Annotated in this window: 53 protein-coding genes and 1 pseudogene (2 of these 54 cut by a window edge); 21 read left to right on the top strand and 33 right to left on the bottom strand. The window is 72.1% G+C overall.

The window, feature by feature from the left end:
• A protein-coding gene (gene glmS, locus ACH54P_RS40180) for a glutamine--fructose-6-phosphate transaminase (isomerizing) (protein ID WP_489908511.1) crosses the window boundary here: on the top strand, positions 1-151 show its 3' portion. 1,673 nt of this gene lie to the left of the window's left edge; 151 of the gene's 1,824 nt are visible here — the last part of the coding sequence; its start codon lies beyond the left edge, outside the window; its stop codon occupies positions 149-151.
• 3 nt (positions 152-154) lie between these two features.
• Here glmS and ACH54P_RS40175 read toward each other — a convergent pair whose 3' ends face one another.
• From ACH54P_RS40175 to ACH54P_RS40145, 7 genes and pseudogenes are all read right to left on the bottom strand, one after another.
• Positions 155-1,570, bottom strand: coding sequence for a BNR repeat-containing protein (locus ACH54P_RS40175; protein WP_489908510.1), 1,416 nt, complete (start codon positions 1,568-1,570; stop codon positions 155-157).
• A 56-nt stretch (positions 1,571-1,626) separates the two neighbouring features.
• Positions 1,627-2,829, bottom strand: coding sequence for an NAD(P)/FAD-dependent oxidoreductase (locus tag ACH54P_RS40170; protein WP_489908509.1), 1,203 nt, complete (start codon positions 2,827-2,829; stop codon positions 1,627-1,629).
• On the bottom strand, positions 2,826-3,026 hold the full coding sequence (locus ACH54P_RS40165; protein ID WP_489908508.1) for a ferredoxin: 201 nt from the start codon (positions 3,024-3,026) through the stop codon (positions 2,826-2,828). Before ACH54P_RS40165 ends, ACH54P_RS40170 begins: the two co-directional genes overlap by 4 nt.
• Positions 3,027-3,045: 19 nt before the next feature.
• Positions 3,046-3,568: pseudogene (locus tag ACH54P_RS40160) on the bottom strand (TetR family transcriptional regulator).
• Positions 3,562-4,770, bottom strand: coding sequence for a cytochrome P450 (locus ACH54P_RS40155; RefSeq protein WP_489908507.1), 1,209 nt, complete (start codon positions 4,768-4,770; stop codon positions 3,562-3,564). Before ACH54P_RS40155 ends, ACH54P_RS40160 begins: the two are co-directional and overlap by 7 nt.
• A gap of 117 nt (positions 4,771-4,887) precedes the next feature.
• A complete protein-coding gene (locus tag ACH54P_RS40150) occupies positions 4,888-5,322 on the bottom strand; it encodes a pyridoxamine 5'-phosphate oxidase family protein (protein ID WP_489908506.1) in 435 nt (144 codons plus the stop codon).
• On the bottom strand, positions 5,319-5,894 hold the full coding sequence (locus tag ACH54P_RS40145; RefSeq protein WP_489908505.1) for a TetR/AcrR family transcriptional regulator: 576 nt from the start codon (positions 5,892-5,894) through the stop codon (positions 5,319-5,321). The genes ACH54P_RS40150 and ACH54P_RS40145 overlap by 4 nt, the downstream gene beginning before the upstream one ends.
• Before the next feature lie 92 nt (positions 5,895-5,986).
• Here ACH54P_RS40145 and ACH54P_RS40140 point away from each other — a divergent pair, with 92 nt between their 5' ends.
• Both ACH54P_RS40140 and ACH54P_RS40135 read left to right on the top strand, forming a co-directional pair.
• Positions 5,987-7,006: an aldo/keto reductase gene (locus ACH54P_RS40140; protein ID WP_489908504.1), complete on the top strand. Its 1,020-nt coding sequence runs from the start codon at positions 5,987-5,989 to the stop codon at positions 7,004-7,006.
• Positions 7,006-7,863, top strand: coding sequence for an LLM class flavin-dependent oxidoreductase (locus ACH54P_RS40135; RefSeq protein ID WP_489908503.1), 858 nt, complete (start codon positions 7,006-7,008; stop codon positions 7,861-7,863). The genes ACH54P_RS40140 and ACH54P_RS40135 overlap by 1 nt, the downstream gene beginning before the upstream one ends.
• Positions 7,864-7,929: 66 nt before the next feature.
• Here ACH54P_RS40135 and ACH54P_RS40130 read toward each other — a convergent pair whose 3' ends face one another.
• Together ACH54P_RS40130 and ACH54P_RS40125 are read right to left on the bottom strand one after the other, a co-directional pair.
• Complete coding sequence (locus tag ACH54P_RS40130) at positions 7,930-8,115, bottom strand: hypothetical protein (protein WP_489908502.1); 186 nt, start codon at positions 8,113-8,115, stop codon at positions 7,930-7,932.
• On the bottom strand, positions 8,102-8,506 hold the full coding sequence (locus ACH54P_RS40125) for an SRPBCC family protein (RefSeq protein ID WP_489908501.1): 405 nt from the start codon (positions 8,504-8,506) through the stop codon (positions 8,102-8,104). Before ACH54P_RS40125 ends, ACH54P_RS40130 begins: the two co-directional genes overlap by 14 nt.
• 53 nt (positions 8,507-8,559) lie before the next feature.
• Here ACH54P_RS40125 and ACH54P_RS40120 point away from each other — a divergent pair, with 53 nt between their 5' ends.
• Positions 8,560-8,976: a MarR family winged helix-turn-helix transcriptional regulator gene (locus ACH54P_RS40120; RefSeq protein WP_489908500.1), complete on the top strand. Its 417-nt coding sequence runs from the start codon at positions 8,560-8,562 to the stop codon at positions 8,974-8,976.
• Between the two features lie 49 nt (positions 8,977-9,025).
• On the opposite strand, the gene ACH54P_RS40115 is transcribed toward ACH54P_RS40120, so the two are convergent.
• The 4 genes from ACH54P_RS40115 to ACH54P_RS40100 all read right to left on the bottom strand — a co-directional run bounded on the left by ACH54P_RS40115 (position 9,026) and on the right by ACH54P_RS40100 (position 16,748).
• The gene (locus ACH54P_RS40115) at positions 9,026-11,068 is read right to left on the bottom strand and encodes a cellulose binding domain-containing protein (RefSeq protein WP_489908499.1); all 2,043 of its coding nucleotides are present in this window, start codon (positions 11,066-11,068) and stop codon (positions 9,026-9,028) included.
• A 292-nt stretch (positions 11,069-11,360) separates the two neighbouring features.
• Positions 11,361-13,964, bottom strand: coding sequence for a hypothetical protein (locus tag ACH54P_RS40110; RefSeq protein WP_489908498.1), 2,604 nt, complete (start codon positions 13,962-13,964; stop codon positions 11,361-11,363).
• A 176-nt stretch (positions 13,965-14,140) separates the two neighbouring features.
• Positions 14,141-15,583 carry a HEAT repeat domain-containing protein gene (locus ACH54P_RS40105; RefSeq protein ID WP_489908497.1) on the bottom strand — a complete coding sequence of 481 codons (1,443 nt, stop codon included), beginning with the start codon at positions 15,581-15,583 and terminating at the stop codon, positions 14,141-14,143.
• Between the two features lie 190 nt (positions 15,584-15,773).
• Positions 15,774-16,748, bottom strand: coding sequence for a helix-turn-helix transcriptional regulator (locus ACH54P_RS40100; RefSeq protein ID WP_489908496.1), 975 nt, complete (start codon positions 16,746-16,748; stop codon positions 15,774-15,776).
• A 5-nt stretch (positions 16,749-16,753) separates the two neighbouring features.
• On the opposite strand from ACH54P_RS40100, the gene ACH54P_RS40095 reads away from it, so the two are divergent.
• The gene (locus ACH54P_RS40095) at positions 16,754-17,983 is read left to right on the top strand and encodes an MFS transporter (RefSeq protein ID WP_489908495.1); all 1,230 of its coding nucleotides are present in this window, start codon (positions 16,754-16,756) and stop codon (positions 17,981-17,983) included.
• A gap of 45 nt (positions 17,984-18,028) precedes the next feature.
• Here ACH54P_RS40095 and ACH54P_RS40090 read toward each other — a convergent pair whose 3' ends face one another.
• On the bottom strand, positions 18,029-21,346 hold the full coding sequence (locus ACH54P_RS40090) for an error-prone DNA polymerase (RefSeq protein ID WP_489916918.1): 3,318 nt from the start codon (positions 21,344-21,346) through the stop codon (positions 18,029-18,031).
• Positions 21,347-21,600: 254 nt separating this feature from the next.
• Here ACH54P_RS40090 and ACH54P_RS40085 point away from each other — a divergent pair, with 254 nt between their 5' ends.
• Positions 21,601-22,014: a hypothetical protein gene (locus ACH54P_RS40085; protein ID WP_489908494.1), complete on the top strand. Its 414-nt coding sequence runs from the start codon at positions 21,601-21,603 to the stop codon at positions 22,012-22,014.
• A 57-nt stretch (positions 22,015-22,071) separates the two neighbouring features.
• Here ACH54P_RS40085 and ACH54P_RS40080 read toward each other — a convergent pair whose 3' ends face one another.
• A complete protein-coding gene (locus tag ACH54P_RS40080) occupies positions 22,072-23,658 on the bottom strand; it encodes a DNA polymerase Y family protein (protein ID WP_489908493.1) in 1,587 nt (528 codons plus the stop codon).
• A gap of 28 nt (positions 23,659-23,686) precedes the next feature.
• Positions 23,687-24,388, bottom strand: coding sequence for a hypothetical protein (locus ACH54P_RS40075; protein WP_489908492.1), 702 nt, complete (start codon positions 24,386-24,388; stop codon positions 23,687-23,689).
• Between the two features lie 227 nt (positions 24,389-24,615).
• Between ACH54P_RS40075 and ACH54P_RS40070 the strand changes: the two genes are divergently transcribed.
• Positions 24,616-26,010 carry an NAD(P)/FAD-dependent oxidoreductase gene (locus ACH54P_RS40070; protein WP_489908491.1) on the top strand — a complete coding sequence of 465 codons (1,395 nt, stop codon included), beginning with the start codon at positions 24,616-24,618 and terminating at the stop codon, positions 26,008-26,010.
• Here ACH54P_RS40070 and ACH54P_RS40065 read toward each other — a convergent pair.
• Positions 25,938-27,458 carry an alpha/beta hydrolase gene (locus ACH54P_RS40065; RefSeq protein ID WP_489908490.1) on the bottom strand — a complete coding sequence of 507 codons (1,521 nt, stop codon included), beginning with the start codon at positions 27,456-27,458 and terminating at the stop codon, positions 25,938-25,940. The genes ACH54P_RS40070 and ACH54P_RS40065 overlap by 73 nt on opposite strands.
• A 178-nt stretch (positions 27,459-27,636) precedes the next feature.
• Here ACH54P_RS40065 and ACH54P_RS40060 point away from each other — a divergent pair, with 178 nt between their 5' ends.
• From ACH54P_RS40060 to ACH54P_RS40040, 5 genes are read left to right on the top strand one after another with little or no spacing between them, the layout of a single operon-like run.
• A complete protein-coding gene (locus ACH54P_RS40060; RefSeq protein WP_489908489.1) occupies positions 27,637-28,032 on the top strand; it encodes a GntR family transcriptional regulator in 396 nt (131 codons plus the stop codon).
• Complete coding sequence (locus ACH54P_RS40055; RefSeq protein WP_489908488.1) at positions 28,029-28,910, top strand: ABC transporter ATP-binding protein; 882 nt, start codon at positions 28,029-28,031, stop codon at positions 28,908-28,910. The genes ACH54P_RS40060 and ACH54P_RS40055 overlap by 4 nt, the downstream gene beginning before the upstream one ends.
• The gene (locus ACH54P_RS40050; protein WP_489908487.1) at positions 28,907-29,896 is read left to right on the top strand and encodes an ABC-2 membrane transporter-related protein; all 990 of its coding nucleotides are present in this window, start codon (positions 28,907-28,909) and stop codon (positions 29,894-29,896) included. Before ACH54P_RS40055 ends, ACH54P_RS40050 begins: the two co-directional genes overlap by 4 nt.
• 19 nt (positions 29,897-29,915) lie before the next feature.
• On the top strand, positions 29,916-31,019 hold the full coding sequence (locus ACH54P_RS40045) for an alpha/beta hydrolase family protein (RefSeq protein ID WP_489908486.1): 1,104 nt from the start codon (positions 29,916-29,918) through the stop codon (positions 31,017-31,019).
• Complete coding sequence (locus tag ACH54P_RS40040) at positions 31,016-33,139, top strand: alpha/beta hydrolase family protein (protein WP_489908485.1); 2,124 nt, start codon at positions 31,016-31,018, stop codon at positions 33,137-33,139. The genes ACH54P_RS40045 and ACH54P_RS40040 overlap by 4 nt, the downstream gene beginning before the upstream one ends.
• Before the next feature lie 46 nt (positions 33,140-33,185).
• On the opposite strand, the gene ACH54P_RS40035 is transcribed toward ACH54P_RS40040, so the two are convergent.
• The 3 genes from ACH54P_RS40035 to ACH54P_RS40025 are packed head-to-tail and all read right to left on the bottom strand — an operon-like array spanning position 33,186 to position 36,810.
• Positions 33,186-34,097 (bottom strand): extracellular catalytic domain type 1 short-chain-length polyhydroxyalkanoate depolymerase, encoded by a 912-nt coding sequence (locus ACH54P_RS40035; RefSeq protein WP_489908484.1) that lies wholly within the window; start codon positions 34,095-34,097, stop codon positions 33,186-33,188.
• A 12-nt stretch (positions 34,098-34,109) separates the two neighbouring features.
• Positions 34,110-35,750, bottom strand: coding sequence for an endo-1,4-beta-xylanase (locus ACH54P_RS40030; protein ID WP_489908483.1), 1,641 nt, complete (start codon positions 35,748-35,750; stop codon positions 34,110-34,112).
• Positions 35,751-35,763: 13 nt separating this feature from the next.
• Positions 35,764-36,810, bottom strand: coding sequence for a glycoside hydrolase family 62 protein (locus ACH54P_RS40025; protein ID WP_489908482.1), 1,047 nt, complete (start codon positions 36,808-36,810; stop codon positions 35,764-35,766).
• Positions 36,811-37,160: 350 nt separating this feature from the next.
• Here ACH54P_RS40025 and ACH54P_RS40020 point away from each other — a divergent pair, with 350 nt between their 5' ends.
• The 6 genes from ACH54P_RS40020 to ACH54P_RS39995 are packed head-to-tail and all read left to right on the top strand — an operon-like array spanning position 37,161 to position 42,515.
• A complete protein-coding gene (locus ACH54P_RS40020; protein WP_489908481.1) occupies positions 37,161-38,066 on the top strand; it encodes an ABC transporter ATP-binding protein in 906 nt (301 codons plus the stop codon).
• Positions 38,063-38,830 carry an ABC transporter permease gene (locus ACH54P_RS40015; RefSeq protein ID WP_489908480.1) on the top strand — a complete coding sequence of 256 codons (768 nt, stop codon included), beginning with the start codon at positions 38,063-38,065 and terminating at the stop codon, positions 38,828-38,830. The genes ACH54P_RS40020 and ACH54P_RS40015 overlap by 4 nt, the downstream gene beginning before the upstream one ends.
• Entirely contained in the window at positions 38,830-39,978 is a 1,149-nt protein-coding gene (locus tag ACH54P_RS40010) for a streptophobe family protein (RefSeq protein ID WP_489908479.1), read from the top strand. Before ACH54P_RS40015 ends, ACH54P_RS40010 begins: the two co-directional genes overlap by 1 nt.
• Positions 39,975-40,655 carry a response regulator transcription factor gene (locus ACH54P_RS40005; RefSeq protein WP_489916917.1) on the top strand — a complete coding sequence of 227 codons (681 nt, stop codon included), beginning with the start codon at positions 39,975-39,977 and terminating at the stop codon, positions 40,653-40,655. The genes ACH54P_RS40010 and ACH54P_RS40005 overlap by 4 nt, the downstream gene beginning before the upstream one ends.
• Entirely contained in the window at positions 40,652-42,100 is a 1,449-nt protein-coding gene (locus tag ACH54P_RS40000) for a sensor histidine kinase (protein WP_489908478.1), read from the top strand. Before ACH54P_RS40005 ends, ACH54P_RS40000 begins: the two co-directional genes overlap by 4 nt.
• 46 nt (positions 42,101-42,146) lie before the next feature.
• Positions 42,147-42,515: a DUF5313 family protein gene (locus ACH54P_RS39995; protein WP_489908477.1), complete on the top strand. Its 369-nt coding sequence runs from the start codon at positions 42,147-42,149 to the stop codon at positions 42,513-42,515.
• A 7-nt stretch (positions 42,516-42,522) separates the two neighbouring features.
• Here the strand turns inward: ACH54P_RS39995 and ACH54P_RS39990 are convergent, their stop codons facing one another.
• The 3 genes from ACH54P_RS39990 to ACH54P_RS39980 are packed head-to-tail and all read right to left on the bottom strand — an operon-like array spanning position 42,523 to position 44,449.
• Positions 42,523-42,984, bottom strand: coding sequence for a nitroreductase family deazaflavin-dependent oxidoreductase (locus ACH54P_RS39990; protein WP_489908476.1), 462 nt, complete (start codon positions 42,982-42,984; stop codon positions 42,523-42,525).
• Entirely contained in the window at positions 42,981-43,544 is a 564-nt protein-coding gene (locus ACH54P_RS39985) for a TetR/AcrR family transcriptional regulator (protein WP_489908475.1), read from the bottom strand. Before ACH54P_RS39985 ends, ACH54P_RS39990 begins: the two co-directional genes overlap by 4 nt.
• Positions 43,545-43,597: 53 nt before the next feature.
• Positions 43,598-44,449 carry a formate/nitrite transporter family protein gene (locus ACH54P_RS39980; protein ID WP_489908474.1) on the bottom strand — a complete coding sequence of 284 codons (852 nt, stop codon included), beginning with the start codon at positions 44,447-44,449 and terminating at the stop codon, positions 43,598-43,600.
• Between the two features lie 378 nt (positions 44,450-44,827).
• On the opposite strand from ACH54P_RS39980, the gene ACH54P_RS39975 reads away from it, so the two are divergent.
• Entirely contained in the window at positions 44,828-44,992 is a 165-nt protein-coding gene (locus tag ACH54P_RS39975; RefSeq protein ID WP_489908473.1) for a hypothetical protein, read from the top strand.
• Here the strand turns inward: ACH54P_RS39975 and ACH54P_RS39970 are convergent.
• Positions 44,989-45,525 (bottom strand): ferritin, encoded by a 537-nt coding sequence (locus tag ACH54P_RS39970; RefSeq protein WP_489908472.1) that lies wholly within the window; start codon positions 45,523-45,525, stop codon positions 44,989-44,991. The genes ACH54P_RS39975 and ACH54P_RS39970 overlap by 4 nt on opposite strands.
• Before the next feature lie 68 nt (positions 45,526-45,593).
• Here ACH54P_RS39970 and ACH54P_RS39965 point away from each other — a divergent pair, with 68 nt between their 5' ends.
• Both ACH54P_RS39965 and ACH54P_RS39960 read left to right on the top strand, forming a co-directional pair.
• The gene (locus ACH54P_RS39965; RefSeq protein ID WP_489908471.1) at positions 45,594-46,361 is read left to right on the top strand and encodes an SDR family NAD(P)-dependent oxidoreductase; all 768 of its coding nucleotides are present in this window, start codon (positions 45,594-45,596) and stop codon (positions 46,359-46,361) included.
• Positions 46,362-46,409: 48 nt separating this feature from the next.
• Entirely contained in the window at positions 46,410-47,039 is a 630-nt protein-coding gene (locus ACH54P_RS39960; protein ID WP_489908470.1) for a PaaI family thioesterase, read from the top strand.
• Positions 47,040-47,295: 256 nt separating this feature from the next.
• Here the strand turns inward: ACH54P_RS39960 and ACH54P_RS39955 are convergent, their stop codons facing one another.
• From ACH54P_RS39955 to ACH54P_RS39915, 9 genes are all read right to left on the bottom strand, one after another.
• Positions 47,296-48,054: an MHYT domain-containing protein gene (locus tag ACH54P_RS39955; RefSeq protein ID WP_489916915.1), complete on the bottom strand. Its 759-nt coding sequence runs from the start codon at positions 48,052-48,054 to the stop codon at positions 47,296-47,298.
• 19 nt (positions 48,055-48,073) lie between these two features.
• Positions 48,074-48,661 carry a GTP-binding protein gene (locus ACH54P_RS39950; RefSeq protein ID WP_489908469.1) on the bottom strand — a complete coding sequence of 196 codons (588 nt, stop codon included), beginning with the start codon at positions 48,659-48,661 and terminating at the stop codon, positions 48,074-48,076.
• Positions 48,642-49,019, bottom strand: coding sequence for a DUF742 domain-containing protein (locus ACH54P_RS39945; RefSeq protein WP_489908468.1), 378 nt, complete (start codon positions 49,017-49,019; stop codon positions 48,642-48,644). The genes ACH54P_RS39950 and ACH54P_RS39945 overlap by 20 nt, the downstream gene beginning before the upstream one ends.
• Complete coding sequence (locus ACH54P_RS39940) at positions 49,016-49,450, bottom strand: roadblock/LC7 domain-containing protein (protein WP_489908467.1); 435 nt, start codon at positions 49,448-49,450, stop codon at positions 49,016-49,018. Before ACH54P_RS39940 ends, ACH54P_RS39945 begins: the two co-directional genes overlap by 4 nt.
• The gene (locus tag ACH54P_RS39935) at positions 49,450-51,621 is read right to left on the bottom strand and encodes a sensor histidine kinase (RefSeq protein ID WP_489908466.1); all 2,172 of its coding nucleotides are present in this window, start codon (positions 51,619-51,621) and stop codon (positions 49,450-49,452) included. The genes ACH54P_RS39940 and ACH54P_RS39935 overlap by 1 nt, the downstream gene beginning before the upstream one ends.
• 342 nt (positions 51,622-51,963) lie before the next feature.
• Entirely contained in the window at positions 51,964-52,716 is a 753-nt protein-coding gene (locus ACH54P_RS39930) for a thioesterase II family protein (RefSeq protein ID WP_489908465.1), read from the bottom strand.
• Complete coding sequence (locus tag ACH54P_RS39925; protein WP_489908464.1) at positions 52,710-53,939, bottom strand: cytochrome P450; 1,230 nt, start codon at positions 53,937-53,939, stop codon at positions 52,710-52,712. The genes ACH54P_RS39930 and ACH54P_RS39925 overlap by 7 nt, the downstream gene beginning before the upstream one ends.
• Positions 53,936-55,162 (bottom strand): cytochrome P450, encoded by a 1,227-nt coding sequence (locus ACH54P_RS39920; RefSeq protein WP_489908463.1) that lies wholly within the window; start codon positions 55,160-55,162, stop codon positions 53,936-53,938. The genes ACH54P_RS39925 and ACH54P_RS39920 overlap by 4 nt, the downstream gene beginning before the upstream one ends.
• Positions 55,159-55,459: the 3' end of a cytochrome P450 gene (locus ACH54P_RS39915; protein ID WP_489908462.1), read on the bottom strand. It continues 920 nt past the right edge of the window; 301 of the gene's 1,221 nt are visible here — the last part of the coding sequence; its start codon lies beyond the right edge, outside the window — the gene reads right to left on this strand; the stop codon is at positions 55,159-55,161. Before ACH54P_RS39915 ends, ACH54P_RS39920 begins: the two co-directional genes overlap by 4 nt.

Here is a 55,459-nt window from a genome sequence, read left to right as displayed (position 1 = left end):
CCCGCGGATCGTGGTGCCCAAGACCGAGCCGGAGCTCGACCCGATCCTGCTGACGATCCCGTTGCAGCTGCTCGCCTACCACGCCGCGCTCACCCTGGGCTACGACATCGACAAGCCGCGCAACCTGGCCAAGTCGGTCACGGTCGAGTGAGGCTCAGCCGAGCCGGAAGTCCGCCACCCGGATCGGCGACGGCGTCGTCCCAGTCGAAACCTGCTGGTACAGCACGGAGATGACGCCGGTGGCGGCCAGGCGCGAGTCGTCGACGTCCACCTCGCCGAACGCGTGGAGGTCCGGGCTGTGCACCGTCTTCCAGTCGGTCCAGCCGCTCGCCCTGGTCGCCGCGACGATCCGGCCGTACGGCATCACGAGGTAGGCGTTGTCGCTCCGGTCGAACACCAGCTTCGAGCGCTGGGTCGACTCCGGCGCCACCGGCACTTCGCGCTTGGTCCAGCTGCCGTCGGCGGCCCGGCTGAGGAAGAACGTCCGGCCGTACTGCTTGCGCTGCGCCGAGTAGTTCGTGACGCACTGGGTGAAGCGGCCGGGTACGTAGCTGATCACGACGTGGGGATTGCCCGCGGAGTCGACGGCCTGGCTCTCCTGGTTCATCAGGCCGTGGTCGACCCCGAGCGGGTCGACGACCGTGCCCGGCGACCCGACCGCCACCGGCGTGCCCCCGGTGGTCGCGACGACCGTGCCCGCGTTGTTCCGCCAGGTGCGGCCGCGGTTGTCGCTGTAGACGTACCCGGTGTCGTGGTTGGCGAGGCCCCCGGCGTTGCACAGCACGCCGGTGTTGCCTTCGCGCCAGGTGAACGCGGCGTGCAGCCGCCCGCCGGGACCGTAGGTGATGCCGTGCAGGTACATGTTGCGGGTGGTGCTGGTGACGCCGTTGCCGGAGACCCACGAGCCGGTCGCCGACGTCCACTTCCCGAGCTTGCGCCAGCTGCCCGCGCTGTACTCGGCGAGCTCGTTCACGCCGTTGCCGGACGTCCCGGTCCGGTAGCTCAGCTGCAGCCGCCGCTCCGGCGTGACCACGAACTGCGGGTAGGTGATCGCCCCGAGGTCGACGCCGTTCAGCGTGCGCTGCACGGGACCGAACGCCGAGGCCGTCCAGGCGTGCGAAGCGGGTGCGGACAGCAGGTCCGCGACCGACTCGACGTAGTAGACCTGGTTGCCGTGGGTGTCCATGGCGACGTGGAGCCGGCCGTCCTCCGGGGAGACGCCCATCGAGATGACGTTGTGCGAGTCGTCGACGGTGAGCTTGTGGGGCAGCACGACGGTCTGCCACGCCCCGGCTTCGGGGCGCCGGGCGACGACCGCGCTGCGGTCGGCGGTGTACCAGGCCGCGTACTGGTAACCGGCGTAGCCGAAGATGCCGCTCTGCTGGAAGGAGTCGTTGTTGACCAGGCCGTCGTAGGAGACGAAGTACAGGGCTGCCGGATCGAGCTGGGTGTCCCCGATCTTGGTCACGGCCACGGCCGCCTCCGCCTCCGCCGGTGGCGCCGGTGCCAGTGACACCGCCGCGATGGTCAGCATGCCGAGAATCCGGGAAAGCGCTCTCTTCGCGGCCATGACTCACCCTTCCCGCGCTGTTAACGTGAACAGGTTCGCCCTCACCCGGCTCGCCGTCAACCGACGAACGGGGGTTTCACGAGTCGGACCTTCCCGGCGAGAACCGCTCCGGCGATCTCCTGACGGCGCTGCCGAGCCTGCTTCGGCATGTTCCAGCCGAGCACCCCGACGACGTCTCCACCACGCCGGTACCGCGCGACGAACCGGCCCTCGCGGACGTCACCCTCCACAATGGACACGTCCGCGTCCGCGGACAGCGTCCCGTGCACGTGGACCCGGGCGTCGAACTGGTTGGTCCAGAAGTACGGCACCGGCGTGTACGGCCGGTCCTCGCCGAGGATGTTCCCGGCGACCACGGCCGCCTGCTCGGTGGCGTTGGTCCGGTTCTCCAGCCGCAGCAGCGCGTCGAAGCCCTCGTGGTGCCAGCGGGCGACGTCGCCCGCCGCGTAGATGCCGTCCGCCGCCCGGCAGCGGGAGTCGCAGACGATGCCGTTGTCGCACAACACCCCGCTGCCCGCCAGCCACTCCGTCGCCGGTGCCGCGCCGAACGCCACCACGACGACGTCGGCGGGCAGCACCTCACCGGTCCCCGTGCGGACACCGGTGACTCGTCCGTCCTCCGAGGACAGTCCGGTGACGGCGCTGCCGAGCCGCAGCTCGACGCCGCGGGTGGTGTGGAGCTCGGCGAGCAGGCCCGCGACGAGGGGGCCGAACTGGTACGCCAGCGGCGCGGGCTGCGGGCCGGCCAGGGTGACCGGGACACCCAGCCCGCACACGGTCGCGGCGATCTCCGCGCCGAGCACGCCGTCGCCGACGACCACCACGCGCTTGCCCGGCGCCAGGTCCGCGCGCAGGGCCAGCGCGTCGTCGAGGGTGCGCAGCACGTGGACGCCGGCCAGGCCGTCCTGCCCCGGCAGCGTGCGCGGCCGCAGCCCGGTGGCGAGCACCACCGCGTCCGCCGGCAACGTCCGCCCGCTCGCCGTGTGCACGGTCCGCGCGCGGGCGTCCAGCCGCGTCGCCGGTTCGCCGAGCACGAACTCGGTGTCCAATGCGGACAGTGCCTCCGACGTGCGCAACCGGGTCTGTTCGGGGGTCCAGGTCCCGCCGAGGACCTGCTTCGACAGCGGCGGCCGGTCGTAGGGCAGGTGCGCCTCGGCGCCCAGCACGGTCACGCGGCCCGCGTACCCCTTGCGGCGCAGCGCCTCCACGGTCGCGAGCCCGGCGGCCGAGGCCCCGACGACCAGGACGTGATCGGTCACGCGTCCTCGCTGACCGAGATCGCGACGCCCGGGCACACGCTGGCCGCCTCGCGGACGGTCGCGTGGAGCTCGGCGCCCGGCGTCTCGTCGAGCAGGACCACGATGCCGTCGTCGTCGCGCTGGTCGAACACGTCCGGCGCGAGCATGACGCAGGTACCGGCGCCGCAGCACTTCTCTTCGTCCACGGTGACCCTCATGGCTGTTCCTCTCGTTCGGTTACTTCGTGACGGGCGCGAGCCACAGCCCGACCAGTGCGTCGGTCAGGCCGGTGGCGGCCTCGCGCCAGGTGGCCCGCGGGGTGGGCGCGCCCTCGGCGAGGGCGCGTTCCCGTTCGGCCATCGTGTGGGTCAGCAGCTGCCGCGTGATGACGTCGCGTTCGGCGCGGACTTCGGCGGGCAGCCCGGTCAGGCACCGGTAGAGCCCCTCCACTGTCCGCGCCGGCGACGGCGACGGCGACGGCGACGGCGACGGCGACGGCGACGACAGCGTCTCCGCGGCGATGACCGCCCGCAGCGACGGCTCGGTCATCACCTGGGCGGTGAACCGGGCGAACCAGCTCGGCCCGGGTGCCGAAGTGGTAGCCGACGGCGGCGTTGTTGCCCTGTCCGGCGGCCTCGCCGAGCTGCCGGTTCGACACGGCGAGCACGCCGTGCTCGGCGTAGAGCCGTTCCGCGGCCGTCAAGATCAGCTCCCGCGTCGCGTGCGCCCGGCCCGCCGCCCCGTGGGTCGTCGTCACCAGCGGACGGGCAGTTCCCGCAGCCCGCCGACGGCGAGGCCCTCGACCCGGCGCAGCTCGTCCGCCGGGACGGCGAGCTCCAGCGTCGGCAGCTCCCGCAGCAGCACTTCCAGGACGACCTGCAGCTCGGTGCGGGCCAGCGGCTGGCCGAGGCACGCGTGCGCGCCGGCGCCGAAGGCCAGGTGCGGGTTCGGGCTGCGGGTCAGGTCCATCTCGGCCGCCCGCTCGAAGGCGCGCTCGTCGCGGTTGGCCGCGGCCATGCTGCACATCGCGGTCGTCCCGCCGGGCAGCACGGTGCCGCCGACCTCGAAGTCCGCACCGAGGTAGCGCAGCATGCCCAGGCCGGCGTTGGCGTCCAGCCGCAGCGACTCCTCGACCGCCGTGCGCACCAGCGCCGGGTCGGCCAGCAGCTGCTCCCACCGGCCGCGGTCCGCGAGCAGCATCGCCACCATCTTGGCGATCATGTTCGCGGTGGTCTCGTGCCCGGCGATGAGCAGGCCGATGCCGGTGGCGACCAGCATGGCGTCGGACCAGTCCTCGCCCTCGGCGATCAGCGCGCTGAGGAGGTCCTCGCCGGGTTCGGCCCGCTTGGTGGCGATGTGCCCGCCCATGTACCGGCCGAACTCCGCCTGCGCGGCGTCGAACTCGGCCTGGGTGTGGCGGGTCATGCTGAGCATGACGTCGGACCAGTGCGCGAACCGGTCGCGGTCGGCGTCCGGCACGCCGAGCATGTCGCAGATCACCCAGACCGGCAGCGGGAAGGCGAGGCCGGCCTTGAGGTCGCCGGGCGCGCCCTTCGCGACCATCTCGCCGATGAGCTGCCCGGCCATCGCCCCCATGCCGGGCCGCAGCGCGTTCATCCGCTTGGCGGTGAACCACTTGCCGATCATGCGGCGCCACTTCAGGTGGGCCTCGCCGTGCTGCGGGAGCACGGTCGCCATCTCGCTGTTGAACACCCCGCCCGACTCGGTGTCCGCGACCCGCGCGGCGTTGTCCGCCGGGGTCGGCCGGGTGAACCGCGGGTCGGACAGGACGTTCTTGACGTCGGCGTAGCGGGTGATCAGCGCCGCCTCATCCCCGCTGGCCAGTGCGACCCGCGCGACCGGGCACTTCTCCCGGAACTCGGCCCACTCCGCCGGCGGCTCCAGCGCGGTCTGGGCGTGGAACGGGAAGCGCGGCAGCGGGTCGGTGTGGCTTGGCGTCATCACGGGCTCCTCGTTGGTGAATGTCCCCTGTCCCGAGCATGGCGACGACCCACGCTTAAGTCAAGCAGTTGATTTAATTCCTGGTGATGACCGACCAGGAGGCCGCCGTTCCCGGACTTATTCGCGTTCGACCTTGCGCAGGCCGCCTTCGGGCGTCCACCACTCGACGACCAGCAGCGTCGCCGCATCGTTGAGGTGGGTGTGCACGACCTCGGCGACGTCGGCCTCGAACCGCTCACCGTCTTCGGTGCGCACCCGCCCGGAGATCTTCGCCTCCCCGGGCCACTGCGCCTCCGCGCCGTCCACCGGGTCGACCGTCGCGCTGTGCAGCGCGAACCGCGGATCCCGCCGCAGGTCCGCGCCCTTGCGCGCGTCCGGCATCGAGCCGAAGACCAGTTCGCCGTCCTCGAAGGCCGTCTCGATCCCCGAGATCCTCGGCGATCCGTCCGCCCGCAGGGTCGCGATCGTCTTGTGCTTGTGCGCGTCGAACAGGGCCCGCACCCGCCGTGCGAACTCCGGCTCCGCCGCTTCGAACTCCCGCCACGCCGTCATGCACCCATGGTCTCGCACCGCAGCCCCGCGACGAGGATCTTCACCATCCGGCGCGCGTCGTACCGGGAATCGGTGTCCGCGCCGACGCAGAGGTTGCCGACGCCCCGCATGAGCTCCAGCGGCCGCACCTCGGCCCGGACCTCGCCGGCCGCGACCGACGCGTCGAGCAGCTCGGCGCACACCGGCGCCAGGCGCTCGAGGAAGTAGGCGTGCAGCGCCTCGAAGCCGGCGTTGTCGGACTGGAGCGCCCCGGCGAGCCCGTGCTTGGTCACCAGGAAGTCCACGAACAGGTCGACCCACTGTTCGAGCGCCGCGTACGGCGATTCGTTCGACGCCAGCAGGACCGGACCGGCCTCCGCGCACGCGTCCACCTGGTGCCGGAAGACGGCGATGATCAGGTCGGCCCGGGTCGGGAAGTGGCGGTAGATGGTGCCCATCCCGACGCCGGCCTTCGCCGCGATGTCGCGCACCGGGGCGTCCACCCCGGACGCGACGAAGACCGCGGCCGCCGCGTCGAGCAACGCCTTCTCGTTGCGCCGGGCATCGGCGCGCTTGGGCCTGCTTCCGCTCACCACTCCTCCACGGGGTTGCTAACCGGAACAATGCTCCGTATCGTTAGTGGAGCAATGTTCCGCTTGCTCATGATGCCACGGAGGCACCACCCATGCAGTACCGCACCTTGGGCCGCACCGGCGTCCAGGTCAGCACCCTCGCGCTCGGCGCGATGAACTTCGGCGCGATCGGGCGCACGACGCAGGACGAGGCCACCGCCATCGTCGACGCCGCGCTCGAAGGCGGGGTCAACGTCATCGACACGGCCGACATGTACGGCCAGGGCGAGTCGGAGGTGATGGTCGGCAAGGCGATCGCCGGCCGCCGCGACGACATCGTGCTGGCCACGAAGGCGTACATGCCCATGGGCGAGGAGCGCAACCACCAGGGCAGCTCGCGCCGCTGGCTGGTCACAGCGCTCGACGACAGCCTGCGCCGGCTCGGCGTCGACCACGTCGACCTCTACCAGGTCCACCGGTGGGACCCCCGCACCAGCGACGAGGAAACGCTTTCCGCCCTGACCGACCTGCGCCGCGCGGGCAAGATCCGCTACTTCGGCTCCTCGACGTTCCCCGCGTACCGCATCGTCCAGGCGCAGTGGGCCGCCCGCGAGCACCACCTGGGGCGGTACGTCACCGAGCAGCCCAGCTACTCGATCCTGCAGCGCGGCATCGAAACCCACGTCCTGCCGGTGGCGGAGGAGTACGGGCTCGGCGTGCTGGCGTGGAGCCCGCTGGCGTCGGGCTGGCTGTCGGGCGCGGTCCGCGCGGGACAGGAGATCACCACCAACCGCGCGACGGCCCTGCCGCAGCGGTTCGACCTCGACGTCCCGGCCAACCGCGCCCGGCTCGAGGCCGTCGAGCGGCTGGCCAAGATCGCCGACGGGGCCGGCCTGACGCTGATCCAGCTGGCGCTCGGCTTCGTGACCGCGCACCCGGCCGTCACCAGCGCGCTCATCGGGCCCCGGACGCTGGAGCACCTGCACTCCCAGCTCGCGGCGGCCGACACGGTGCTGCCCGCCGACGTGCTCGACGAGATCGACGCCGTCGTCGCGCCCGGGACCGACCTGGCCCCGGACGAGAAGTTCGACACCCCGCCCGCCCTGCTCGACCCGTCCCTCCGGAGGCGTTGATGACTCCCCGTTTCGGCATCCTGACCGCGCCCATGAACGTCGGCTACGACGAAGTCCTGCGTGTCTGGCAGGAGGCCGACACCGTTCCCGAGATCGAGCACGCCTGGCTGTTCGACCACCTCATGCCGATCGGCGGCGATCCGGACGGCCCGATCTTCGAAGGCTGGACGCTGCTCTCGGCGCTGGCCGCGCAGACCGAGCGGATGCGCGTCGGCCTGCTCGTCACCAGCAACCGCTTCCGGCCGCCCGCGGTGCTGGCGAAGATCGCGACGACCGTCGACATCGTCTCCGGCGGTCGGCTCGACTTCGGCATCGGCGCCGGTTCCCGGCCGAGCCACCCCCTGGCCCGGCGGGAGTACGACGGCCACGGCCTGCCGTACCACGACCAGGCCGACGCGGTCGCGGCGCTCGGCGAGGCCTGCACGGTGATCCGTCGCTTGTGGACGTCCGACGAACCGTTCGACTTCGACGGCGAGCACGTGCGGCTCAAGGGCGCCTTCGGCAACCCCAAGCCGGTGCAGCGCCCCCACCCGCCGATCATGATCGGCGGCCGCGCGAGCGCCACCCTGCGCGTGGTCGCCGAGCACGCCGACCTCTGGAACATCCCCGGCGGCGGCGACATCGACAACCTCGCCGGGCGCAGCAGGCTGCTCGACCGCTACTGCGAGGAAATCGGCCGCGACCCGGCGGAGATCACCCGCTCGATCTTCCTGCCGGTGGACTACGACAAACCGGCGGCCACCAAGGAAAAGATCGCCGAGGCGGCCGCCGCGGGCTTCGGCCACATCGTGCTCGGCCTGGCGAACCCGTACCCCGACGGCGTCGCCCAGTGGGTCGCGGACGAGCTCATCCGCTGACCGTCCCGCGGCCGGTTCCGGCAAAGCAGGCCAGACCGAAGTGGCCGCCGTCGGCGAGGTGGCGGTCTAGCTAGCCCGCCTCGGCGAGCCGGCGCCGCCGCGAAGGGGGCCGTCGCGGTGCCAGGCGTCGAGGTTCTCGTCGGGCTCGGTGACGAAGAACGGGACCGGGCGGTCGCGATCCTCGTAGAACCGGTCCCACGCCGGGCCGTCTTCGAAGAGGGCGTCCAGCGGGCGCGGTTCACCGCTCGACACGCTCGCGCACGGCCCGCAGCTCCTCGTCGACAACCGCCATCTGCGCCTCGACCGCGGACGGTTCGGTGTCCGTCGGGAAGGAGAGGCTGAAGATCAGCTCGGCGCCGGTCAGGTTCGGCACCACCCGGGTGAAGAGGCCGAGGTTCGGGGCGTCCGCGCTGACGACGTCGACGACGCCGTGCGTTCCGGAGACCCGCACGGCGACCCGCTGCGACCCGGCGCCGGTGTCGACGCGCCAGATGTCGTCGTGGTCGTGGGCGACCGCGGTGGCGAACCCCGGCGCCCATTCGGGCAGGTGACGGGCGTCGGAAAGGTATGCGAAGACGCGCTCGGGCGGTGCGGCGACGGAGATCGAGCGTGTCTCGGCACGCCCCGGTTCGAATGATGTCATGTCCGGAACGATACGCAGCTGCTTATCATTTGTCCACGCGTAAGATTTCGCCGGTGAACGAGGACGACGATCTCGGGGCCCTCTGTGCCGGGGCGGGCCGCAGCCTGGCCGAGGCCGAGCGGCCCGTGCTCGAGGAGCACGGGCTCTCGATGTGGCAGTACGTCGTGCTGTCGGCGCTGGCCCACGGGGCGGCGCCCAGCCAGCTCGTGCTGGCGCAGCAGATCCACTACGACAAGACCCGCCTGATCGCCCTGCTCGACGGCCTCGACGCGGCGGGCCTGGTCAGCCGTGAGCCCGACCCGGGTGACCGCCGAGCCCGTGTCGTGCGGCTGACGCCGGAGGGGATCCGGCGCCACGCGGCGGTCCAGGCCGCGATCCGGGTGGTGGAGGAACGCAAGCTGGCGGGCCTGCCCCCGGAAGCACGGCGCCTGCTGCGGTCGGCCCTGGCCCACCTGGCGAACGCGGACTGACGTGGATGGCTCGGCACGAGCCATCCACGTCAGGCGAACCCGGCGCCGGTCAGCCCGCCGCGCAGAGCTTCCCGTTGAGGCTGAACGCCGTCGGCAGGATGTTCGGCCCGCCGTAGTCGGCGACGAACCCGACGTCCGTGCCCGGGGCCAGTGACGCCGACGACGTCACCTTCACCTCGGTCCCCGTCTGGGTCCACGTCCCGTTCCAGCCGCTGGTGATCCGCTGCCGCGCGGTCGGCCACGTGAACGTCAGCGTCCAGTCCCCCACCGCGGCCGCGTCGGTGACGTGGATGCCGCCGACGAAGCCGCTCGCCCAGTCGGTCACGTCGGTCATCCGGACCGTGCAGCTGCTCTCCGCCGGCGCGCCCGTGGTGAGCGTCAACGGCGGCGACGCCGGCGACACGTTCCCGGCGGTGTCCCTGGCCACCACGTTGACCGTGTAGCGGCTGCCCGGGACGAGGTTCCCGACGCTGAGCGAAGTTCCGGTCGTCTCGCCCCACTGCTCACTGACCAGCCCGGCCTGCCGGTACACCTCGTACTTCGCGATCGGGTGGCCGCCGGGCGCGGCCGCGGGCCAGCTGAGCGCCGCGGTCCGGTCGGTCGCCGTGCCCGTCGGCTGCCCGGGCGCGCCGGGGCCGCCCGCCGCGGCCGCCGCGGGGTGCAGGACCAGCGTCGTCAGCGAATACGGCGGCAGGGTCCGGCTGGTCGCCGTCCCCGAGGCGGTGCTCGCGATCGACGTCGCGCCGTTCGTGAACGTCGACACCTGCGGCGCGGACGCCGCCGGCGTGTAGCCCGCGTAGTCGAGGGTCACCTCGCGAGCCTGCGCGGGATCCTTGTTGACCAGCAGCACGGCGAGATCGCCGTTCGGCCGCCGGGCGGCGTGCGCGCCGATGAGCGGGTCGTCCGCGCCGGCGCCGACGAACCGGTCGCCGGGCCGGGCGAAGGTGCTCAGCATCTTCAGGCCGTAGTAGGGCGCGAACGGCGTGTTGAGCGGGGGTTCGCAAGCCCCGTCCGCGAGACAGGTCGCGCTGGAGAGCAGGCCGAAGTCGCCGTAGTCGGGGTATCCGGCCACAGTGGACACCGCGGTCGCGCCGTTGTGCGTGTTCCACCAGTCGACGGTGAAGACGCCGTTCTCCAGCAGGGAGCTGTAGGCGTCGGCCGCGAACAGCGCGCCGGGCTGGGTGTTCATGCCGACCGGGGTGTTCATCTCCGTCATCGCGATGCCGATCCGGCCGGCGCCGGGTCCCGCGTACCGCGTGATCTGCTCGCGGGCGAGGTAGATCATGTCGGTCACCTGCTCGGTCCGGGAAAGCGCTTCCGCGGCGGTCGAACCACTGGGGTACCAGTGCAGGATCGCGAAGTCGATGTGCGGCCCGGCGATCGACAGCACGGTCTGGTTCCAGGTCGCGGTGTCGCCGGTGCCGACGATGCCGTCCGGCCAGTTCGCCGGGGTCGTGAGCACCGCGCCGATCTTGACCGACGGGTCGACGGCCTTCATCGCGTCGGCGTAGGCGACGACACCGGCGGCGTAGGCGGCCGGGCTCTTGTCCTCGTGGTTGTCGGCCTCCCAGTTGGCGCCGTAGTGGCCGTTGCCGTAGAGCTCGTTGCCGATCTCCCAGTACCGGACGCCGTAGCCCTTGGTGACGTTGGCGTACCGCACCCAGTCCGCCGCTTCCTGCGGCGTCCCGGTGCCGTAGTTGGCGATGACGACCGGCTGCGCCCCGGCCCGCCGGACGCCGCCCATGAAGGTGTCGAAATCGGTGCCGGGCGCCACGTAGCCGCCGGGCGCGGTGTTGTCCTTCCAGTGGTAGATGTCGCCGTAGGAGCCGCCCGGGTACCGCATCGTGCGAACCCCGGCCCCGCCGAGCAGATCGGCCACGGCGTCGGTGCCCAGCTGGCTGTCCCACACGGCGTGGTTGACGCCGATCCCGGCGTCCGGCACGGTCGCCAGCCCCGCTCGGGCGTTGACGGTGACGGTCGCCGCGGGAGCCGCCGCCGCGGTCTCGGCCGCGGCGGCACCGGCCGCCGGCACGGCCGCGGCGAGCACGGCGATCACCGGCCACGCTGCCCAGCGCAGACGTCGAACTGTCATGAAGGTCCATCCTCACTCGTCCGGTACGAACAGGTGCAGGCTGGCTGAGAGCGCTCTCAGAGAGAGAACCACCGGGCGGACCGGAAGTCAACGAAAGCCCCCGGACGGCCCGGCTGTCCCGTGCCCGGCCAGCAGCGGGTCAGCCCGCGACGCACGGGAGCGAGGCGACAGGCGGCGCCGCTGCCGCTGCTGAGCAGGCGGCGCCGCTGCCGCTGCTGAGCAGGCGGCGCCGCTGCCGCTGCTGAGCAGGCGGCCCCGCTCCCTGGCGGGAGCGGGGCCGCCGGTCACGCGGTTAGTTGACGTACACCGAATAGCCGATGCCACCCGACCTGGTGCCGTCGGCCGTGTTGCCCCGCACGATGACCGAGTAGATGCCTCGGTCCGGTGGGGTCCACGTCATCGTCCCCGCACCCGAACCGTCCGCCGGCACGGTCAACTCCTCCGTCACGGCACCCCGGTCGTTCCGGACGGAGTAGGTGTACGAGACGATGCCCGGCATACCCGGCGTGAAGGTGAACGTCCCCGGCACACCAGGACCGCCCGACCACTCGCCTTCCGGGTATTCCTTGGACGACACGGACGGCGCGCTCGAGATGCTGAAGTAGTACGCGTTCTCCTGCGAGGAGACCTTGTCGGCCGTCACCGTGCGCACCCGCAGGTTGGGGGAGGCCCAGCCTTCCGGTGGCAGCGGGGGCGTCCACGCCAGCACGGCACGCCCGTTCTGAGCGGCCACCTGCTGGAACGGACCCCAGTCGAACGAGTACTCGAACGCCACCGCGCCCGGCTGGCGGGCGTCCAACGTGAAGGTGCCGGGGAACGCCCGCCCGTTCGCCTGGAACTCCTTCGAGGTCACGGTCGGATCGTTCGTCACCATCCACGTGATGTTGTCCGTTGCCGACCACACGCCCGCCGTGTTCTTCGCGCGTACCAGCATCTCGTAGTCGCCGATCCTCGGCGGGGTGTAGCCCACCGTCGCGGTGTTCCCGCTGACCGGCACGGTCCACCTGGTCGCCGGGTCCGCCGTCAGCCAGTACTCGAACTCCACGGCGTTCGGCATCGGGGTGGTGAACGTGAACGTGGCGGCTCTGCCCTCCGTCCCGATGTCGCCCTCGTAGCCGATCTCCGGTCGCCAGGTGTTGAGCGACAACCGTTTCTCCGTCACCGGGGACAGCCCGCCGGACGCGTCGCGGGCCTGGACCCGCAGCAGGTTCTGATCGGCCGAGGTGAACTCGACCGGCAGCGTGGCGGTTCCGCCGGCGTTCGCCTTGACCGTCCACTTCGTGCTCTCGGCACTCGCGAACCAATAGTCGTACTCGACGACGCCCGGCATCCTCGGGGTTGCCGTGTACGTGGCCGAGGTGCCCAGGTCGACGTTCTCGGGCCCGCTCACCACCGGTGAGGCATCGACGAGGAATCGGTACTCCCGCTCCGGCGACTTCACGCCCGAGGTGTCGGTGCTGCGCACGAACAGCACGTGATCGCCACCGGTGGCCGGCGTGAGTGTCACCTCGGCGACGCCGTCCTGGCCGGCCGCGACCGTGGCGGACGCGCCGTCGTCCAGCCGGTAGTCGTACGCCACGACGTTCGGCATCCCTGGCGCGAACCGGAACACCCCCGGCACGCCGATGCCGCCGTCCGGGCCGCCCTGCGGCGGGTAGCGGTCGGACGTGACCGTCGGCCGCGTCTCCTTGACGATGAACGAGTAGTAGGTGCTGGGCGAGAGGTTGCCCGCCCGGTCCCACGCCCGCACGACCACCGACTGCCAGCCGTTGGCCGTCGGCGTGAAGCTGACGGTGGCCGTGCCGTCGGGGCCCGCGGCGATCTCACGCGTGTCCCCGCCGAAGTTGTAGTCGTACCGCGCGACGTCGGTGGAACCGTTGGGGGAAAAGGTGAACTGGCCCGCCACACCGACCCCGCCGCCCTCGGCGTTCGCCGGGTACGTCGCGGAGACGACGGCAGGCGCCTTCGGATCCGTGCGGTCGACGGTGAACCGGCACGGGCCCACCGTGGACGACTTCGCACCCCAGCTGTCCTGTGCGTACACCTCCCACGCGTAGGTGCCGTCGGCGAGGTCCGAGGTGTCCGGGTACGCCGCGGCGGGGTTGCCCGACCCGGCAGCCGTGTGCCGTTGCGCCGGGTCCGCCACCGGCCACCACGTGAACTGCCCGGACGTGAAGTCGCCGTTCGGGTCGGACACCCGTGCGCTCAGCTCCAGCCGGTGGCTCGCCAGCGCTCCGGTGCCGTCCTTGGCACAGGGTTCGTCGTTGGTGCGGAGGTCGGTCGGCGGCGCCGGCGGCGCGTTGTTGACCACCCGCAGCGTTGCCGGGGCCTCGATCAGCCGGTAGAACGCCGGGTCCGCCTCGTGGGCCTCGGCGACGCGGAAGCCCAGCGTGAGGTTGCGGACCTTGTGGTCGACCGCGTCCCGCACCGCAGTGGTGACGTCGAACGTGGCGTCGTTGTCGATGCAAGTGCCGTCGGCACCCCTGGACGCCACCCGGGTCCGCTCCGCCGGGCGGTTCTGCCAGGTCGTCTGCTTGGCGTAGGCGGAGGTCCGCCACACCTCGGTGGCGCGGCTGTCGCAGCCGACGTAGTGCGTCTCGCCGGCCGACAGCAGCACCGTCGTGAACGGCGTACCCCGCAACGAGCTCAGGTCGAAGTTCACGTACGAACGTTGGAGGTGCGGGGTGTTGTCCCAGGTGCCGATCGGCAAGTTGCCGGATGGCTTGAAGTAGGCGGTGGTCGGTGTCGCCGAGTCGACGTAACCCCAGGACGTCGCGGACAGCGTCACCTCGGAACGCTGTTGACCGGCGGTTTCCGCTGCCGCCGCGCCATCGGTGACGGTGAGCGCGACGGCGAGCGCTACGGCGAACAACGTCAGCGGTCTTCGTAAGGTCATGCTGGCCCTCCCTGGTTGCATGCATGCGCGACGTACACGCCTGAAGGGGAGGATTGGTTGCTCTGTGGTTCAGCCCATTCGCAAGGGCGAGGTCAGGCTGCTTGCCCGAGTCGGCCGAGTGCACCACGCTGATTCTGGCAAACCGGTGAGCTGAGCTCCTCGTCCGCAGAGGACAGTCAGCGGGCGGTCGCTCGCAGTGCCGCGGCGGCGGCGGACCGAACGGCCGGGTGCGGGTCGACCAGGGTGTCGGCGAGGAGGGAACGCAGGTCGTCAGGGGCGGTCCGGCCCAGAGCGGTCGCGGCGTTGGCTCGGACGCGTGGCCTGGGGTCGCGTAGGGCCTCGGTCAGCAGCGGGATCGTCCTGTCGTGGGTGATTCGCCCGAGTGCTGCGGCGGCGCGGGATCGGACCAACTCGTCCTCGTCCTTGAGCGCGTTGGTCAGCGTCCATATGTAGGCAGGGTCGGCTCGTTGGCCGATGACCCAGACGATGACGCGGCGGACGAGCGGGTCGGGATCGTGGCCGGGCAGGTAGTGCCGCGTGCCGATGCGGGCGAGGATTCGGCCGGCAAGCTTGCGGACACGCCGCTCGTCGGTGGTCAGCAGCACCTGCACCAAGGTGGGCGCGACCGAGTCGTCGGCCAGGCGAACCAGGCCGGTGAGGGCGGCGTGGACGTGCCAGCTGTCGCAGGCTGCGGCCAATCGGCCGAGAGCGCGGTGATCGCCGTGCTTGGCCAGCACACGGAAGGCCCGCGCACGGACGACGGGGTGGACGTCGTCGGCGGCCTTGAGGGCGGCGGGAGTCGCCAACGGCCCGCCGATCCGCGCCAGGGCCAGCAGGGCGCCCTCGCGAACGTAGGACGCACTGTGGTCGAGCAGCGGCACGATCGCCGGCGCGGCCTCCAGCGCTTCGAGCTTGCCCAGCGCTTCCATCACGGGCAGCGACTCGGGGCCGTCGGACTCGCGCAGGACATCGATGAGCGGGCCGGTCGCTTCGGCGACGCGCAGGTTGCCGAGCACTTCCGCGGCCGCGAAGCGGCCCGGGCGGCGGTGGCGGAGGTGCTCGATCAGCACAGGCGCGACCCGCGGGTCGCCGGCCCGGCTCAATGCGCGGGTGATGTCGTGTTCGGCGCCGTGCTGTGCCTGCCCCAGTGCGTTGGCCAGGACGTCCAGCCGTCTCGGGTCGCTGGTCTCGGCAATGCGCTGGGCGGCGTAGCGGCCGGTCCAGGCCCGATCGAGGTCCGTCTCGTTCAGCAGCGTGACCAGCAGGTCGAACACCGCCTCCGAGGACTGCGCGGTGAGGCCTTCCAGGGCGGCGTGCACGACGTTGGCGGCGGGGTCGGACAGGGCCTGCACGAGGATGGGCTGATGGGCGGGATCGTGGCCGGAGCCAAGAGCTTCGACCGCGATGGCGCGGATCAGGCTGTTCGGGTGGGCCGCCAGGGGGGTCAACCAGGCCGGCCCGGCCGGGTCGGACACAACCGCGTGCGCGTACTGGTAGAGCGCATTCTGCGCCTCGATGCGCGCCTCCGGCCATTCGTCCGGCTTGATCGGTTCGAGGGTGACCAGCCGGGCGACCAGCGCGTCCCCCATGGCGGTATCCGAATCCCGACGTTCGTGCATGACTTCGAGTATGCCCGGCCGCACCAACGAGATTCGCCCGCAGGATCGGCACGAGAGTGGCGCAGCAGCGGACCGGCCCGGTCCGGGCGGTAGACGGCGGCCGCGGCCGCCACGATCGCCAGGTGCTCCCGCCGGTCAGCGCCGGGGTGGGGTGTCCGCCTCCTCGAAGCGCAGGTCTTCTCCGTTGTCTTCAACCCGTATCGTTATCACCTGTCGTGCGCCTGAATCCTTCGTCGATGCGGGTGCGCAGGGAACGCAGCGCCTGCCTGAGTTCTACCGGTTGGATGTCCGTGACGTCAGCGTCGAAGGTCAGGAGCAGTCCTGCCAGTCCTGCCAGTCCTGCCCATGACCACGCGCCGAGCGTTAGTCGGCAGCTGGAGTCGGTGTCGTGCTCGACCGTCGATCCGCCGGGGGCGAACCGGGCGACGACGGGTGCAGGCAGCGCGACGAGCGCCGACCCGCGGCATGGCCATTCCGCCGGGGTATCGCCGCGGTCGTGCGTGCCCATGACGAATGTGACCGGATCGCCGTGCGGGACGTCGCGGCGGTCGAAGGTTCTCCCCGTGGGCATGCGTGGTTCGAGGCGGTCGATTCGCGTCGCGCGCCATCGGTCCGCTTCCGGTTCGAACGCGACGAGGTACCACCGTGCCGCCCACACGACGAGGTCGTGCGGTTCCAGCGTGAGCGTCGTCGGTTCGTCCTCGCCCGTGTAGTCCACGCGAACGATGTGCTGCCGGTTGATCGCGCCACCGATGACGCGGATGATCTCAGCGTCGATGGGCGCCGCGGGGAACTCCCAGTAGTTGCGCGCTGCGGAGACGGTGAACGCTTCGGCGTGGACACGGCTGCGGGCGGGCATCGCCTGCCGCAGCGTGGCGAGGGCGCGGGCCGAGTTCTCGCGGATGCCGGTCAGGATCGTGGGGACGGTCTGGAGCGCGACGGCCGCCGCGACAGCCTGGTCCTCGTCGAAGACGACCGGCGGCAACCGGGTGGCGCGGCCGAGCCGGTAACCTCCGCCCGCCCCGCGCACCGCCTCGATCTCGTACCCGAGCTCTCTGAGCGTGTCGATGTCGCGGCGCGCGGTCCGCACAGAAGCCCCGAGCCGGGTGGCGAGCTCCCTGCGGTCAGGGTCGCGCCGATCCCGGCGCGGGCGCGAGCGCGGCACTCCTGGTGGTGCTCTTCGGTTCCTTCATGGACCTTCTCGACGCGACGATCGTCACCGTCGCGGCCCCGGCGATAGCTCGTGACCTGGGGGCCGGCGACGCTCAGATCCAGTGGACGATCGCCGCCTACGTCCTCGCCCTGGGTGCGGGCCTGATCACCGGCGGACGGCTCGGTGACCAGTACGGCCGCAAGCGCCTGTTCATGATCGGGCTGACCGGGTTCATGCTCACCTCCGCACTCTGCGCGCTGGCCGCCGATCCGGGAATGCTCATCGGCATGCGCGCCGCGCAAGGACTGACCGCAGGGATCATGGTCCCGCAGGTGTTCGGGATCATCCGGGCATCGTTCGCTCCGGGCGAGCGTGCCAAGGCGTTCGGCGCCTACGGGGCGGTCCAGGGGCTCGCGTCGGTCGCCGGCCCGCTGCTGGGCGGGCTGCTCGTTGACAGCGACCCGTTCGATCTGGGATGGCGCACGATCTTCTGGATCAACGTGCCTGTCTCGATCCTGGCGCTCATCATCGGCGCGAAGGTTCTGCCGGAATCCCGCTCCACCTCGACCGCGCGGCCGGACCTCCTGGGCGCGCTGCTGGCGGCCGCGGGCATCCTGCTCCTGCTACTGCCGATCACCCAGACCGAGACCTGGGGATGGACTTGGGCCAGTTACGCCCTGCTCGCCGCCGGAATCATCGTGCTGGCGATCTTCCTCGCCTGCGAGCGCCGCCTCACCCTGTCGGTCTACCTCCAAAACGGCACCGACCGCACGGCGTGGGAGACCGGTCTGGTGATCCTGCCTTGCGCGCTCGGCTCGATCATCACCTCAGGACTCGGCGTCGCTCTCGCCGCCAAGGCCGGACGAGCTCTGCTGAGCACCGGCTCGCTCACCATCGCGGCATCCCAGCTCATCTTGTGGGCGATCATCAGGGACGGCAACGATCCCGGATACTGGCACCTCGCCCTCGCCCTTTTCACCGGCGGCCTCGGGCTCGGTCTTGCCGCCCCCATCCTCGTCAACGTCGTCCTCACCGGCATCCCCGGACGCAACGCAGGCGCCGCGGGCGGCGTGCTCGGCACGGTCTTCTTCACCGCCGTCACCGGATCAACGACCGACACGCCGGGACCGGCCGACTACGGTCACGCGCTCAGTGTCATCCTCGTCGTCTCCGTGGTGCTCTACGTCGTGGCGGCACTCGTGATGCTCGCGCTCCCGAAGACCGCGGCCGCGCATGTCGACCAGTGAACCCGTGCAGCGGGGTATGCGCGGCCATGAAGCGCGCCGTCGTGCTCACCGGAAGTCGCGTGAGGGCGCCGTCATCATCGAAAGGTCTAGTGCCTCGAGGCGATCGGCGACCAGCGTGACCACTCCCTCCCCCGCTTGGACGTACCCGCGGACGAGCAGGGCCGCGCTGGTGCGGGCCACCAACCGCTGCCGTAGCCACAGGCCCTGGGACACGAGGACGTTCGCCATGCCCGTCTCGTCCTCCAGGTTGAGGAACGTGATCCCGCCCGCGGTCGCCGGGCGCTGCCGGTGGGTGACCGCGCCGCCGACCCACACCCGCGTTCCGTCCGCCGTCCGGGCGAGTTCGGCGGTGGTGATCGCCCCGCGCCGGTTCAGCAGGTCCCGCAGGTACTCCACGGGGTGGCTGTCCGGGGAGACGCCGGTGGCCCACAGGTCCGCGGCGGTGACCTCCAGCCGCGTCATGCCCGGCAGCGCGGGCGCGTCGAGGCCCGGGGCGAGCCCGGGCAGGTGGCCGGGCCGGGTGGCCGCCGCGGCACCGGCGGCCCAGAGCGCCTGCCGCCGGTCGGTCCCGAAGGCGCCGGCCGTGGCCAGGGCCTCCACGGCGTTCTTCTTCAGCTGGACGCGGCGGGTCAGGTCGCCGACGCTCCCGTACGGGCCGTTGGCCTCGCGCTCGGCGACGATCTCCTCGGCGACGGCGGCACCGAGGTGGCGCACCCCGGCGAGGCCGAGCCGCAGGGCGACGCCGCCGGTGCTTCCGGCGTCGGGTTCGAGGGTGGCGTGGGCGAGGCTCGTGTCGATGTCCGGCTCCCGGACGTGGACGCCGTGGCGGCGGGCGTCGGCGACCAGGGACTGCGGGCTGTAGAAGCCCATCGGCTGCGCGCGCAGCAGCCCGGCGCAGAACGCGGCCGGGTAGTAGCGCTTGAACCACGCCGACGCGTAGACGAGCAGCGCGAACGACATCGAGTGCGCTTCGGGGAAGCCGTAGCCGGAGAAGGCGTGGATCTGCTCGAAGATCCGGGTCGCCAGCTCGCGGTCGAGGCCGTTGGCCGCGCAACCGGTGAAGAACCGCGCCATCAGCGCCTTCATCTTCGCGCTCGACCGCTTCGCCCCCATCGCCCGCCGCAGCTGGTCGGCCTCGGCGCCGGTGAACGAGGCGACGTCGACGGCCATCTGCATCACCTGCTCCTGGAACAGCGGCACCCCGAGCGTCCGGTCCAAACTGGACGCCAGCAGCGGGTGCGCGTGCTGCCACTCCTCGTCGCCGCGCCGGCGCCGGATGTAGGGGTGCACGGAACCGCCCTGGATCGGGCCGGGCCGGATCAGCGCGACCTCGACGACGAGGTCGTAGAACTTCCGCGGCCGCAACCGCGGGAGCGTCGCCAGCTGGGCGCGGGATTCCACCTGGAACACCCCGACGGCGTCGGCGGCGCAGAGCATGTCGTAGACCTCCGGGTCGGCCAGGTCCAGCATGCCGATGTCCACTGTGGTCCGGTGGTGTTCGGCGACGAGGTCGATCATGTAGTGCAGCGCGGAAAGCATGCCGAGGCCGAGCAGGTCGAACTTGACCAGCCCGACGGTGGCGCAGTCGTCCTTGTCCCACTGCAGCACGGTGCGGTCGGCCATCGTCGCCCACTCGACCGGGACCACTTCGGACACCGGCTGCTTCGAGATCACCATGCCGCCGGAGTGGATGCCGAGGTGGCGCGGGAAGTCCTCGATCCGCGCGGCCAGGTCGAGGACGTCGTCCGGGATCGTTCCCGCGGCCTGCTGCTTCGTCGCGGCGACGCCGCCCCAGCGGTCGACGAGCTTGCCGTAGGCGTCCTGCTGCCCCGAACTGTGGCCGAGCGCCTTCGCGGCGTCGCGGATCGCCGAGGGCGCGCGGTAGGTGATGACGTTGGCGACCTGCGCGGCGTGGAACCGGCCGTGTTTCTCGTAGACGTACTGGATGGCTTCCTCACGGCGGTCGGACTCGATGTCGATGTCGATGTCCGGCGGCCCGTCCCGCTCCGGCGCTAGGAAGCGCTCGAACAGCAGGTTCCACTTCACCGGATCGGCGTGGCAGATCCCCAGCGCGTAGCAGACGGCGGAGTTCGCGGCCGAGCCGCGGCCCTGGCAGAGGATGTTCGCTTCCTTGCAGAACCGGACGATGTCCCACACGACGAGGAAGTAGCCGGGGAAGCCGAGTTTCTCGATGACGGCGAGTTCGTGGTCGAGCTGGGCGTAGGCCTTCGGGTTGTCTTCCCGCGGTCCGTAGCGCTTCGTCGCGCCGGCCCAGGTGAGCTCGGTCAGGAACGACATCTCGTCGTGCCCGGCCGGGACGGGGAACGGTGGCAGGTCGGGCGCGACCAGCTTGAGGTCGAACGCCACCTCGACGCCGAGGACGGCGGCGCGGCCGACGGCGCCCGGGTAACGGCGCTCGAACCGGCGCCGCTGCTCCATCCCGGACCGCAGGAACGCCTGCCCGGACGGCGGCCGCCACCCTTCGAGGTCCTCGGCCGACCGGCGGGCGCGGACCGCGGCGACCATGTCCGCCACGACGGCGTCGTCTGGGCGGGCGTAGTGGACGTTGCCGGACACGACGGTCGGCAGCCGCAGGTCCTTCGCCAGGGCGGCGAGGTGGTCGTTGGCCGCGTCGTCGAGGGGCTGCCGGTGGTCGATCAGCTCGACGGCGACGTGCGACCGCCCGAACCAGCCGACCAGCCGGGCCAGCTCGGCGTGCGCGGCCGCGGGACCGCGTTCGGCGAGGGCGCGGCGGACCGCACCCTTGCGGCAGCCGGTCAGCACGACCACGTGCCCGGCCAGCTCGTCGACCAGTTCCTCGATGTCGTAGACGGGACGCCCCTTCTCCCCGCCGGCGAGCTGGGCGCGCGAAATCACCCGGCACAGCCGGTGGTAGCCGGTTTGCCGCCGGGCGATGACGAGCAGGTGCGACCCGGCCGGATCGGGCGCGCCGGCCTGCGGCGCGGGCAGGTCGAGGGAGAGCTCGGCGCCGAACCCGACGCGGACGCCGAGTTCGCGAGCGGCGTCGTTGAAGCGCACCGCGCCGTACATCCCGTCGTGGTCGGTCAGCACGAGCGCGTCGAGTTCCAGCCGGGCGGCCTCCTCGACGAGGGTCTCCGGATGCGAAGCGCCGTCGAGGAAACTGAAGTTGGAGTGGACGTGCAGCTCGGCGTAGGGAGCCCTGATCCGGTCTCCGCCGTCGTCGCGGCCCCGCCGGTCCCGCAGGTCCTCCGGCGCTCCGGCGTAGCCCTCCCGCTTGCGGGACCACGCCGGGGCGTCGCTCCCGTCCCCGGGAACGGGCGGCCGCCCGGAGGCGATCCGCTCCACTTCGGACCACGGCACGTTCGGGTTGTTGAACGCCAAAACCAGCTCCCACACGCTTGGTTCGCTGTGGGGAAGCCAGCGACTACTGTTCGAACACTTGTACGACCGACAAGGTGATCCTGTGCCTGCCGGTGGCCGCTGTCAACTCGGACGTGACAACGCTAACGGCACCCTGATCGAGTGAAAAAGTCACGACGGCCTCAACCGCCCCCTGACGCCGGGGGTGTTCGACGTGGCCGCCCGGAGCGACCGGGGGGGCGAGGGAGAACACAGATGACAGAAGGGGACGGACGATGAAGCGAATCCTGACGACGGTGGCGGCCACCGTCGTCGCGGTCACGGCACTGGTCATGCCCGCGTCGGCCGAAGGCACCGGCACGCAGGCCGTGGGCTGCGACCCGAGCTCACAGCAGGTGCACCTCAACGTGTACCAGCGCGAGAACAAGTTCATCGACGCCAAGGGCGGCTTCTTCGACTGCGACACGCCGAACACCGTCGGCTTCACGATCCAGGTCCAGCTGAAGAACGTCATCGGCTGGTCGGACAAGGTGCCGAGGGCGGGCTCCTGGCCGCGCAACCAGCTCATCACCACGACGTTCACCTGCACCGGCCAGGGCACGAAGACCTACCGGGCGCAGATGTTCGGCTACCGCGGCAGCGGCGAGATGTGGGTCCGGAACTCCAAGGAGATCAAGGTCAGGTGCTGACCCGCTGAGCCCCGGGGCCCACCCGCGACGGCGGATGGGCCCCGACCCCGGGGGCAGCTAGTCGTAGACACCCTCCACCGTCCACTGTGGATCATCCCCGACCGTCGCCTTGAGCAGCAGAGCGACGTCGCCGTCTTCCGGGGTGCCGCCTTCCAGCACCACCTGGATCCGCGCGAGGGGCGGTTCACCGCGGCGGGCGGGCAGCGCCGGGTGCACGACCCACGGGCCGGCCGAGCCGAGGACCCGGCGCGGGGCGCCGCCGTCGACGGCGACCGTCTCGGGTGGGCGGCCCAGTTCGCCGCGCGCGGTGCAGCGGACGACGTCGCCGACGGCGTCGAGCACCGCCGCTGGGACCGGGCCCGGCGACACCACCGCCGGCGAGGGCGCGGGCAGCCGGCCCGGCCACGGCCGGTCCGCGGCCACCGGACGGCGCGGCTCGCCCCACGGGATGAGCCGGACGCGCTCGGCCGGGCCGCGGCCGCCGTCCAGCAGGGGCGTGACGACCGCGTCCGGACCCAGCAGCCCCTGGATCCGCACCAGCGCGCGACCGGCGCGCTCGGCGGCGTCGGCGTCGCGGCCCAGCGACCCGAGCTGCAGCTGCAGCGCCTGCCCGCCGACAACCTCCTCGGGGTCGAGGCGCAGCCGGACGATCCCGGCGCTGGGCCGGTCGCCGCGGCGGGCCGTGAGCCAGCCTTCGCACTGCCACCGCACCCGGTCCGCCGTCGAGCGCGCGGTCAGCGGTTCGGCGCACCGCCAGACCCGGACGCGTTCCTCGCCGGCTTCGGTGACGGCGACGATGGCCAGGCGGGTGCAGGCGAGGCCGTGGTTCGCGAGGCCCGCGAAGAAGCGTTCGCCGAGGGTTTTCGCGACGAACGCGGCTTCGTCGACCCGCTCCAGGGGGTGGTCGAACTCCTCGGTGACCGTCAGGTCCGGCGGGAGGGCGCGGCGCAGCGGCGGGCGTTCGGAGAGGCCGCGGGCGAGCCGGTGGGCGGTGACGGCGTCCGTCGGGAAGCGGCCGGCGACGTCGCGCTCGGCCAGGGCGGCGAACGCGCCGAGGGTGCGCAGCCCGAGCCGCTGCAGCAGCCCGACGAGCTCGCCGCGGTCGTCTCCCGGCTGGTTCAGCTCGCCGATGGCGAGCGGCGCGAGGAACGCTGCCGCCCCACCGCGCGGGACGAAGGCCGAGCGACGGGCGGCGAGGGTCGCGGCGAACAGCCCGTCGGCGATCCCGACCTGGCACTCCACTCCGGCTCGCGCGGCGACTTCGTCGACGAGCAGTTCGGCGAGGGCCTCCTCACCGCCGAAGTAGGCGGCCGCGCCGGTGACCGGCACGGCGACGATGCCGGGCCGCACGACCTCGACCCCGACGGCCTGCCCCTCCACGGCGGCGGCGACCGGTTCGAACAGCCGGGCGTCCCGGTCCGGATCGTGCTGGTGCACCACGAGTTCCGGACACCGCGACTGCGCGTCCCGCCGCCGCATCCCCCGCCCGACGCCGCTGCGCCGCGCGGCCGCGGAGCAGGCCACGACGCGGTTCGCGGAGAAAACGGCGGCGGGGGCGAGGGGCGGGGTGCCCGCGGCGGCGCCGGCGGCGACGACCGGCCAGTCCGGGCACCACAGCACCAGCAGCCGTGGTGCGTCGGTCATCCCGGAACCCGGGCCGAGGGCGTGGCGCTCATCCGGCCACCTCGGCCAGCCGCCGTTCCGGCGGCTCGGTACCGGTGAGCCCGCCGCCCACGCCGGGCAGCCGCAACGGCACCGACTGCGGACGCGCCGCCGAACCGCGTCCGCGGCTCGTCGCCACCACGTCACGGGCTCGCAGGTGCCCGTGGCCGTCCTGGGTGAGCCCGTGCCAGCGGCGTCCGGAGACGCGCAGCTCGAGATCGGCACCCGGCCAGGGCCCGACGGTCAGCAGCACCGTCCCCCGGTTGCGGACCCGGCCGGCCAGCCGCCGGGCGAGCTGGGGCTGCACGCCGCCGGCGAGCGTCGAGCCGAGGACCACCAGGTCGAACCCGTCGACCAGCGCCGACAGCACCCCGGCCAGCTCGGCGCCGGGGTGCGGCACGAGGGCGATCCGCTCCAGGTCGACGCCGAGTTCGGCCGCCGCGGCCAGGCCCAGTTCGGGCAACCCCGTCACGGCCGCCCAGGAGCCGTCGCGGGTCGCCGCGGCGAGCAGGGCCAGCACCAGCGACGTCGCCCCGCGGACGGCGACCGTGCTGCCGCGCCGCAACCCGCCGCCGGGCAGCAGCCGCGCCAGCGCGGGCAGCACCGTCAGCAGCTCCCCCGGGCCCGCGTCCGGGCTCGGCTCGCGCAGCTGCGAGGCCGGGCGGACGCCCGGGATCGCCGTGAGACCGGCCAACGCCTCCGGCACCGCCATCGCCGCCCACCTCCAGCACCACGTACTCGCACCGGAGACACCCGCATCGAGCAGGCGAACCCAGGAGAATCATCGAACACTTGTTCGCATAGTGCGAGACGGGAGGCCGCGCTGTCAAGCCGGGCCGCCGTACCTCACCCAGGAGCTGTGACCCGTCGCACCGCCCGGAGCCGTCACAGCCGCCGACGCCACCTCGTCCAGGTGGTGAAGCGAGAAAAGAGGACAGCATGCGGAAGATCCTGATCGTCGGCGGTGGCTACGCCGGCTTCTACGCCGCTTGGAAGCTGGAGAAGAAACTGCGTCCCGGAGAGGCCGGCGTCACCCTCGTCGACCCCCGCCCCTACCTGACCTACCAGCCGTTCCTGCCCGAGGTCGTGGCCGGCTCGGTCGAGGCCCGGCACGCCGCCGTGTCGCTGCGGCGGCACCTGCGCCGCACCCGGGTCATCGCCGGGAAGGTGACCGCCGTCGACCACGCCCACCGCGTCGTCACCGTGCGGCCCGCCGACGGCGACGACTTCGAGCTCGGCTACGACCTGATCGTCGTCACCGCCGGCGCGGTCACCCGGACGCTGCCGGTGCCCGGCATCGCCGAGCAGGCGATCGGCCTCAAGCACGTCGAAGAGGCCGTCGCGATCCGCGACCGCCTGCTCACCGCCTTCGACCGCGCCGCCGCGCTCCCCGCCGGCCCGCAGCGCCGGAAGCTGCTCACGGTCACCTTCGTCGGCGGCGGCTTCTCGGGCGTCGAGGGCTTCGGCGAGCTGCTGTCGCTGGCGACGGCGCTGCTCAAGCGCTACCCGGAGCTGCACCGCGACGAGCTGCGGTTCCACCTCGTCGAGGCGTCGGGCCGCATCCTGCCCGAGGTCACCGACCGCCCGGGCCGCTGGGTGGTGCGGGAGCTGGAACGGCGGGGCGGCCGCGTCCACCTGAACACGCTGGTGACGTCGGCGGCCGGCGGCCACGTGACGCTCTCGACCGGCGAGGAGTTCGACTCGGAGCTGATCGTCTGGACCGCGGGCAACGGCGCCAACCCCGTCGTCGGCCGGCACACCGACCTCCCGGTCGACGAGCGCGGTTACCTCGTCGTGCGGCCGGATCTGCGGATCGAGGGCGTGACCGGCGCGTGGGCCGCCGGGGACGACGCCGCGGTGCCCGACCTCGCCTCGCCGATCCCGGGCGCACGCACGGTGCCCAACGCGCAGCACGCGTACCGGCAGGGAAAGCTGTTGGCCCGCAACGTGATCGCGACCCTGCGCGGCCGCGAACCGAAGCCGTACGTGCACCACAGCCTGGGCGCCATCGCGACCCTCGGCCTGGGCCGCGGGATCTTCCAGTACAAGAGCCTGGTCGTCAAAGGACTCCCGGCCTGGCTCATGCACCGCGGCTACCACGTGCTGGCCGTGCCGACGTGGGAACGCAAGGTCCGCGTGCTCGCGGTGTGGCTGACCCAGGCCCTGTTCGGCCGCGACATCCTGTCGCTGGCCTCGGTGCAGCACCCGCGGGACGCCTTCGTGACAGCGGGCCTCACCGTCGCCGGTGAGGCCCGCCACGATCAGCCCGCGAACGGACTCGCGTCCACCGCGCACGTCTTGCCCGCCGCCGGGAAGGTGCCCGAGATCAGGTAGTCCCGCTTGACCTGCTCGGTGCACGTGCTCGGCACGTACATCGACGAGTGACCGTAGCCTTCGGTCACGAAGACTCGGGCCCGCGCCAGTTCGGCCGCGCCGTCCCGGGCTCCGTGGAGCGGGGTCGACGGGTCGTAGCGGTTGTTCAGCACCAGGATCTCCGCGGACGTCGGGCGGTTCCACGGCCCGGTGTACCGGTCGGTGTCCTTCGCCTTCCAGTACGCGCAGCTCATCATGTCCAGCACGGCGATCCGCCCGAAGTACGGCACCCGCTGGTCCTCGGACTCCGCGTACCGGCTGTAGACCGCCGGGTCGGTGGGCACGTCGCTGTCGCTGCACTGGATGGCGTTGAACGCCTCCGTGCGGTTCGACGTGTACTGCTCACCGGCCGTGGAGGCGAAAGCCGCAGAAGCCGGCGGCGCGTCGTACAGCCGCTGCAGCAGCGCCGCGATGTCCGGCCAGCCCCGCGAGTCGGACAGGTCGGCCGCCGCGTTGATGATCCCCGAGTACGTCCAGGTCTCGCCGTCGCTGACGATCGGGGCCTGCTTGGCCCGGGCCGTCAGCGCCGCCCACTTCGCCTTCGGGTCACCCGAAGAGAACGCGCACTTCGGTCCCGCTTCCGTGCACAGCCGCAGGAACTGCTCGAACGTCTGCGCGATGCCCGTGGCGACGTCCTGCCGGGTGTCCAGCGGCACGGTCCGGCCGGTGCCGTCGTGCCCGGTGGCGTTGCCGACGAAGTCCATCGTGCCGTCGAACACCATCGCCCGGATGCGGTTCGGGAACAGGTTCGCGTACGTGGCCCCGAGTTGGGTCCCGTAGGAAATGCCGTGGTAGGTCAGCTTCGGGTCCCCGACCGCGCGGCGCAGCAGTTCCAGATCGCGGGCCGTGTTGGCCGTCGAGACGTGCTCCAGGATCGGGCCCGCCTTCGCCGAACAGCGGTCGGCCAGCTCCTTGGACTTGGCGTAGAAGGCCGCGTTCCCGCTCGGGTCACCCGGCATCTCCGGGAACGACCCGAAGAACGACTGCTGCTCGGCGAGGGAGTCGAAGCACCGCACCGCGGTGCTGTTGGCGATCCCGCGCGGGTCCCACGACACCAGGTCGAACCGCGCGCGCAGCTCGTCGGAGAACAGCCACGGCCACTTCCCGCGCTCCCGCAGCCGCTGCAGGCCGGACGCACCGGGGCCGCCGAAGTTGACGAACAGCGTGCCGATCCGGCGGGCGGGGTCGGCGGCGGGCAGCTTGATGAGCGCGAGGTCGATCTTCGCGCCGGACGGCCGGTCGTAGTCCAGCGGCACCGAAGCGGTGGCGCACTGGAAGCCGTCCTCGCAGCCGGTCCAGCTCAGTTGTGGCGTCGGCACGCTGTCGACGGAGGACGGCGCGGCGGACGCCACCGCCGGTCCCGCCGAGACAGCCATCGAGACACCGAGTGCGACGACCACGCCGCGCACGATGCCTCCCCCAGGAAATCGACGCACGAAAAAGTCCTTTCGACGCAGGAAAACGATCACTCGCCTCCACAGACGCCGGACCGGCGGCGAGGTTGGCCACTCCGGCCGAAAAAGATCTCCTGGCCGCACCACCTCTGCTTAGCTATAGTACTAGGTACATAGATAAATGGAGTTGCCGATGATCGAGTTCCACCTGGACGCGAGGTCCGGCTTGTCGCCGTACCAGCAGCTGGTCCAGCAGGTGCGGCACGCGCTGCGCCTCGGCCTGCTGAACGAAGGGGACCAGCTCCCGAAGGTCAAGGACGTGGTCGCGAGCCTCGCGATCAACCCGAACACCGTGCTGAAGGCCTACCGCGAGCTGGAGCACGACGGGCTCGTCTCGGCCCGCCCCGGCGTCGGCACGTTCGTGACGGCCACGCTCGGCGGCGGCGCCTCGTTCGCCGTGCTCGGCCCCCTGCGGCGGGACCTCGGCCGCTGGCTTTCCCAGGCCCGCAAGGCGGGCCTCGACGAGGAGAGCATCGAAGCCTTGTTGATGTCCACGTTTCGCGACTCCGCCAGAGAGGACATAGCGTGACCGTCCTGCGTGCCCAGGGACTGGGCAAGAAGTACCAGCGCAAGTGGGCGTTGAGCGGCTGCACGCTCGAGATCGAGGCCGGCCACGTGACCGGCCTGGTCGGCCCCAACGGCGCCGGCAAGTCCACCCTGCTGAACATCGCGTCCGGCATGCTGGAGCCGACGGCCGGCACGATCGAGGTGTGCGGCGGGGTGCCGGGCAGCGGCCCGGCCCAGCTGGCGAAAGTCGGCTACGTCGCCCAGAACACGCCGGTCTACCCCGGCCTGACCATCGAAGAGCACCTGCGGCTCGGCGCGCACCTCAACCCGAGCTGGGACGCATCGCTGGCGGCCAAGCGGATCGAACGGCTCGGGCTGGACCCGAAGCAGCAGGCGGGCAAGCTCTCCGGGGGCCAGCGCGCCCAGCTCGCGCTGACGCTCGGCATCGCCAAGCGCCCCGAGCTGCTGCTGCTCGACGAGCCGGTCGCCGCACTGGACCCGTTGGCGCGCCGGGAGTTCCTGCAGGACCTCATGGAAGCGGTCGCGGAACACGGGCTGTCCGTCGTGATGTCCTCGCACCTGGTCAACGACCTCGAACGCGTCTGCGACCACCTCGTCGTGCTGGTGGCGTCCGAGGTCCGGGTGATCGGCGAGGTCGAGACGCTGCTCGCCACGCACCACCGGCTCTCCGGGCCGCGCCGCGACGTCGAGACGCTGCCGGCGGAGCAGCACGTCGTCTCCGCGACGCACACCGACCGCCAGACCACCGTCCTCGTCCGCACCGAGGCACCGATCCTCGACCCCGCCTGGACCGTCGGGCGGATCGGCCTGGAAGACCTCGTCCTCGAGTACATGAGCAACCCGGCCGCCGCCCGCCCCGCCCTGGAGGTGCTCCGATGACCTGGCTCACCTGGCGCCAGTTCCGCTTCCCCGCCCTGTCGGTGCTCGCCGGCCTGATCGCGATCGGCGTGGTCCTCGCGATCACCGGGCCGGACCTGGTCGGCCGCACGAACTTCTCCGACCAGGACGTCCTCTTCGGCGGCACGATCCTGGCGCTCTACCTGCTGCCCGCGGTGATCGGCGTCTTCTGGGGCGGCCCGATGATCACGCGCGAGCTGGAGAACGGCACGCACAGCCTGGTGTGGAACCAGACCATCACGCGCCGGCAGTGGCTCACCACCAAGCTCGGCTTCGGGCTCCTCGCCGCGGTGGTCGCGGCCGGGCTGTTGAGCGTGGCGGTGAGCTGGTGGGCGAGCCCGATCGACGCGCTTTCCGCCCAGCAGACCGATCGCGGCATGCTGTCGCGCATCGCGCCGGTGGTCTTCGGCGCACGCGGCATCGTCCCGATCGGCTACGCGGCCTTCGCCCTCGCCCTCGGCGTCGCCGTCGGGATGCTGCTGAAGCGGACGGTCGCCGCGATGGCCGTCACGCTCGTCGCGCTCGCCGCCGTGCTGCTCGTGGTGCCGGCCTTCGTGCGCCCGTACCTGCTGCCGGCGCAGGTGGAGACGGTCGCGATCACCGGCAAGAACATCACGAACATCACCGGGGACGACACCGGGGACATCCTGGAGATCGGCGTGCGGAACCCGCCCGGCGCGTGGGTGCTGGCGAACGAGACCGTCGACCCGGCCGGGACGGTGGTCTCCCCGCTGCCGGACTTCGTGCAGAGCTGCGTGCCGAGGCCGAGCCGCGAGGCGGGGCCGCCGCCGCGCGGCAGCCTCGAAGGGTGCATGGCGCAGCTGGGCACCCACGGCTACCAGCAGCGCCTGACCTACCAGCCCGGCTCGCGGTTCTGGCCGCTGCAGTGGCTCGAACTCGCGCTCTTCCTCGCGATGACGGCCCTGCTCACCTGGTTCTGCTTCCGCCGCCTCCGCCACCTGTCCTGACGATTCCCCTGGGGGAACCATGCGCACTCTCGCGGTGTCCGCCGCACTGACCGTCGCCCTCGCGTCGCCCGCCTCGGCGGCCACGACGCCCTCCTTGCCCGCCCCGACCGGCCACCGGCCCGTCGGCGTCACCACACTGTCCATGAAGGACACTTCGCGGTCCGATCCCTGGGTGCCGTCGGTGCCCTACCGGGAGCTGATGGTCTCCGTCTTCTACCCGGCGACCTCGGCGAACGGGCCCAAGAAGCCGTACATGACCCCGCTCGAGTCGGAACGCAACCTCGAGCGGCAGAACATCCCCGGGCTGGCGCTGGACGTCCTCAGCACCGTCCGGACGAACGCCGTCGTCGACGCGAAACCCGCCGGGCGGCGGCACAGCCTGCCGCTGGTCGTGCTGTCGCCGGGCTGGACCCAGCCCCGCGCGACCCTCACCGCGCTGGCCGAGGACCTCGCCAGCCGCGGTTACGTCGTCGCGGCGATCGACCACACCTACGAGAACCGCGCCACGACCTTCCCCGACGGCCACGTCACCGGCTGCGCCGCCTGCGAAGCCGACGACCAGCCCGGGTTCTGGGAGAAGTTCGCGCAGGTCCGCTCGAAGGACACGTCGTTCGTGCTCGACGAGCTGTTCCGCTCCCGGTGGGGCACTCTGGTCGACCCCGCGCGGATCGGGATGACCGGGCACTCCGCGGGAGGCGCCGTCACCACCCAGGCGATGCTCGCCGACCCGCGCATCCGCGCCGGCGCCGACCTCGACGGCAGCGTCCACGTCCCGATCCCGGCGTCCGGGCTGTCCCGGCCGTTCCTGTTCCTGGGCAGCATGGACTCCTACACCCCGGGCGAGCCCGGGCCGTACGACGACTGGGAAACGGACTGGCCGCACCTGACCGGCTGGAAGCGCTGGCTCATGGTGTCCGGCACGGTGCACAACTCGTTCACCGACCTCGGCGTGCTCGCCGCCCAGCTGGGGGTCGACCTCGGCGCGACCATCGACGCGAACCGCGCGCTCGCGATCACGCGGAACTACGTAAGCGCTTTCTTCGACCTGCACCTGCGCTGCCGGCCCCAGCCGCTGCTGGCGGCGCCCTCGCCCGCCTACCCGGAAGTGACCTTCATCGGATGAAGAAGATGATCCTCATGGCCGTCACCGCACTCGCACTGACCCTGACCTCGCCGACCGCGTCGGCGGACCCGGCGCTCACCCTGGCGAAACCGACCGGCGACCGGCCCGTCGGCACCACTTCGCTGTACCTCAAGGACACTTCGCGGCCGGATCCGTGGGTGCCTTCGGTGCCCTACCGCGAACTGATGGTCTCCCTCTTCTACCCCGCCGCTCCGGCGGACGGGCCGAAGAAGCAGTTCATGTCCGAAGCCGAGGCGAAGGCCGTCTTCGACGAAGCCGGCATCGAGGGCATCCCGCCGTCGGCGATGACCACGGTCCGCACCGACGCCGTCGTCGACGCGCGGCCGGCCGGGCACGGCCTGCCGGCCGTCGTCCTGTCCCCCGGCTTCAAGCGGCCCCGCGCCGAGCTGACCTCGCTGTCCGAAGACCTGGCGAGCCACGGCTACCTGGTGGTCCTGGTCGACCACACCTACGAAAACGTGGCCACCACGTTCCCGGACGGCCGGGTCACCGGCTGCGCGGCCTGCGGCAGCTACAGCATCGAGTTCTGGCAGAAGCTGCAGCGCGGCCGGGCGAAGGACGTCTCGTTCGTCCTGGACTCGCTGGCGCACTCGAAGTGGGCGCCGCTGCTCGACAGTTCCCGGATCGGCATGGCCGGGCACTCCGTCGGCGGCACGAGCACGGTGAACGCGATGGTGACCGACACCCGGATCAAGGCCGGGATCGACATGGATGGCACGCAGAGCGATCCCCTGCTCGCCCCGGGCCTCGACCGGCCGTTCCTGTTCTTCGGCAGGCAGAGCCTGTACGCCCCCGGCACCGGCGACGAGTCCGCCACCTGGGACGCCGACTGGAAGCAGCTGAAGGGCTGGAAGCGCTGGCTCACCGTGGCCGGCATGCAGCACCCGTCGTTCACCGACATCGGCCTGGTCGGCGAGCAGCTCGGCCTCGACTTCGGCGCGACGACACCGGCGGCGCGCGGGCAGGCCATCACCGCGACCTACGTCCGGGCGTTCTTCGACCAGCACCTGCGCGGCCGGCCGCAGCCGCTGCTGGACCAGCCATCGGCGCGGTACCCGGAGGTCGCCTTCGCCCGGACGTCGACGCCGTACCTGCCCGCGCCGACCGGCGACCGGCCGGTGGGCAGCACGGCGGTGTACCTGAAGGACACTTCGCGCCCCGACCCGTGGGTGCCGTCGGTCCCCTACCGGGAGCTGATGGTTTCCCTCTTCTACCCGGCCGCCTCGGCGCAAGGTCAGCGCACGCAGTACCTGAGCCCGGCGGAGTCGGCGGCGTTGCTGACCGGCAGCGGCCTCGACGTGCCGTCCGACACGCTCACCAGGACGGTGACCAACTCCGTCGCCGACGCGCGGCCGGCGGGCCGCGGCCTGCCGCTGGTCGTGCTGTCGCCCGGCTACACCAAGCCCCGAGCCACGCTGAGCGCGCTGGCCGAGGACCTGGCGAGCCACGGGTACGCCGTCGCGGTGGTCGGCCACACGTACGAGAACGCCGGCCAGAGCTTCCCGGACGGCCGCTTCGCGGGGTGCGCTTCCTGCGAAGTCCCGCACGATTCCGCGTTCTGGCAGAAGCTGGAGCTGGGCCGGGCGAAGGACGTGTCCTTCGTGCTGGACTCGCTGACGCGCTCGAAGTGGGCTTCGCTGATCGACAGTTCCCGGATCGGTATGGCCGGGCACTCCATGGGCGGGGCGAGCACGATCCCGGCGATGGTCGCCGACGGCCGGATCAAGGCCGGGATCGACATCGACGGAAAGACCGAGCTCCCGCTCACCGCACCGGGGCTGGCACGGCCGTTCATGTTCGTCAACCACGAGCAGGTGCCGAAGTGCGCGCCGGGGAACGTGGAGTGGGAACGGGACTACGCGCAGATGACCGGGTGGAAGCGCTGGGTCGAGGTGGCGGGCACGCAGCACGCGTCGTTCACCGACGTCGGCCTGTTCGGCGACGAGTTCGGCGTCGACATCGGTGCGAAGGGCACCGCCGTGCGGGCGCAGGAGATCACGCGGACGTACGTGAACGCGTTCTTCGACCAGCACCTGCGCGGCGAACCGCAACCGGTGCTGGATCAGCCGGGCTTCCCGGAAGTCGCGTTCTGCCGGTGAGAGGCGCGGCGGAAGCGGCACTGGGGGTGCCGCTTCCGCCGTGTTTTCAGTGGTCGAGGCCGAGGAACGAAATCGCGTACGCCAGCTGCCCGGTCATCGGCAGGGAGTGCCCGACGCCGGCGATGCTGACGCCCTCCACCGTGGCCTGGGTACTCGTGTTGCCGTACCGCGTGCGCGTCCAGCTCGACTGCGGGTGGTCGGTGAACGCCGGTGTCTGGCTCAAGCCGTTCAGGTTGGTCCACTGCTTGATTTCTTCACCGAAGTTCGGGTACGCCAGCGTGGTGTCGGTGGTGCCGTGCCACAGCTGCATCCGCGGGTAGCGGCCCGGGTAGCCCGGGTACATCGACCGGGCGAGGTCGCCCCACTGCTGCGCGGTCTTGATCGAGTTCCCGCCCGAGCAGGTGCTGTTCCACAGCGAGCCGTTCGTGGTGGCGAAGCACCCGGCGGGCACCCCGGAGAACGCCGAACCCGCCGCGAACACGTCGGGGTACTGGGCGGCCAGCACGTTCGTCATCATCGCCCCGGAGGAGAACCCGCTGACGACAACCCGCGCCGGATCGACGTTGTAGCGGGACTTGGCGTAGGCGACCATGGACATGATCCCGGTCGAGTCCCCGCCACCGTTGCGCTTCAGCGCCTTGGGCGTCGAGACGTCGAAGCACTTCTCGCTGCGGGTCGCTTCCGGCAGCACCATGATGTAGCCGTAGCGGTCGGCCGCGGTGACGTAGTCCTTGCCGTTCCAGCCGAAGACCGAGCTCGCCGAGCCGCCGCAGTAGTGCACCAGCACCAGCAGCGCCGGTTTGGCCGCCACCCGGTCGGGCACGTAGACGTACATGTTCAGGTTCGTCGGGTTGGTGCCGAAGTTCGTCACCCTGGTCAACGCCGCCGCCTGGGCGGGCGAGGCGATGCCGAGGGCCATGACCACCAGAGCCAGAACAGCGGTGAGCATGCGTTTCATCACGTATCTCCCTTACGCCGCACCGAAAGCCTGAAGCACGGCGGTGTAGGCCGGCTTCTTGGCGTAGTTGCCGTCGAACAGCAGCGGGGTACTGCCGCTGCGCCAGGAGTACTTGTCGGTGACGCCCCACGTGGTGATGCTCGTGCAGCGCGAAACCGCCAGGCAGGCCCGCACGACCTGACCGTAGGTGTTCGCCTGGGCGCTGCCGGACCCGCCGACGTCGAGCTCGGTGATGTTCACGTCGACGCCGAGGGCGGCGAACCGCTGGAGGTTGGCCTGCAGCGTCGAGAGGTTCTGCCCGGCCGACAGGTGGGCCTGGAACCCGACGCAGTCGATGGGCACGCCGCGGGCCTTGAAGTCGCGCACCATGGTGTAGACGCCGTTGCTCTTGGCGTTCTGGTTGTCGGTGTTGTAGTCGTTGTAGCAGAGCTTCGCGGAGCCGTCGGCCGCGCGGGCGGCCCGGAACGCCTCTTCGATGTAGCTGGTGCCGATGCGTTGCTGGAACACCGACGCGCGCCGGGTGCCGTCCTCGTTGAACGCCTCGTTGACGACGTCCCAGTAGGCGATCTTGCCGCGGTAGTGCCCGGCCACGCCGGTGATGTGGTTGCGCATCGCCGTGAGCAGGTCCGAGCCGGAGCCGATGCCGCTCACCCAGGCGGGCAGCTGGGCGTGCCACACCAGCGTGTGGCCGCGGACCTTCTGGCCGTGGCCCTGGGCGTGGCTCACGATGGCGTCACCGCCGGTGAAGCGGAACGCACCCCGCGACGGTTCGGTCGCGTCCCACTTCATCTCGTTTTCCGGGGTGACGCCGGTGAACTCGCGGTCCAGCGTGGTGGCGTAGGCGGACTCGCCGAGGTGGCCGTTGGCGACCGCGGCACCGAACGTCCGGCCCTTCGCCGCGGCCGCCGAGCCGAGGGTCGCCGCGGCGAGCGTCTCCGGCGCGGCCGCGGAGACCCGCGGGTTGCCGATGCTGCCCGGGACCGACCGCAGGGCGTTGTACCAGACGGCCGCCATCTTGTCGTAGCCGGCGGCGTTCGGGTGGACGCCGTCGGGGAGGTCGGCGGTGCTCACCGCGCTGTGCATGTCCACCAGGTGCACGCGCTTGCCCGCGTTCACCTTGCTCTGCACGATCCCCGGCAGCGCGTTGTTGAACGTCCGCACGGCGGCGTCCCCGCTCGCCCACCCGATGGGGATGAGCTGCGCGACGAACACGTCGGCGTTGGGGGCCGCCGAGGTGAGGTGGTCGATCAGCGTGGACAGCCGGCCCGGCGCGCCCGCGACGTTGTAGTTCTGCAGGACGTCGTTGGTGCCGATGTGCAGCAGCACCGAGCGCGGGTTGAACGTGTGCATCCAGCCGGTGGCGTTCGCGTCGATCTGGTCGATGCGCCAGCCGGGGTGCCCTTCGTGGTCGTGGTCCCACAGGCTGCCCGGCCCGTTGAACTGCGAACCGACGAAGTCGTTCGTGTAGCGGCCCGCCGCCAGGCGCTGCCACAGGCCGATCCGGTAGCCGCCGGGCACGCCGGTGCCGTAGGTGATCGAGTCACCCAGCGGCATGATCCGCACGCCCCCGTTCGACTCCGCGTCGGCGACACCGGCCAGGCCGGTGAACGCCAGGACGAAGGCCGCTGCGGCGGCCAGGAATCGTGTTTTCATCGCCGTCCTCTCGTCAGCAGTGGGAGTTCGTCTGGGTGAGCAGGCCGAGCCGCCAGGGCAGGCTGTTGTAGTCGCCGCCCGCGTTCGGGTTCTTGCCCTGGTAGAGGTACTGCAGCCGGCACGGGTTGATCGGCAGTGTCTGGTCGTTGCCGGAGCGGAGCATTTCGCCGTGGCTGATGTCCTTCGTCCACTGCCCGCCGGGGAACGTCACGTTGTTCGCCCGCGCGAAGGGGTTGCTCTCGCTGGCGGCCAGCCGGCTCCAGCCGCCCGTGAGGCTCGACGACGTCCAGGAGCGGAAGTAGCGGCGGCCGTCGGACCCGATCGCCTCGATCAGCATCAGGTACTGGTTCTGGCCGGCGATCTTGTAGACGTTGCCGGCTTCGAACAGGTTGTTCTTGTTCGAGTCCTGCATCGCGATCACGGTGTTCGAGAAGCCGTTGGGGAAGTTCGCCAAGGTGGTCTGCGACCGGTACAGGTGCCCGTTGTCGTCGGACGAGAAGAGGTGGCAGGCGGCCGAATCGCAGATGACCCACATGTCGACCCAGTACCCGGAACCGATGTTCTGCCGGATGATGTCCGGCATGGCACCGTAGAAGTTCTTCGGCGCGCTCCAGCCGTTCGGATTGCCGATGTCGCTGTTGGTGGAGTAGGCGGCATTGCCGTTCTGGTAGACGAGGTACCACTTTCCCTGCGGCGCGAAGTAGAAGACCTGTGGCGCCGCGCGGTAACCCGTTCCGATCGCGGACTTGTCCAGGTAGTGCGGGGTGGCCGAACCGGCCTGCGACCAGTCGGAGAAACTGAGGTACACCAGGTTGTAGCCGGACGCGTTCGCGGTGCTGGCGAACACGTGGTACTTGCCGCCCGAATAGACGACCGAAGGGTCCTTGAGGCCGGCGATGTTGTGCGTCGCGTCGGACTTGGGGCTGATGAGCACACCGCTGGAGCTCCACCGGAAACTGCTCGGCAGTGCGGTGGTGGCCGCCTTCGCCGCCGGGGCGGCGAGGAGCGCGGTCAGCACCACCGAGGCGGTGGCCACGATGTGCCGGATCCGAAGTTCCACGAGACCTCCTGAGGCCAGGGAAAAGCGAGCCGGTGACGATCGAAACTTTCGCCATCGGGTGCGAAATCGAAAGACGCGCGAAACTTTCACGGTTTATGTTAGCGATAACATTCGGTGCGTGGCCTCAGCTTAATACGCTGGACGCTCACTGACAACGGTCAGCTACGCACAGCGATATCGCCGTCCGATGTGGACGGATGCGGCCGACATCGATGACAGCACCCTGACCTGCTCCCGAGGCCACGGTTTCCGGGGAGCACCGGCCGCCGGCGGGCCGCGACCGCCGGATTTCACAGAGTTCTCCCAGAACCTCCCAGGAACCGGCCAGGCCGGCCCGGCACGCTCGCCGCATGACGACGATCGAGATCCGGGGCCTGACCAAGCGGTACGGGCCCGACACCGTGGTGGACGACCTGTCGTTCACCGTCGAACCCGGGCAGGTGACCGGGTTCCTCGGCCCGAACGGCGCCGGCAAGTCCACCACCATGAAGATGATCGTGGGCCTGGCCGCGCCGACCCGGGGTTCGGCCACCATCGGCGGCCGCCGCTACGCCGACCTCCCCGTGCCGCTCACGGAGGTGGGTGCGCTGCTCGACGCCGGTGCCGTCCACGACAGCCGGAAGGCGTACGACCACCTGCTGGCGCTCGCCGTGAGCAACGGCCTCCCCCGGCGCCGGGTCGGCGAGGTGCTCGCCCGCACCGGGCTGGAAGCCGTGGCGGGCAAGCGGGCCGGCGGGTTCTCGCTCGGCATGCGGCAGCGCCTCGGCCTCGCGGCGGCGCTGCTCGGCGACCCGCGGGTGCTGATCTTCGACGAGCCGGTGAACGGCCTCGACCCCGAAGGGATCCGCTGGATCCGCGACTTCATGCGGTCCCTCGCCCGCGAGGGCCGGGCGGTGCTGGTGTCCAGCCACCTGATGAGCGAGATGGCGCAGACCGCCGATCACCTGGTCGTCATCGGCCGGGGCCGGCTCATCGCCGACACCGCGATGGGCGAGCTCATGCGCGGCGAGGGCACCGTGCTCGTCCGCACGCCCCACCCGGGCTTCGCGCTCCTGCTGACGGCCGCCGGCGCCACCGTGCGGGAGGGCGTCGAGTCGTCCCTCGTCGTCTCCGGCCTGACGGGCGAGGAAATCGGCAAGCTCGCCGCCTACCACGGCATCGCGCTCAGCGAACTCAGCCCGCAGCGCGTCTCGCTGGAGGACGCCTTCATGGAGCTGACCAAGGACAGCGTCGACTACCAGGGAGCCACCCGATGAACTCGCCGACCTTCGCCCACAGCGTCCGCGCGGAGTGGATCAAGTTCCGCAGCCTGCGCTCCACCTGGTACACGGTGGCGTGCCTGTTCGTGGTCGGGCTGGGCATCACGGCCCTGTCGTCGAACGTGGCCGGCCGGGACTACGCGACCGAGACGTCCTGGGACCCGACCGGCCGCAGCCTGACGTCGTACATCGTCGCCCAGCTGATCATCGGGGTGCTGGGCATCCTGGTCGTCACGTCGGAGTTCGCGACGGGCCTGATGCGGACGTCGCTGCTCGCGACGCCCCGCCGGCACCGGTTGCTGGCGGCCAAGGTGGCCGTGGCGGCGGCCGTCGCCGTGGTGGCGGGCCAGGTGCTGATGTTCGCCGCCTTCTTCACGGGGCAGATCCTCCTTTCCGCGCAGGACGTGCCGCACGCGGGCCTCGGCGACCCGGGGGTGCTCTCCGCGGTGGCGGGCGGCGGGATCTACCTGGCGGCGATCGCGCTGCTGGCGGCCGGGCTCGGCACGCTCGTCCGGGCCACGGCGGGGGCGCTCGCCATCCTGGTGGGCATCGTCTTCCTGGTCCCCGCGGTCGCGGGCCTCTTCCCCGCGTGGCTGCAGGGTGTGTTCTTCTACTGGCCCACGTTGGGTGCGGCGGCGGTGATCAAGACGGTGCCCGACCCCGACTTCCCGCACCCCTGGCTCAACCTGGGCGGAATGTGCCTCGGTGTCGCGGCGGTGCTGGCCGCGGCGTTCGTGGTGTTCCGCCGCCGGGACGTCTGATGCGCGACGTCGGACGGGGAGTGGCCGCGGCGGTGGCCGCGTTGCTGGCGATGGGTGTGCCGGCCGCGACGGCCTTGCTGCTGCTCGACGCGGGCCGGATCGGCGAACTGGCTCCCCTGACGGCGGCGGTCGTCGCCCTGGCGGTGGGCGGCACGGCGGCGGTGGAGGCGGTCCCGGCCGGTGGGCCGCCGGGCGGGCTTCTCGGCGGCCGACTCCCCGCCGCCGACGCGATCCCGACCGGCAGGTTCCCCATCACCGTCCACGGTGCCGTTCACCTCATGCCGCTCGGGATCTCCCTCGTCGGCGCCGTGGTCCTCGGTCTCCTCCTGCTGCGCCGCGGCCGCGACGGGCTGCCCGTCCGCGTCGCCGCGGCCACCGCGGCCTTCTCCGCCGGAATCGCCCTCGTCACCCTGGCCGCCCGCGGCACCCTTGCCTTCCCGCCACCCAGCGGGCTCGCCGCGTCCGGGTGCGGCCCGAGCCTGCCGTTCCGCGGCGGGCTCCCGGGCCACCTCGAGGCCGGCTTCACCGTCGGCCTCGCCCCGGCCGTGGCGGCCGCCGTGGTCTGGGCGCTCGCCGTAGCGGGAATCGGCTGGGCCGCGCTGCGGTTCCGGGCCTTCGCGGCCGGGCTCCGGGGCGCGTTGGTCGCGATGGGCGCGCTCACCGCCGTCTGCCTGCTCGCCGCGGGCGCGTTCGGCGGCGCCGCGGCGGCCGGGGGCGTCCTGCTCGTCCTGCCGCAGGTCGTGGCCGCCGTCCTGGTGCTCGGCCTGGGGGTGCCGATGACGCTCCCCTGCGGTTTCGAGCCCTCCCTCACCTGGGTGTCGGCGGTCGTGCTGCTCGGCGTCGGCCTCGTCGTCGCCGCGCGGACGCGTCCCCGGCCCGGCCCTCCGCTGCGCCGGGCCGCCGGCCTCGCCGTCCGGCTCGGCGCCGCCACCGGCGCCACGCTGGCCGTCGTCACGCTGCTGTCGCGGGTTTCCGTCGAAATCGGCGTCGCCGTGTTCACCTTCCCGATCCCCGTCCTCGGCGCGAACCCCCTGCTCGCCCTGGCCGCCGGGCTCGCGGGCGGCGCGCTGGCGGGCTTCGCCGGAAGCCTGCTGGTCGACGGGTTTCGGAGCCGTTCCTCCGTATCCTCGCGGACATGGAAGCGATGACGTCCCGGCTGCTCGTGGTGGACGACGAAGCCACCGTCCGCGAACTGCTCTCCGCCGCCCTGCGCTTCGCCGGCTTCGAGGTGACCTCCGCGGCGACGGCCGGTGAAGCCGTCGCCGCGGCCACCGCGCAGCCGCCCGACCTGGTGCTGCTCGACGTCATGCTGCCGGACATGGACGGCTTCGAAGTCGTCCGGCGGCTGCGCGACCACGGCACGCCGGTGCCCGTCCTCTTCCTCACCGCGCGGGACCGCCAGGCCGACAAGGTCACCGGCCTGTCCCTCGGCGCCGACGACTACGTCACGAAGCCCTTCGACCTGGCTGAGCTGATCGCGCGGATCCGCGCGATCCTGCGCCGGACCACCGGGCACCAGGCCGGCGTGCTGACGGTGGGCACGCTCGCCCTCGACGCCGAGGGGCACCAGGTGACGCGGGCGGGCCGCGCCGTCCGCGTGTCCGCCACGGAGTTCCGGCTGCTGCACTACCTGATGGAGAACGCCGGGCGCGTGGTGTCGAAGGCACAGATCCTCGACCGCGTGTGGCGCTACGACTTCGGCGGTGACGCCAGCATCGTCGACACCTACATCTCCTACCTGCGCCGGAAAGTCGACACCGAAGAACCGAAGCTCATCCACACCGTCCACGGCGTGGGGTACGTGCTGCGGGAGCCACGGCGGTGAGGCGGCTTTCGCTGCGGGCCAGGCTGCTGCTGCTCACCGCGGGCCTGCTGCTGGCCGGGCTGGGGCTCGTCGGCGCGGCCGTCTCCGACCACGTCGAGCGCTACCAGCTCGACCGCCTCGACGGCCAGCTGCGGTCGCTGACCGACCTCATCTCGCGCGTCTCGGCCACCGGGCCGCCCAAGATCGAGAACACCACCGCCCGCCCGGAGCTGCTCGACCCCGCCCTCGACCTGTTCGGCACGCCGTACCTGGTGTACCTGGACGCGAGCGGCGCGCCGGCGGGCGGCCTCCACTCGTCCCGGCTGGCCGGCGCCGCGCTGCCGTCCTTCGACGCGTTGCGCACGGTGCCCGCCGACGGGACGGCGGTGGACCTGGCGGCGCCCGACGGCTCGCACTGGCGAGCCGTCGGGCGGCCCACCGTCGGCTGGGGCGGGACGGTGCTGGCGGCCGCGCCGCGCACCGCGGCCGACGCCACCGTCGCGCAGCTGCGGTCGAGCAGCCTGATCAGCGGCGCCGTGCTGCTCGTGCTGCTGACCGCGGTCGGCTGGTTCGCCCTCGGCCGGGGCCTGCGGCCGCTGCGCCGGATCGAGCACACGGCGGCCGCGATCGCCGACGGCGACCTCACCCGGCGCGTCCCGGTCCTGGCGCCGCCCGGTACGGAGATCGGGCACCTGGCGGCGTCGCTCAACACCATGCTCGGCCAGCTCGAACGGGCCTTCGCCGACCGCGCCGCGTCCGAGGCCCGGATGCGCGCGTTCGTCTCGGACGTCAGCCACGAGCTGCGGACGCCGCTGTTCGGCATCAAGGGGTCCACGGAGCTGTACCGGATGGGGGCGCTGCCGGATCCGTCCGATGTGGACGAAACGATGCGCCGCATCGACCGCGAGGCCACCCGGCTCACCGCCCTCACCGAGGACCTGCTGCTGCTCGCCCAGCTCGACGAAGCGCCCGAAGGCCAGCTCGACCGCGCTCCGATGGACCTGCGCACCCTGGCCGGCGACGCCCGCCACGACCTGCGGGTCCTCGACCCGGCCCGCCCGGTCGCCCTGACCGGCCCGGGCGGTACGGGGCTGCCCGGCCCGGCCCCGGTCGACGCCGACGAGGCCCGCCTGCGGCAGGTGGTGACGAACCTGGTGGGCAACGCGGCGGCGCACACACCGCCGGGCACCCCGGTCCGCATCGGCGTCGGGACGGTCGCGGGTCGCGCAGTGCTCGAAGTGGCGGACGAAGGCCCGGGGATGACGGCCGAGCAGGCGAGCCGCGTCTTCGACCGGTTCTACCGGGCGGACCGCTCCCGGACCCGTGCACCGGGAGCCGACGCCGGACTCGGGCTGGCGATCGCGCGATCCCTGGCCCACGCCCACGGCGGCGACGTCGAACTCGAGACCTCCCTGGGCGAGGGCGCCTGTTTCCGGCTGACGCTCCCGTTGCTGGACCACGGCTGAGCGGTCGATGCAGGTGAAACGGGCTCCGCGCGGGTACCCGGAAGGCATGCCCGTCCCTCGGCCCGGCCCGCTCCAGTGGCTCCGGTACGTCTACGGCGCCCGGCTCCCGGACGCCTACCGCGAGTGGGTGCTCCACGACGCGACGGCGAAGACGTGGGTGCTCCGGTTCGCCCTGCGGATCGTCTTCGAGGCGCTGCCGTGGCTGGTCGCGGCGTTCGTGCTGGCGACGCTGTTCACGCCGCTGCCGACCGGCGCCGTGCTGGCGGCGCTGGTGCTGAGCCTCGGCCTGAGCCTGTTCTTCACTTTGACCAGCGCGGACGAGCTGGCCGAGGTGCGGCTGATCAAGCACGGTTTCCCGCCGGGCACCGGCAAGGAGGTGCGGCGGCGCCGGACGGGCTCGGGTTCCTGGCCGTGACCGGTTTTCAGGATTCGCGCAGGCCGACGACCGGGAGCCGACGGGCCAGCCGAAGGCGCGCGGCCTCGCTGCCGTCGTAGGGCGACCCCAGCAGCTTGCCCAGCACGCGGTGCAGCACCGGCCGCACCCAGCGGTTCCGGTGCTCGTAGCCGGCGAAGACCGCGACGGCTTCGGCTTCGCCGAGCACCCGGTGCCGGGGCGCGAACCGGCGCGTCCCGGCGACGACCTCGACCGGCGGCCGGGCCTGGATGTTGCGGTACCAGTCCGACCCGGCCCCGAGCCCGGCGACCACGAAGTACTCGCCGTCGTCGACGCCGACGACCTCGAGCACCGTGCGGTACGTCTTGCCCGACCGGCGGCCGAGGTGCGTCAGGCACAGGAACCGCCGGCCGAGCAGCCACCCGAAGCCGTGGTCGTAGAGGCGCACCGGGGCCCGGAAAACGGCCCGCATGACCCGCCCGGGCCTCACGCGGGCACCGTGACCAGCCGGCGCAGGACCGCCGCCGCCGCTGCGGGTGCCGGGCTGAGCACGCGGTGCAGCAGCAGGCCGTCGATCGCGGCCACGAGCACCGCCGCCGTGGCGCCGGCGTCGGGGACGCCCCAGGTCCGGAACCGGTCGCCGAGGCGCGTCCGCAGGCCGGCCAGGACCTCCGCGATGCCCGTCCGCAGCGTCTCGTCCCGGGTCGCGGCGAGGGCGGCCTCGACGAACACCAGCGACAGCGGATCGGTGCCGGTGTACCGCTCGACGGAGCCGAACAGCGCGTCGACGGCTTCCGCGGGTGTGCCCGCGCGGTCGAGCAGCGGTTCGAACTCCCCGGCCACGCCGCGCAACGCGCCCAGCACGGCTTCGGCGAGCAACGCCTGGACCGACGCGAAGTGGTAGTGCACGACGCTGGGGGTGACGCCGGCGCGCTCGGCGAGGACCCGGGTGCTGACCGCCGGCCAGCCCCGCTCCGGGACCAGCTCGAGCGCCGCCGCGAGCAGGCGCCGCCGGACCGCTTCGCCGCGGACAGCGGCTGGTGAACTCATGGGCAGACTCCGATCAGGGCAGTCGTCCTGGACGACTGCCCTGATCGTACGCCCTACGCGGAGACCGGCTCGAGCGCTTCTTCGGCCGGGCGCCGTTCAGCCACCGCGGCGGGGGCGGTCCGGCCGAGGAAGCCGTAGCCGGCGCCGACGATCAGCCCGCCGCCGACGAGGTTGCCCAGCCCGACCAGCACCAGGTTGACCGCGAAGGCACCGAAGGTGGCGCCGGGCACGCCGTCGAACAGGCCGAGGGAGAACACCGTCATGTTGGCCACCACGTGCTCGAACCCGGAGGCGATGAACGCCAGCAGGCACCAGAAGATCAGCACCAGCTTGGCGCCGTCCGACTTCGTCCGGGCCGCCATCCACACGGCGAGGCAGACCAGGAAGTTGCACAGCACCCCGCGGAAGAACAGCATCGCGCCCGATTCCGCGGCCTTCGCCTTGATCGTCGCGGCCAGCAGCGCGGCCGCCGGGGCCGCGTGCCCCGGCGTCGCCCCGGTCTGCAGGATCCCGCTTTCGTGCACCAGCCAGGCGAACACCACGGAACCGGCGAGGTTGCCCACGAACGACCCGGCGATCACGGCGAGCCCGGCACCCAGCCCGCGACGGCGCACGAACGCGCCCTGCACCATCGTCATCATGTTCCCGGTCGACAATTCGCCGCCGCCGAACATCACCGCCGTCAGCGCGATCCCGAACACCAGGCCCTGCACGAGCTTCGTCCACGGCGACTGCGCCGCGTTCAACGGCCCGGTCACGGCGAGCAGCAGGACCACGGCCATCCCGATGTACGCGCCGGCCAGCGCCGAGCTCAGCAGGTAGCGGCCCGGGCGGCGCAGCTCGTCGATCTTGCTTCGCGCGGCGTCCGCCTGGACACTGAGGGCTTCGGGAATCGGGACGGGCACGGCTGCTCCTCCTGGCGCGTCGGCTGCGTGATCGGATGATCACCGGAGCCCCCAGTCGAACCGCTGCCCGCTGCGGGCCGGTGAACCCGGCATCACGGGCCCATGAGCGAATCCGCACCGGCGCCGCCGGATCCGGTGAGATCGGACATCGGCGCCCCACCTCCTTTCACGGACGAGCGACGTGCGCCCGGGCGATCTCCACCGACGAAGAGGTCGTGCGGGCCGGGCCGGGCGAGCGGCTCAAGCAGGACATGCCGGCCGGGTGCCCGCTCGACTTCGTCGACCGGACCGGCCGGGCGTTCATCGGCGCCGAGCTCACGCCGTGCGGGCACGGCCACCCCGCCGCAGCTGTTCCGCTACCAGCCCGCGCACGAGCGGGTGCTGCGCGCGGGCGTCGAGCGCTCCCCGAACGTCGAACTGCGGCTCGAGCACGACCGGCTGCGCTTCCACTGCGACCCCGACCGCCCCGCCGTCGGCTGCCCCACCCCGCTGGGAGTCCCGGTGCGGGCGGGCGAGGACGAGGCGGATCGGGTCTTCCTCTAGAGCTTCCCTCCGGCCACCGGCGGCATGTCCGGCGCGTCCTCGACCTCCGTCGCCGACTCGCGGTACAGGTGGTTTTCGACCTCGAACAGGTTGTCGCCGGCCCGCTCGACGACCGTCAGCAGCGTGGTCATCTGGGCGACCTCCTCCACCTGCTCCCTGAGGAACCAGTGCACGAACTGCTCGCCGAGGTAGTCCTCCTCGGCCCGTGCGGCCTTGGCGATCGCCTCGATGTCGGCGGTGACCGTGCGTTCCTGCTCCAGGGCCAGTGAGATCGCCTCGTGCACGCTCGTGAAGTCGTTGCGGACCTCGCCGCTGCCCGGGACGGCCACCGGCTGGTCGCGGTCGAGCAGGTAGCGCACCATCGCCAGCGCGTGGTTGCGTTCCTCGATCGCCTGCCGGTAGAAGCGCTTGGCCAGCCGCGGCAGGTCGCGGGCGTCCAGCCAGACGGCCAGGGCGATGTACTGCTGGGCGGCGGTGAACTCGTGCCGGATCTGGGTCTGCAGCAGTTCGGCGAACTTCCGGGTTTCGGCCATGCCCCCAAGGTACGACGGACCGCCCGCCGAGCGACATCCTCCGCGGGCCGCGGATCTACGATCGGCTCGTGACCCCCGCACCCGGCCTGCCCGACCTGTCCGGCACGATCACCTGCGTCACCGGTGCCTCCGGCACGATCGGCCGCGGGATCGCGCTGCGGTTCGCCGCGGCGGGCAGCGCGGTGGCCGTGCACCACCGCCGTCCCGGCGCCGCCGACGACGTCGTCGAGGCGATCGAAGCCGCCGGGGGCCGGGCGAAAGCGTTTGCGGCCGAGCTCACCGACGACGACGCCTGTCACGCGCTCCTGGACGCCGTCGCGGAGTGGGGCGGGCGGCTCGACGCGCTGGTCGACAACGCCGGGATCCAGCCCGTCGAAGCCCTCGCGGACCTGACGGCCGCGCGCTGGCAGGCGATGCTGGACGCCACCCTGACGAGCGCGTTCTCCTGCACCCAGGCGGCGGCCCGGCTGATGCGCGACGGCGGCAGCATCACGCACATCGCCTCGATCGAGGCCCGGCAGCCCGCACCCGGGCACGTCCACTACAGCGCGGCCAAGGCGGCCCTGGTGATGCACGCCCGCGGCGCGGCGCTGGAGTACGGGCCGCGCGGGATCCGCGTCAACACGGTGTCCCCCGGGCTGATCGACCGCCCGGACCTCGCGCGGGACTGGCCCGAGGGCGTCGAGCGCTGGCACCGCGCCGCCCCGCTGGGCCGGCTGGGCACCCCGGCCGACGTCGGCAACGCGTGCGTCTTCCTGGCCTCGCCGCTGGCCGCCTGGATCACCGGCCACGACCTCGTCGTCGACGGCGGCGTGACGGCCCGCCCGACCTGGTGACGCCTGCTAGAGTGAAACACGTTCTAGTTCCGGGCCCCGGGGAGCGCGATGTCCGAGATCCAGTTTCCGGTCGTCGACGGCGTGCCGCCCGGACGGGCCCTGCTCGGCTCCCGGATCCGGGAGCTGATCGAAGCTTCCGTGTGCGTGCGTGACGACGAAGCCGACCTGGCCGCCGCGGCGCAGCGGGTCGAGGCGGTCACCGCGGCCCTGCGCGCCGCGGGCGGCGGGAGGCCGTTGCTGCTGGCCGCGCTCGAAGGCGGCGGTCACCTGAGCGTCAACAACCCGCTCGAGGGCCCCGGGAACCCGCTGGCGCCCCCGCTGTCCTGGGTGGACGTCGGGCCGGACGCGGTGCGGGCCGACGTGCTGCTCGGCGCCGCGCACGAGGGACCACCGGGCCGGGTGCACGGCGGCTGGGTGGCGGCGGTCCTGGACCACGTACTGGGCCGCGCCACGGCGGCGGCGGGCTTTCCCGGGATGACGGCGTCGCTGACGGTGGACTACCACCACGGCACCCCGTACGCCGTCCCGCTCACCGCGGAAGGCCGGCTCGTGCGCCGGGACGGGCGCAAGCTCCACGCCACCGCGACGCTGAGAGCGGGCGACTTGGTCTGCGCGACGGCGACGGCGATCCTGGTGCACTTCAGCGCCGACCGGTTCCCGGTGTCTGCTGTGGACTAGAGCCTCCGGTCGCGAGCCGGTCGGCTCGCAGGGCGCGTCTCGAGGCCAGCCGGCGCCCGAACAGCTCCTTGAGCCGGCTCCCGGTTGCGGGCCGTCTGACCCCCACCGCAGCGACGTCGCCGCGTTCCCCGGCCAGCTCAACGCGACGTGGCTGGTCGGCTGCGCCGGGAACCCCCCGCGTCCCGCCCTGCTTCATGCCGCCGCCCCGCGGTCAAGCCCGTGACCAGGAAGTCCAGCCGCAACCGCCCGGTTCCGCTCAGGGCACCAGAGTCGTGTGCCGCGGCGATTCCGCGCTCGACGTCGCCATCAACACCGCGCAGATCGGGACCGCCATCGCCAACGCCGCCAGCACGAAGACCGGGAACAGGAACGAGAACACCTCCGTCCCGGACGGGTCCGGCGCCCCCGGGTCGAGGTGCAGGCGGACCGCCGCCATGCCCGTGTAGTGCATGCCTGTGACCGCCGCGCCCATCACCAGGCCCGCGGCCAGGCGGGGCAGGAGCTTGTCCAGGCCGACCGTGAACCACAGCGCCGCCGTCGCCGCGACGACCGCGATGACCACCGAGAGCACCACCAGCGTCGGGTCGTAGCCGATCGTCCCCTTGATCTGGACCGCCCACATCCCCGTGTAGTGCATGACGTTCACCGCGAGCCCGGTCAGCAGGCCGCCCAGCAGGAGCCGCTTCCAGGCGAACCGGTTGCGGACGCCGAACACCAGCAGGCCGAGGAACACCGCCGTCACCGACAGGATCGCCGACAGCGCCGTGCGGATGATGTCGTAGCGCACCGGCAGCCCGGGCGTCGAAAACCCGAGCATCGCGATGAAGTGCATGACCCAGATGCCGACCCCGCCGATGGACACCGCCGCGAGCCCGAGCCACATCAGCCGGCTCCGCGGGTTGTCCGTCGACCGGGCCTGCAGGGTGCAGGCGAGCCCGAGCGCGCAGCCCACCACCGAAGTGAGGTAGGCGAGCACGATGAGCCAGTTGCCCATCGCGAAGTCTTCGTGGTCCATCGGCATTTCCGGGCTCCTGTCAGGCTTTCCGCTGGTGGGGGGCGTGCAGCTCGGCCAGCGCGTGCTCGGCCGCGGCGATGAGGGTCCGCTTCGTCGACTCCGGCGACCGCGCGTCGCAGGTGATCACCTGGATCGCCGCCGGGATCTTGAGGGCTTCGCGCACCTGGTCGGGCGCGTGCTGGCGGGTGTCCTGGAACTGGTTGATGGCCACCAGGAACGGCAGGCCGCGCGACTCGAAGAAGTCGATCGACGCGAAGCAGTCCGCCAAGCGGCGCGTGTCGACCAGGACGATCGCCGCCACCGCGCCGCAGACGAGGTCGTCCCACATGAACCAGAACCGGTGCTGGCCCGGCGTGCCGAACACGTAGAGCACGAGGTTGTCGGTCAGGGTGAGCCTGCCGAAGTCCATCGCGACCGTCGTCGCGAACTTCCCCGGCACCGCTTCAGTCCGGTCCACGCCGACGGCCGCCGACGTCATCATGGCCTCGGTGCGCAGCGGGTTGATTTCCGAGACGGCGCCGACGAACGTCGTCTTGCCGGCCCCGAACCCGCCCGCCACCACGATCTTGGCCGAGGAGATCCGTTTGTCAGAGTGCGCGTAGTCCACTGAGGACCCTTTCGAGCAGGTCGTTCCGTTCGTCCCAGGAGGCGTCCGTGGTGAGCGTGTCGCGGATCGACACCTGGCCGGCGATGAGCAGGTCGCCGATGAGCACCCTGGCCACGCCCAGCGGGACGCCCAGGTGGGCCGCGACCTCCGCCACCGAACGCTGGTGCAGGCACAGCTGCGTCACCGCGGCCAGGGGGTTGGTCGGGCTGTAGGGCGCCGTGCGCCCCTCCGCCGTCGTCTCGATGAGGGCTTCCACCGCCAGGTCGACCGTCGGCCGGGTCCGGCCGGCGGTCCACGCGTAGGGCCGGGCCAGCGACGCCGCGTGCCGCCCGCCCTCGCGTCGACGGCCTTCGGTCACCGGCTCGCCCCCGGGGACGCCGTGGGCCGCGCCGGCGTCTCGACCATCTTCCCGACCCGGTCGACGAGCAGGGTCATCTCGTAGCCCACCAGCCCGATGTCGCAGCCGGGGTTGGCCAGCACCACCAGGTTCGAGCCGTCACCGACGTTCATCAGCATGAGGAAGCCCTGCTCCATCTCGATCACCGACTGCACGACCCGGCCCGCGGTGAACAGGTCGGCCGTGCCGAGCGCGAGGCTCGAGAGCCCGGAAGCGATCGCCGAGAGCTGGTCGGCCCGGTCGCGCGGCAGGGATTCGTTCGCCGCGACGAGCAGCCCGTCCGCCGAGACGAGGGCGGCGTGCGCGACGCCGGGCACCTCCTGCGTGAACGCCGACACCAGCCAGTTCCGGGACTGGTCGACCACTTCCGCTCCTTCCTGCCGGGGGTTCATCACTGCTCCGCCTTCGGATCGGTCGCGACCCGGTGCCGAGCCGCGCGCATGCCGCTGTAGTGCCGGGAAAGGTTGTTCCGCACCGCGGCGGGATCGCGGAACGACGGGTCCGGCAACGGCGGCTGGCGCGGGGCGACCGAGCCGGGCGCCAGCTGCGCGCCGGGCCGCCGCGTCGGCAGGCCCGAATCGGTGAACTCGAGGTCGTCGAGGGTGCCGACCGCGGCTTCGGCGACCTGCCGGACCTGGTCCGCCGGGGACGCCCACTCGGCGGGCTGCGCCGGTTTCGCGGGCGGCTCGGCGAACCAGTGCGACAGCATCTGGTCGAAGATCGGCGTCGGCATCGGCGTGTGCTCCGCGACGGCGGCCGGCACGGGGCCGGGTTCCTCGGCGGGCCAGCGGGGTTCGAGCTCGTGGCGGGCGTTGCCGTTGACCGCCGGGGGCAGCGCGGGCGGGCCGGGCCGCGGCGGCAGGTCGACCAGGATCAGCACGCCGGGGACGTGCACGCTGGCGGTGATGCCGGCGCTCGCGGACCGCGTGGTCGTGGGCCGCAGCCGCACGGTGATGCCGTGCGAGGCGGCCAGCCTGCTCACCACGAACAGGCCCATCCGGCGGGTGGTCTCCGGGCTCACCGACGCGCCGGCGGCCAGCCGGGCGTTCGCCGCGGCCAGGTCTTCGCGGCTCATGCCGAGCCCGACGTCGACGACCTCGATCAGCACCCCGCCGTCGAAGCCGCGGTCGGCGGTGAGCACGACCTGCTCGTCCGGCGGCGACGACCGGATCGCGTTCTCCAGCAGCTCGGCGAGGATGTGCACGACGTCGGCCGCGGCCTCGGACTGCACCGACCCGCGCGGCGCGTTGCCGAGCGCGACCCGCTGGTAGTCCTTGACCTCCGACGTCGCCGCGCGCAGCAGCTCGACCGTCGCGATGGGCCCGACGTCGCGGCGCACCGGGCGGCCGCCGGCGAGGACCTGCAGGTTTTCGCCGTTGCGCCGCAGCCGGGTCGCGATGTGGTCGATCTGGAAGAGCTCGGCCAGCCGCTGCGGGTCCTGCTCGTCCGCTTCGAGGTCCTCGATCACCGACAGCTGCAGCTCCACGAGGGACTGGCTGCGGCGCGAGAGCGTCATGAACATCTCGCTGACCTGGATGCGCATCTCGGCCTGCTCGCCGACGGCCAGCCGCACCGCCTGGCGGTGCATGTCGTCGAAGGCGCGGGCGAGCTGGCCGATCTCTTCCTCGGAGTCGACCGGGATCGGCTCGGTCGCCCGCCAGTCGACGTCGTCGCCCTCCCGGATCCGTTCGATCGTGTCCGGCAGCCGGCGGCGGGCGGTGTCGATCGCGGCCGCGTGCAGCCGCCGGATCGGGGCGACCACCGAGCGGGCCACGGCGAGCGCGATGGCGAGGGCGCCCAGCAGGGACGCGAGCACCAGCGCGGCGTCGCGCAGCGCGTCGGACCGGGCCAGGTTGGTCTGCGCGCCGACGGCGTCCGAAAGCGTCTTCACCTGCTCGGCGAGGATGGTCCCGAGCACGGCGCGCTTCGCCGCGGGTCCGCCGGCGCCGGGGCTGGTCGCCGCGGCGAACCGGGCGGCCGCCGCGCCGGTGGGCAGTGCACGGCGGATCTGGCCGGTGAGCACGGTTTCCTCGGCCGCGGCGCGCCCGGCGGCGTCCTCCGCCCGGCCCGTCAGCGCTTCCTGGCCCGCGAGACTGGCCCTCAGCTGCACGAATGCTTTCGTGCTGGCCGCCGAAGCGTCCAGATCGGCATTTCCGGCCTGGGCGACGACGCCGGGGATCAGTTCGCTGAGCGCGACGACGAAGTCGTGGTAGGCGGCGGTTTTGGTGGCGGGTGAACCGGTCTGCTGCCGCAGGTCGGCCAATTTCCCGAGCTGATCTTCCAATGTTCGCGACAACTCGGGGTTGAGCTGCGCGAATGCGGCGTCGTGGCGGACCGCGCCGGCTTTCGCGTCGACCGCCGCGGTCTGGGCGGCGCCGCCGTCGTGGATCATCTCGTCGTCGACGAGTCCGCCGAGTTCGGAAATCCCTTGCACGACCGGCATTTGGTCACGCACGGCGCTGAGCCCGCCCGCCTGGGCGAGTTCGGCCTGCACCCGGCCGCCGGCCAGCAGCAGGGCGACCAGGACGGGCAGCAACAGCACGACGGAGATCTTGGTGCGCAACCGCCAGGTCCCGGGATTCCAGGACGCGGCGGAACGACGGGATGAGGGTTCGTCTTCTTTCATCGGTGGCGTGGCTCGATTCGTACCGGTGGCCCGAGAACGATTTCTGGTTCCTTTTCCGCGGAATTCAGCCGGAGACGTAACTCCGGTTACCGCGGTGTTGTCAAGGAACGCCCGCCATTTCCCCCGTACGCATCAGCTACACAGGGTGAGCTTCCACAGCCCGGCTTTTTACCCTCGCGGAGGGTGAGCGCCGTGTTCGAGATCGGACGGAAAACCCTGCTGTGTCCGTGAATTTCCGGCGACCGCGGGGCACGGGACGACCGTGCCCCGCGGCCCGCGTCAGGCGGAGACCCGGGGACCGATGAGACGCTCGGTCATCGTCCGCAGGAGGACGTCCTGGTGCCGGGTCAGGAAGAAGTGCCCGCCCGGCAACGCCACCAGCTCGAACCCGCCGGTCGTGTGCTCGGCCCAGGCGTCCACCTCGGCCACCGATGCCACCGGGTCCTCGGTCCCGGTGAACGCCACCACCGGCGTCGACAGCCGGAAGCCCGGGGTGTGCCGGTAGGTCTCGACCGCGCGGTAGTCGTTGCGCAGCACCGGGAGGATCATCCGCACCACCTCCTCGTCGCCGAGCAGGTCCGTGTCCGTGCCGCTCAGCCGCCGCACCTCGGCCAGCACCCCTTCGTCGGACCGGGTGTGGACGCGGTCGTCGCGGTAGCGGTCGGGCGCGCGGCGGCCGGAGACGAACAGCGTCACCGGCGCCGGGCCCGACGACTCCAGCCGCCGGGTCACCTCGTAGGCGACCATCGCGCCCATGCTGTGCCCGAACAGCGCCAGCGGCCGGTCCGGCTCCTCCCGCAGCAGCGCCGCGATCGCGTCGGCGAGGGCGCCGATCGTGGGGACGAACGGCTCCTGCCGCCGGTCCTGGCGCCCCGGGTACTGCACGGCCAGGACCTCGACGTCCGGGGCGAGCGCCCGTGACACGGGGAAGTAGAACGACGCCGAACCGCCCGCGTGCGGCAGGCACACGAGCCGTGCCTTCGCCGCCGGGGCCGGGTGGAAGCGGCGGAACCAGCGGTCCGCGGTCACCACGTGACCGGGAGCTCCGCGACGCGGTAGACGCCCAGCCCGCCCGGCGGCACCTCCTCGGCGGGCACGGCCAGCCGCAGGCCGGGGAGCCGCGCGAACAGCGTCGAGAAGACGACCTCCAGCGCGGCCGTCGCGAAGTTCATCGCGACGCACTGGTGGGGGCCGTGGCCGAAGGTGAGGTGCGTCTTGTGGTCGCGGCGCAGGTCCAGCTCGTCCGGCTCCGGGAACGCCGCCGGGTCGCGGTTGACCGCCGGCGTCGCCAGGATGACGCCCTCGCCCGCGTGGATCGTCTGCCCGCCGACCTCGATGTCCTCGGTGGCCAGCCGCGAGATGATGTCCCCCGCCGAGATGTAGCGCAGCAGCTCCTCCACCGCGCGCGGTGCCGCGCCGGCCGGGTCGGCGCGCAGGATGTCGGCCTGCGCGGGGTTGTTCAGCACCGCGAACGCGCCCAGCGAGATCATCGTCATCGTGGACTCGTTGCCCGACACCGTCACCAGCATCGCCGAGTTGAGCAGCTGCTGGAAACCGATCTCGCCGGGGCGCTCGTCGAAGCTGGTCACCATGTGCGTGGCCAGGTCCTCGCCCGGCTCGGTGCGCTTGCGCTCGAACAGCCTGGTGTAGAAGTCGGACAGCGTGTAGATCGCCGGCACCATCATGTCCGGCCGCGTCGCGAGGTACCGGACGTGCTCGGTGTAGACCGCGCGCTCCTCCTCCGGCACGCCGAACAGCTCGGCCATCATCATCGACGGGAACGGCACGGCGAACGCCGAGACGAGGTCCGCGCCCGGGCCGTCGGCCAGCATGCCGTCGATCAGCTCGTCGACGATCCGCTGGATCTTCGGCCGCATCGCCTTGGCCTGGCGCAGGGTGAAGCTGGGGATGACCAGCTTGCGCTGGGTGTTGTGCTCCGGGTCGTCGAGCTGCGCGAACGTCAGCGCGTCGCCCTCGGGCACCGGCTGCGGCATCCCCGTGCCGGGCATGATCTTCGCGTTGTTCGGGAAGTCGGGGTGCGAGCGCGCGGCCGAGAGCCGCGGGTCCGACAGCAGCGCGCGGGCCTCGGCGTAGCCGGTGACGACCCAGGCCTGCTTGCCGTCGACCAGCTTCACCTTGGACAGCGGCGCCTCGCGGTGCAGCTCCGCGTACCCGGCGGGCGGGTGGTACGGGCACTTGCCGCGCGGCAGCGGGAACGACGGCACCCCGGTGGCGGTGTCGAGGGTCTCGGTCATGCGGGATCTCTCCGATCGGTGGGGGTGGTGCTGACGACCAGCGGGACCCGCTTCGGTGCGAACAGCAGATGGGATTCCTGGTACTCGACGACGCCGTCGACCGTCCACGGGGGAACGCGGTCGAACAGCGCGTTCAGCGCGCCGGCCAGCTCGACGCGGGCGAGCATGGCGCCGAGGCAGAAGTGGATGCCGTGGCCGAACGTCAGGTGGCGGTTCGGGCGGCGGCGGATGTCGAAGACGTCCGGTTCGGCGAAGACGGCGTCGTCGTGGTTCGCCGACAGCATCCACGGCACGACGATCGCGCGCGCCGGGATCGGGTGCCCGGCGACCTCGGTGTCCGCCGTGGTGTAGCGCTGCAGCCGGGTGGACGGCGGACGGCACCGCAGGACCTCTTCGACGGCGCCCGGGATCAGCGAGCGGTCCGTCCGCAGTGCTTCCTGCGCTTCCGGGTGCCCGGCGAGCAACACGAGCGCGTGGCCGAGCACCGCGGCGGTGGTGAGGTGCCCGGCCTGCAGGATCTGCACGGCCAGGCTCGCCACCTCCGGATCGGTGAGGCGTTCGCCGTCCAGCTCCGCGCGCACCAGGTCGGAGATCAGCCCGGGCGCCGGTTCGGCGCGCCGGCGCGCGCACAGCTGCAGCAGGTAGCCCATCAGCTCGAGGAAGGGCCCGCCCAGCGCGTTCTCCGCCGTCTCCCGCACGGCCGTCTCGTCGGTGAGGTTCGGCGGCTCGATCGCCATGATCTGCTCGACCAGCGCCCGGAACGCGCCCGCGTCGGCGGCCGGGATGCCGAACAGCTCGGCGATCATCGTCGCGGGCAGGTCGACGGTGAAGTGCTCGACCGCGTCGAAGCCGCCCGAGGGCGCCCGGTCCAGCAGGCCGGTGGCGATCTCGGCCACGCGCGGGCCGAGGTCGCGCATCTTCTTCGGGGTGAACGCCTGCGCCGCCAGCCGCCGCAGCTTGCCGTGCTGCGGCGGGTCGGCGACGAGCATCATCCCCTCGGTCAGGTTCGGCACGCCCTCGGGCAGCACCCGCGCGGGGTTGCTGGAGAACGTCGCCGGATCCTTCGTGACCCGCTCGACGTCGGCGTGCGAGAAGACGTGGTGGTGGCCGAACGCGTCGACGTGCACCCCGCCGGCCTCGCGCTTGTCCCGCAGCCAGGCGAGCTGGTCGCCGAGGCCGAACCGGGCCGACGGGACGTCCTCTGTGGACAGTGCACTGGTCACGCCCGCCGCACCCGGACCCGGACGCTCTTCGGCGTGAACAGCTCGCTCTCGTAGAACTCGACCGGCTCTCCGGCCAGTACCTCGATCGAGGCGAACCGGCGCAGCAGCGCGCCCAGGCCGACCTTCGCCTCGGTCTTGGCCAGCGCCGCGCCGAAGCAGTAGTGGATGCCGTGGCCGAAGGTGAGGTTGCGGCCGGGGGCGCGGTCGATGGTGAAGGCGTCCGGGTCGATGAACACCTTCTCGTCGTGGTTGGCCGAGAGCAACGACAGGAAGACCATGCTCTTCGCCGGGATGCTC

The organism is Amycolatopsis sp. N2S4-7 (assembly GCF_058119595.1).
The sequence above is the reverse complement of the archived record's forward strand: the minus strand, read 5'-3'. Positions and strand labels throughout refer to the sequence as shown.

Excerpts from the sequence above, each read along its gene's own strand:
- ACH54P_RS40175 (WP_489908510.1), bottom strand. The coding sequence starts at position 1,570 with ATGGCCGCGAAGAGAGCGCTTTCCCGGATTCTCGGCATGCTGACCATC.
- ACH54P_RS40165 (WP_489908508.1), bottom strand. The coding sequence starts at position 3,026 with ATGAGGGTCACCGTGGACGAAGAGAAGTGCTGCGGCGCCGGTACCTGC.
- ACH54P_RS40155 (WP_489908507.1), bottom strand. The coding sequence starts at position 4,770 with ATGACGCCAAGCCACACCGACCCGCTGCCGCGCTTCCCGTTCCACGCC.
- ACH54P_RS40150 (WP_489908506.1), bottom strand. The coding sequence starts at position 5,322 with ATGACGGCGTGGCGGGAGTTCGAAGCGGCGGAGCCGGAGTTCGCACGG.
- ACH54P_RS40140 (WP_489908504.1), top strand. The coding sequence starts at position 5,987 with ATGCAGTACCGCACCTTGGGCCGCACCGGCGTCCAGGTCAGCACCCTC.
- ACH54P_RS40135 (WP_489908503.1), top strand. The coding sequence starts at position 7,006 with ATGACTCCCCGTTTCGGCATCCTGACCGCGCCCATGAACGTCGGCTAC.
- ACH54P_RS40125 (WP_489908501.1), bottom strand. The coding sequence starts at position 8,506 with ATGACATCATTCGAACCGGGGCGTGCCGAGACACGCTCGATCTCCGTC.
- ACH54P_RS40115 (WP_489908499.1), bottom strand. The coding sequence starts at position 11,068 with ATGACAGTTCGACGTCTGCGCTGGGCAGCGTGGCCGGTGATCGCCGTG.
- ACH54P_RS40110 (WP_489908498.1), bottom strand. The coding sequence starts at position 13,964 with ATGACCTTACGAAGACCGCTGACGTTGTTCGCCGTAGCGCTCGCCGTC.
- ACH54P_RS40105 (WP_489908497.1), bottom strand. The coding sequence starts at position 15,583 with ATGCACGAACGTCGGGATTCGGATACCGCCATGGGGGACGCGCTGGTC.
- ACH54P_RS40085 (WP_489908494.1), top strand. The coding sequence starts at position 21,601 with ATGAAGCGAATCCTGACGACGGTGGCGGCCACCGTCGTCGCGGTCACG.
- ACH54P_RS40080 (WP_489908493.1), bottom strand. The coding sequence starts at position 23,658 with ATGACCGACGCACCACGGCTGCTGGTGCTGTGGTGCCCGGACTGGCCG.
- ACH54P_RS40075 (WP_489908492.1), bottom strand. The coding sequence starts at position 24,388 with ATGGCGGTGCCGGAGGCGTTGGCCGGTCTCACGGCGATCCCGGGCGTC.
- ACH54P_RS40070 (WP_489908491.1), top strand. The coding sequence starts at position 24,616 with ATGCGGAAGATCCTGATCGTCGGCGGTGGCTACGCCGGCTTCTACGCC.
- ACH54P_RS40060 (WP_489908489.1), top strand. The coding sequence starts at position 27,637 with ATGATCGAGTTCCACCTGGACGCGAGGTCCGGCTTGTCGCCGTACCAG.
- ACH54P_RS40050 (WP_489908487.1), top strand. The coding sequence starts at position 28,907 with ATGACCTGGCTCACCTGGCGCCAGTTCCGCTTCCCCGCCCTGTCGGTG.
- ACH54P_RS40045 (WP_489908486.1), top strand. The coding sequence starts at position 29,916 with ATGCGCACTCTCGCGGTGTCCGCCGCACTGACCGTCGCCCTCGCGTCG.
- ACH54P_RS40040 (WP_489908485.1), top strand. The coding sequence starts at position 31,016 with ATGAAGAAGATGATCCTCATGGCCGTCACCGCACTCGCACTGACCCTG.
- ACH54P_RS40035 (WP_489908484.1), bottom strand. The coding sequence starts at position 34,097 with ATGAAACGCATGCTCACCGCTGTTCTGGCTCTGGTGGTCATGGCCCTC.
- ACH54P_RS40030 (WP_489908483.1), bottom strand. The coding sequence starts at position 35,750 with ATGAAAACACGATTCCTGGCCGCCGCAGCGGCCTTCGTCCTGGCGTTC.
- ACH54P_RS40020 (WP_489908481.1), top strand. The coding sequence starts at position 37,161 with ATGACGACGATCGAGATCCGGGGCCTGACCAAGCGGTACGGGCCCGAC.
- ACH54P_RS40015 (WP_489908480.1), top strand. The coding sequence starts at position 38,063 with ATGAACTCGCCGACCTTCGCCCACAGCGTCCGCGCGGAGTGGATCAAG.
- ACH54P_RS40010 (WP_489908479.1), top strand. The coding sequence starts at position 38,830 with ATGCGCGACGTCGGACGGGGAGTGGCCGCGGCGGTGGCCGCGTTGCTG.
- ACH54P_RS40005 (WP_489916917.1), top strand. The coding sequence starts at position 39,975 with ATGACGTCCCGGCTGCTCGTGGTGGACGACGAAGCCACCGTCCGCGAA.
- ACH54P_RS39995 (WP_489908477.1), top strand. The coding sequence starts at position 42,147 with ATGCCCGTCCCTCGGCCCGGCCCGCTCCAGTGGCTCCGGTACGTCTAC.
- ACH54P_RS39985 (WP_489908475.1), bottom strand. The coding sequence starts at position 43,544 with ATGAGTTCACCAGCCGCTGTCCGCGGCGAAGCGGTCCGGCGGCGCCTG.
- ACH54P_RS39970 (WP_489908472.1), bottom strand. The coding sequence starts at position 45,525 with ATGGCCGAAACCCGGAAGTTCGCCGAACTGCTGCAGACCCAGATCCGG.
- ACH54P_RS39960 (WP_489908470.1), top strand. The coding sequence starts at position 46,410 with ATGTCCGAGATCCAGTTTCCGGTCGTCGACGGCGTGCCGCCCGGACGG.
- ACH54P_RS39955 (WP_489916915.1), bottom strand. The coding sequence starts at position 48,054 with ATGGACCACGAAGACTTCGCGATGGGCAACTGGCTCATCGTGCTCGCC.
- ACH54P_RS39940 (WP_489908467.1), bottom strand. The coding sequence starts at position 49,450 with ATGAACCCCCGGCAGGAAGGAGCGGAAGTGGTCGACCAGTCCCGGAAC.
- ACH54P_RS39925 (WP_489908464.1), bottom strand. The coding sequence starts at position 53,939 with ATGACCGAGACCCTCGACACCGCCACCGGGGTGCCGTCGTTCCCGCTG.